This window comes from Companilactobacillus suantsaicola, from assembly GCF_004745525.1.
In the GTDB taxonomy this organism is placed as follows: domain Bacteria; phylum Bacillota; class Bacilli; order Lactobacillales; family Lactobacillaceae; genus Companilactobacillus; species Companilactobacillus suantsaicola.
This window is the reverse complement of the sequence record NZ_RKLY01000004.1, coordinates 1-57,671: the sequence shown is the minus strand read 5'-3', so window position 1 is coordinate 57,671 and position 57,671 is coordinate 1. Positions and strand designations below refer to the sequence as shown.

Genomic DNA, 57,671 nt, shown 5'->3' with positions numbered 1-57,671 from the left:
TTGGGGCTACGGTAGTTAACCCTAATAATGGTAAAGTGGTTGCTATGATCGGTGGTCGAAATCTTGGTAACGTTCAATTTGGTTTAAACCGGGCTGTTCAAACTGGTCGTAGTAATGGTTCAACAATGAAGCCACTACTCGACTACGCTCCAGCGATTGAAAATCTCAATTGGTCAACTTACCATCAACTAGAAGATACTGAATATACTTACGCTGGAACTAATATTCAATTGAAAGACTGGGATGAAAAGTACGAAGGTCAAATGAGTATGAGAAAAGCCTTGGTAAATTCTAGAAATATTCCGGCGATTAGAACTTTGGAAGCTGTCGGCTTATCAAATGCTGAAAAGTTTGTCAAAAATCTTGGTCTCAACATCACGGATACGGGCTTATCAGTCGGTATTGGTGGTAACGTTTCGTCACTTCAAGGTGCTTCCGCCTATGCTGCTTTTGCTAATGGCGGAACTTATTACAAGCCTTACTACGTTTCAAAAATCGAGACTGCTGATGGTATCACCCATACCTACAGTAAAACTGGTAAGACGGCGATGAAAGATTCTACAGCCTACATGATTACCGATATGCTCAAAGGTGTTCCAAGTACTTATGCAACTTACGCCAATATCTCCGGATTACATCAAGCTGGTAAGACGGGTACAACTAATTACAGTTCAGAATCCATTGCACAAAATTCTGCTTTGAGTGGAACTGCCAAAGATTCATGGTACAACGGATATACGAAGAATTATTCAATCAGTGTTTGGACTGGATATGATTCTCCAAATGAAAATGGTATCTCCTCTACTTACCAAAGCGTTGCTGGTAAAATTTATAAAGCTGAAATGAGTTACTTAGCTGAAAATACTAACAGTAATCCTAATTGGAAGAGACCTAGTTCAGTTGTCATGAGAAGAATTGTTGACAACGGTTCTGAAACGCCAGAAGTCTTGAAACCAGGTAGCTCGCAAAGCTATACCAAGGAATTATTTGTCAGAGGACATGCTCCATCTAGTTCATATAAAGAATCAGATTACACTTCATCTAGCTCAACACATTCAAGCAGCAATGAAGTAACTACAAATAATCATTCAAGTAGTTCATCTGAATCAACCGACTCAGAAAATGACAATACTGAACAAGATAGTTCTGATAATAGTGATGGTACAAATTCTGATTCCGACAATACAACGACGGATCACAACGATACCAATACGAATAATTCAACTGATCAAAATAACAATAATACCAGTGATACGAATAATAGTAATAACAATAATTCTAACGGTGGAACAACAGATTCAAATACCGGTGGGAATACTGGTAATACTACTGATAACAATTCTAATGGTGGTACTACCAACAACAATAACAATACTGGCGGAAACTCAAACAATGGATCAACCACTAATAGTGGTGCAACAACTAATGGTTCATCTAGTTCCTCTGGTAGTGTGACACAAGCTCAATAACAGATTCAAAAGGCATGACGAAAATTCGTCATGCCTTTTTGTGATATTAAAACACATTTACTCAGTGATAAAGTATCGTACTATAATTTTTTCCCCTTTATTTTCTTTTTGTATTAAATTTGGTTGAGATGACTTATCAAAATCTACTTGATAAGAAATATTTTTTGGAATTTCCAAACAGAAATTTATTCCCTTTTTTGATCTTTGCCAGGATGTTTTGACAATTCCAGAAATTGTTTTTAACTGACAATCAAAATTTGATATATCTTTATCGAAAAATGGATTAATTATTAAATCCGAGCATCCTATCGATTCATCACTAATCTGTATTCCACCTAAAGCTTCGTAATACCACTGAATGTAACTGGAAAACATTGCATGATTGGCAGAAGAATGCTTTTCGACGAATAACTCTGATAAAACTTTATTATCATTTTTTAGCATACTATAGAATCCAATTTTACTTCTCTGCTTCAACCATTTGGAAACAATTGCATCACAGTGATTTTCATGTAGAACTCGATAAAGGACAGCCATTCCATAAATTCCCGCCGTAAACACGTAATCATCTGCTTTAATTTTTTCGATTAAAGAATGAAGTAATACTTTTTTGTTTCCTAATCCAAGTAACAATGAGAAAGCTAATCCAGTTTGTGTATTCTGGCCTAATGTACCATCAGAATTGGTGAATTTTCGTTCAATTTCTTGAATCAAATTAATCTTATTTGCTTTGATTTGTTTGGCATCAGATTCACGACTTAAAATACATGCTAAACGCTCCATTAATATATCAAAACTAAGAATGGTACAATACCCCACTAATAGTTTATCCGGCGTCTTATCATAAAAGCTCTTAACTAAGATACTCCCATGATCGCCAATACAATCGTTAGCTAAATCTTCTATTGGTATATTTGACAAATAATCGTATTGCTTTTTCGCATAGCGATAATACTTCTCCAGTAATAACTTATCCCCATAAAATTGGTAATGCTTCCAGAGAAGATATGGCAGAACCAATTGCCAAAGAATTGGACCTTCTCCTTGACCTGTACCATTAGTTTGAATTCCCATGTATGGAGCAGTTTCAGGAATTCCTCCATTATCAGTTTGTTCAATTACAAAATCATCGATTATTTTTTTGTAAAAATTCTTTAAATCAAAACTATATAGATTTGAATTTGCTAAAGCAACAATGTCACCACCATACTCTAATCTTTCGCGGGCACAGTCCTCAAATACAGAATGAACATTATTCAATTTGGTTCTAATACCTGCATCTAATAACTGATTATAAAATTTGTCATCAGTATTCATCTGACCAATTTGTTGTAAGTCCGTATGAACATAAATAGCCTTTATATCCGATAATTGCTTTCTATCTAATCCGGAAATCAAAACATATCTAAAAGAGTGAAATGTAAATTTGTTCTCAAAGATTTGAGTACCATTTTTACAATCGATTATATCTTGTTGGATAGCCTTCTTAGGGGCACCTGGACCACCATCAATTTGTGGAATTTCTCCAATATTTCCTGCGAATGAAGTATTGAATAGAAGTTTCCCATTTTTCATAGTTTCACAATATTTGAGTAAAATTTTCTGACCATCGTGACCATTGATTTGTAGATGGAGGAAACCGCTTATTGTCTCCCCGAAATCAATTAAGATATCGTTTTTAACTGTCAATATATTAACTGGTTCAACATTTTTTAATTTCTTTATTTTAGGAATAAAACTACGTTTCATATTTTCTTGATCTACATTATCTAATGGTAATGAAATAACTTTTTTTGCATTTGACAATGACTTCGAAAAATCAACATGTTCACCTAAGTACAAGTTATTCGTTTTAAGTCTTCCTGAATAAACGGACCAGTTTTGATCTGTTCTCAAAATCACTTTATCTTCGGCTAACACATCAAGAACAAACTTTGGTTCTCCAATACGTGGCAAACGTTCACGCAAATTATATTTACCAAATAATCTTAATGGGGCAGGATTATACATCCCGTTACCTAATTCCACTTCAATTATATTTGTACCCTTTTTGAGCAGCTGAGTAATATCATATTCATCAAAATAGATTCTCTTAGAATAATCAGACCAATCAGAATTCAATTCAAAGTTTCCAACGCGAAGTCCATTAATATGCACGATATAATAACCTAAAGAAGCTATTTTTAATAACGATTTTTTTACATTTGTAATTTCAAAAATCTGGCGAAAAATTGGGTTAGGATTTTGAAAATAATAGTTTTTATCACTTAATCCATAATCATTTTTGGGTGCTTGAATCCAAGTACCATTGAATTCTTTATCTGGCATCTACTTTACTCCTTTCTCCGCTTTGTTTTCCTCAGTAATGATTTCTTTATCGGCAACTTTTACAAATGGAAGCCAAACTAAGATTACTGCAACAAAACAAATTAATTGGAGAACAGCTCCAGAAATACTACCTGTTACTAAGTAACCACTTATCACAATAGGTGTTGTCCAAGGGACCTGTACTAAACCTGTTGGTAACGGAACCAAGTGAAGGGCAAAGGCTGTGTACGAAATAACAATGGAAACAACATTACTGAATAGAAGTGGAATAAAATAAGTGACATTTAGCATTAAAGGAATACCGAACAAAGTTGGTTCCCCAATATTGAATAAATATGGAATTCCGGCAACTTTTTTCATTTCACTGTAACGATGACTATGGGCAATTAAAATGATGGCAAAGATTGAACCAATAACTCCAATGCTGGCGAATCCATCCCAAAAACTTTGGGAAATTATATTTGGAATAGCTTGATGTGCTAGACTTGCTGTTTTATTTTCATCTTGTAAAACTTGAAAAATTGGTATCATGACACCATTTACGATGGAATCACCATGAATTCCAAAGAACCATAACAATTGACCAAACATTTTAACTAAAATAATACCAATTAACGAACCACCCATTTCTTTTAGAGGTGTTCCTAAAATCATATTAAATAATTCCAGAGCACTCATTTTAGCAAAGTTATCAAGAATTAATCTAAATACCCAGAATAATGTAATGACAACAAAAGATGGAATTAACGATTCAAATGGTGACGATACTGCAGGAGGAACTGATGCAGGCATTTTAATTTTAATACCCTTACGATCAATTGCTCTATAAATAACTGCTACAGCAATAGAAACTAAAATTGCTAAAAAAATTGATTGAGCACCAATGGTAGTTATTTCTAAGAAACTGCCATTTTTAGTAGTTTTGTAAGGAGTTAATACCATGAAACTAACGACCGAAGTAAGCATGACTTGCATACCATTAATTTTCATTTCATCAGCCAAAGTTCTTGAAACTGCTAAAAGGACTAAGAGACCTCCTATTGCTAAACTCGCATCATTGACAATTGCCAATTTAATGGACCATTGTGCAACAGACAAATGGAAAATTGAAGCCATCCAAGAATTAATACTTGGAACTGGAAAATTACCAATGATCAAGAAAACGGAAGTAATAACCGTAAACGGCATATATGCTAACATTCCGTTTTTAATTGCATTTATATAGATATTCTTATTGAAAGCCATAGATAATTTACCTAATGAAGATTGAAACTTTTCAATAATATTACTCAAAATAATGCACTCCTTTGATATGTTTTTCTTTATGATGCTATAATAACAAGTAATAAACCGCTTACACAATGTAGCAATCTATTTTAAAAAGTATCTTTTTTTGATATCTATGGAAAGTGAAAAAATGAATTATCAACAATTAAGTAATTTTTTGAAAAGCAGATCAACTTTTAACCATGCTTCAAGTGAAGATGTCATAAAACATTTTCAAGGAAAATATAAAACAGTACCTTATAAAAATGAGCAAATGTTTGTTTTTAACAATCAACGTCCCTTTGGACATAGCAGTCATTTAATCCAATTACACAAAAGAAAAATGAGCAAAATTCCTTATCATACTTATCATTTTATAGTCGTAACTTATGTTTATGAAGGACAGATAACAATGTTGATAGAAGGAAAAACAATCACACTAACTAAAGGAGATTTAATTATTCTTGATAAATTTGTCCCCCATTCTGTACAACCAACCTCAAAAAATGATTTGGGAATCAACATCATTTTAGATAACAAGTTCTTTGAAGACACGGTAATAAAGACAAGTGAGGATAGCTCTCTTCCCTCATTCATGATAGAGCTTATGAGTCATCAATATAAACATAATCATTTTTTATTATTTTCAACAGATAAACTGCCGATTGTTAGAAATTCAATTCAAAATATTTTATGTGAAGATTTAGATAAAAGCACTTTTTCCAATACAATAATTGACAATTATATAATGATCATCTTCATGGTACTAATTCGATTAAAACCAATCGAAACAAATTTTATAAACTCAGATCCACAAACTCAAAAAATCATCTCTGAAGTAAATAACTATGTTAATAAATATTATCAAGAAGGTGAACTGAATAAGTTATGTCAACAAATAAACTATAGTCCCTCTCATATCAGTAGAGTTATCCATCAAAATACGGGTAAAACTTTTAAAGAGTTGATAAACATTAGAAGAATGGAAAAAGCCAAATTGCTTTTACAGGATAAGTCACTAACAGTTCACGAAGTCGCTGAAAAGGTTGGAATTTACAACATGACTAACTTTTATAAAAGGTTTAAGTTATTTACCGGTAAAATGCCAAAAGAATATCGCGATAAATTAAAATAGTACGGCCCATATCAAATGTATGGATCGTACTATTTTTTTAATTTACTTATTTATTTTCTATTTCAAGAGCCTTGTTATCATCGTATTTAAAGAATGGATAATAAAAAATGAAATGGATTGCAACTGCAACAACGGTTATTAATGCGAAGATGAATCCACCCTCAGCAAATGCAGTAATGATTGGAGGTGTAATCCATGGAAATCCTAATTGGAATGCCGGATTAATACCAAATTTGATCAAACTATAAATCCCCCATCCAATCAAAGCTGCTACTGGTTGAGAAAGAATCATAGGGACAAAATAAATTGGATTCATTACTAGCGGAACACCAAAAATTATAGGTTCGTTATTATTAAAAAGCATGGTGAATTTTCTCGCCATGCTTTTTGCATTTATTTTTGTAAATGATAACTTCCTGAAGTTAGAATCTTTTTCTCTTTATCGGGCCTTATAAACTCCACAGTACATTTGTTGGGCACTGTTATGTCGATAGACCATTCGTTATTATTCAAATATGAATATTTTATCTTTAACTGGCCATTGGGAGTTTCTAATGAGCCGGAAATCATTTTAATGACATTAGTATAATGAGGTCTAACTATATATTTACCATTAACATTAGTAAGATTTATTCCTAACATTTTTTCAATAATAAAGTCTTCAACCGATCCATAAGCATAATGATTCAAACTATTCATATCTGTTCCACTAATCTTCCCGTCTTCCAACAAGGAATTCCAACGTTCCCAAATAGTCGTGCTACCACGATCAACCTCAAATAACCAACTTGGATATTTTTCTCTCATTAATAATTTATAGGCTAATTCATCTTGACCAACATCTGCTAACGAATGTAATAACTCTGGTGTACCAATAAATCCAGTATTCAAAGCATCATCATTCTTTGAAAGCAATTCTTTCAATTGGGAAATTAAATGACATTTTGCATCATCATTTGGATACAATTGATGATTTAATACAATTGCTATGCCCGTTTGTGTCAATGGCTTAATATTTAATTCATTACTATCAAAGTATTTGTCAATGATTGCCTGCTTAATTTGTCTAGCTAATTGATGATATTGATTATTAGGTTCCTTTAATATATCAAAAGCTCTCGCTAAATTGTTTGTTGAACGATAGTAATAAACGCTAGCAATCAAACCAGGATCAGTAGCTCCAATAGAAATGTTACCATTATCAAGTGATAACCAGTCACCTAATTGTTGATCAAAGTCCCAAAGATGTTTATCGCCATGACTGATATCTCGTTGATGAACAAAGTCCACCCAACCTTTCATAATAGGTAACGAAAATCTTAAAAGACCTTTATCATGATAATGATTCCAAAGATTCATTGGCAAAATGGTTGCCACATCACCCCAAGTTGATGCTCCATTTGTAACTAAGAATGGATTGATACCCTTAAATGGCTTTATTTTTGGATAAGGTGCAAAAAATGGAATAGAGCCATTCATTTGTTTTTGTTCCAAAGATAAATTATAAAGATAATTTGCATAGAAGGCTCTCATATCACTATTATACATAGCCGTATTGGAGAAAATCGTAACATCTCCAGTCCAACCCATTCTTTCATCACGCTGTGGGCAGTCAGTCGGGATACTTACTGAATTATCACGTTGACTCCATTGGGCATTTTCAACTAAGCGATTAATTTTTCTATTTGAAGAATTAAAACCGAAAGTTTCATCAATCTTACTTTGAAGTGTATAAGCTCTGACTGATTGTATTTGTTCCTTGTTTAAACCTTCAATTTTAATAAATCTAAAGCCAAAATAAGTAAAGTGAGGACGAACATAATGGTTCTCATGATTATTATTAATTTCAAACTCTTGCTTTGCGGTTCGCAAGTTTTTATTATAAAACTTACCATTTTGTAAAAGTTCTCCAAAATATATTTTGACATTAGATATATTTTTGGATAACCCAAATTCAACCCAACCAGTTATCTCTTGGCCAAAATCTACTACCCAATCATTGTTCTCATCAAGAAAAATTTTTTTTGGTTTTAATGACTTACTTTTAACAATTGGCAAATCATGCCTTGCAGTCAATAAATGTGTATCGTCATTAGTAGTGATTTCTAATTTAGATTTTGCCTTTTTATAATTAATAACTTCGCCATCATAAATAGAGTTGTTTTGTACTTCTGTAGTTTCAACCGACCAACCCTTATTAGAATTAATCGCTTCGGATGATCCATCAGTATATTTTAAATGAAGTTCAGCAATCATCTTTTGCTTATCACCATAAATATTTTCTTGACCACCCTCAAAAATAAATCTACCTTTATACCATCCATTGCCCGTTAAAATTTTCAATTTATTTTGTTGCTTTAACTGATTTGTAACATCAAAGGTTTGATAAGAATTTACTAAATCATAGCTGTGATAGCCTGGTAATAAATATTCATTGGATATTTTTTCATCGTTCAAGTATGGTTCATAAAGACCGTATCCAACAATATAAAGTCTGGCTGACAAAACCTTTTTTGAGATATCAAATTCTTTAGAGAATTGAACACTATTCTGTGATTTACCATTATAACTAATCCATTGACCAGTCCAAGATTGATCCATCTTTGCCGTCTCAAAAAGACTAATAGCTTCAAATTCACCAATTTGCACTTTCCAATAATATCTTGTGCAAGGTTGTAAGAAATCATTGTTAATGGTGATTTGATTGTCAACGGCAGTAACATTTTTTTCAACGACTATATTGTCAAAATCTTTATCTTTTGAAACAAGCAATAATGTCGTACTCGAATCTGTGACTGTAGTTTTCCAAGAAAATGTTAGATAAGGAAAACTGTATCCAAGAGGTTCACTGATACCATTAACCTTTAAGTTATCAATTTTCATTCTTCATCAACTCCTTTAACTTTAGATTTCTGCAATATGGATCAGTTGGTGAAACCCCTTTGAATGAACTTTCACCGACCAATTTGTTAACTGTTGCATCAATAAAGTGCGTGTAATTACAATATGAGTTAATCAAAGTTTCAATCATCGGTACATCGAAGTAGTGATAAGGATTTCCAAAACTTACTAATAATGTTGGTATTTCTTTGGCAAACCAAGGTAAATTGTTTCCTAATCCATACAACGTTTTCCAATTAATTCTCGCGGTTGTTTGATTACTTGCATTTTCAACATTTGCGACATAAAGAACTAAATCATACTTAGATTTGAAATCTTCAACAGAATCCAAATCGACAAAATTCGTTTCTGGTTGATAAACTGTGACTTGAAATCCTTTTTGTTGCAAGTCATTAACGACACGTTTTTCTACACGTTTATTTGAATCAAATCCACCGAGTATTTCTAATAATATTCTTGAGATTTTCTTAGGATTCAAAGGCAAGATTTTCTGATCATCACGTACCAATGTTATGGCTTGGTCAGCAACCGCTGATTGTTCTTGAGAATAATCTTTTAAATTCGTTTCAGGAATAGTAACTCCTTGATTAAGATTCAAGGAAGCCTTCGTTGCCAAAATTCTCATAACCGCTTCATCTAATCTTTCTTGTGACAATAAACCGTGCTTCAATCCCAATTTCATAAATTTCACATCTTCAGCAAAATCACGATTGAATAGGAACATGTCACAACCATTTTCAATTGCAGTTGGTACAGCTTCTTCTCGTCTCATAGCACTTGAAAAACCAACCATTGGTGTTGCATCAGTAATTATCAAACCATTAAAATTTAAGTCTTTACGTAACAATCCTCTCAACAAACTCTTATTTAATGATGCCGGAATCTTGTTACCACTATATGCCGGGAAATCAATATGACCTATCATAACTGATTTTGTACCAAATTCAATTAAATCTTGATAGATTTTTCCATATGTTTTTTTCCAAGATTCAAGTGGTAAGGAATTGATTGAAGTTAATAAATGCTGATCTCTCTCATCCACCCCATCACCTGGAAAGTGTTTAATAGAAGTCATCATATGGTTATCATGAAACGCCTTAATAAATTGTTTAGCATTTAAAATGATTTTATCTGGTTCATCACCATAAGTCCTAACATTCATAATTGGACTATGAAAATTGAGATCCAAATCCACTACTGGCGCAAATCCCCAATTAATCCCAACTGCTTTAGCATCTTGAGCCGCAACTTTACCTAAATCATAAGCAAATTTAGGATTGTTTGTAGCACCAACTGCCATTTGTTGTGCAAAGTCACTACCCTCAATAACAGCACCTGTACCACCATATTCCAAATTAGCAGGGGTTAACAATGGGATAGTAGATTTCTTCTGTGCATATTTAAATGCTGAGCGAATTTCATCAATGTGACCACTACGGAAAAATAATCCCCCAATGTGTTCTTTCAACAGTTGATCTAAATAATGCGGATCACTAGAATAACCGATTGGTACAAATAATTGACCTACTTTTTCATCGTTGGTCAAACTATTGAAAGTGTTTTTAACCCAATTAATTTGATCTTCTTTTAAATTAAAAGGTTTTGTTTCTAAATCTATCATGTTAAATCTTCCTCAATTTTAATGTGTTTGTGATAATTGTTGTGAATTTTGATTACGATTGAATGCTAATGCAATAACAATGATAACTGTCAAAAGAATAATTACCCAACCAGCATTACGTAATGAAATCAATGCTGTTCCACCTAAAGCACTAGCAAAGAATGGAGCAACGAAAGATCCTAGGTTTGAACCAACTAAAACTAGAGCATTGTTTAATGGAGCGGTCTTAGTTGTAGACATCATATTAATTTTAGTAAAGATATAAGGAACAGCCATACCACCAAATAATCCACTCAAACCACCTAGAACAGCAATCATTACGGTATTTGTAGAGAAGGTCATCAAGATCATTGTGATACCACTCAAACCAACACCAAGTGGTAAAACATTCTTCTTGAAGAATTTAAATGCCATTCCGAATAGAGCACCACCAATCAATTGAGCGAAGCCTAAAATACTAATAGCAGTACTTGCTTGAGTTGGAGTACCAATACCAGTCTGAACATACATAGAAGCCAATTTGATATATGAAACCATTGCGCAAGACATATAAACCAAAAGTAATGCTGCCAATGAGATTGCAGTTAACAATGCACCTTTAGGAGCTACTTCGTTAGAATCACCCTTTTTCTTATTGTCCTTCTTTTCGACATTAATATTTTGGTTATTTTTCATTACTTTTTCTGGTGAAGGGACAAAGATAATAAATAAAACTAATGTTGGAATAAATAATAGGTATACCCAGTATGCAGCGTGCCAACTAATTTGTAATAATTGGCACGCTAAAAATGTCATAACGGAAACACCGACACTAGCCACGGCACTTCTCCAACCCATTAAGTTGGCTAATGTATCTCCATGAAAAAATTCACCGATTAAACTAATGGCCAATGGGTTTGCAAGTCCAATACCTATACCTAAGACAGCACGTGAGACCATAATTGCCATAAAATTACTTGAAAATGCTGGAATAATTGATGAAACTGCGGCAACTGATAATCCTAAGACAGCTGTTTGCTTTTGACCAATCCATTTAGTGATAAATCCACTAACTAAAACAAAAAATGTAACAAATATAGAAACAACTGTTGTAACTAATTCAACATGAACCTCTGATTGTTGTGGGAATGCACTAGCCATCTGCGGAATCGCACCCGAAATGGCACTTGCAGCCTGTTCAACAATATTTAATGCTAACAAAGAGATAATTAACATCACTTTTCTGAATCCTTTTGAATATGATTGCATATTCTTTCCTCCTAATTTAATTTCCTTATTTGATTACAAAAATAATTGTAACAGCTTACATTTTAACCGATTTGTACTATACTATTTTTTGTTACATAATAATATCATTATATGGAGGCGTTTTCATTTTATGAATCAATTCAGTAAAGAAATGCTAACCATTTTTCATAAATTAAGTAATATTCAAATTTTTTTGTATAACAAACACTTGGAAAAAATATCTTTACGCATACCAACTGCCGCAAGTCCACCATCATCCGAATATATGAGAGTTCTTAAAAGTGCTTATGATTCAGATTACCAATATCATATTTTTATTATTCAACGATCAAATTTAATTGGCTTAATACAATTAGATGATGGATTCATTATTTTAAGACAACAACCACTACCGATTTATTCAAGTAAACAGATAAATACTAATCTAAATCTAGATGTTCAATTTCTTCCTAAAATGATTGCATTAGTTCAGCAATTATCCTTTGATGTACTAAATAAAATACCGGAAACAAAAGAGATTAAAATTGTATCTCTAAATTTGAATTTGAAAAATAATAATAATCTTGGTGAATCTATTAAATCTCACAATAGTTATGAGTCTGAAAGACAAATGATAGATGCCATTGTGGTCGGTGATGGTAAAAGGTTTGAAGAAAAATTTGATTCCTTCATTTTTTCTGGTGAGCCGGGACTGTTGACAAAAAACAATTCACTCAGAAATCAAAAAAATCTAGCAATAGTTGCTACCACCCTATTTACCAGAGCTGCATTAAAAGCAGGAATTTTACCTGAAATAGCTTATAAAATGAGTGATTATTTTATTCAAAATGTGGAAAATATGACTAAAATAGATGATTTATATAATTTTATACTAAATATTGGTTTGTCATTTATTAAACAGATACATATATTAAATACAAATAACTTATTACCACTCATTTCAAAAGCTGAAGATTATATTCTAAAGAATTTGCATAATCGGTTGACAATATCTGATATTTCATCTGAACTTGGTATAAGTGAATCATATCTCATGAAATTATTTAAAAACAATTTGGGTATATCAATTGGAACGTATATTGCAAAACAACAAATGGAAGAAGCAAAAGATTTATTGATATATTCATCAGATTCTTTAGACGAAATTTCAATTCATTTGGGATTTACAACTCAAGCATATTTTTCTCGAAAGTTTAATCAAATTGTTGGCATGTCACCAAGTAAATTCCGGTCAAAACATCAAAGTCAATTTTTATAAAAACTACAAAAAGGACAGATTTGCGATTTTACAAATCCGTCCTTTTTAATTATTTGTTAATTTTTTATTTTTTTATTTTATACAGTACCTTCAGCTTCACCAATCTTCTCAATCTTTTTACCAAAACGACTGATAATCAAGATTACAAAGACCGCGGCAGCTAAGATTGCTCCAGCGACGAATGATTCTTCACCGGCTGAAACGTGGAATAAGGAAATAATCATTGGTGCGAACATCCCAGCAACTGATGAAACAAAGGTATTCATTGCAATTGCAACGGTAAATTCTTTCTCATTTGTAAGAACTGATAATTCATAAGGAATTGTGGCGTTAACTAAAACGATTCCGACACCTGAGAACATATTACCTAAGACGTGTAGCACGATATTATTTGTGAATAGAACTAAGACAAATGATAAGACGAAAGCGACAAAGCCCCATGCAATTGTATTAGTCTTAGTGATTTTACGAATATATTTGATCAAAACCGCGGCAATGATACCACCGATATTACCAACAGCTGTGACCATTGCAACGTATGCTGTCCCCTTACCTTTTCCGGCGAGAACAATCGATTGATTAGTCATGAAGATCATCATACATAGTGATAAAACAAAACTGATAATTAAAATTAAGTAAACGTGTTTATCTAGTGAACCAATAATACTCTTGAAATTAGTCTTTTCTGACTTATTATTGCCCTGTTTAGCAAGTTTGACATCTTGTGGAACTAGGAAAAATACCATTAAGAAAATAACAATTGTCAAGGCGTAAATCCAGAAAAGATTATGCCAATCAGTAGCACCTAAAGCACCACCTAAAGCTGTAAAGACCATCATACCAATGTTGTTGGCACCAACAGACCAACCCATGGCCGTGGCACGTTCTTCACCATCAAAATTAGCTTGTAACAAAACTGGAGCGACATTACTAATAAGTCCAGTACCAAAATCAACGAAGATCATGCAAGCCAAAATTAGATTCAAACTGCTTGTGTAAAATACTGGTAACAAACCAGCCACACCGACGAATGCAACGGCCAGCAAGCCAAGATTTTTTCTGGTCAACTTAAATGCTAAATAACTGAAAATGACGGTCGCAATCAATTGACCAAATTGTGGAATTGAACCGATCATTTGAACCTTTGAAATTGGTTCTTTAGGGAATGATTTCGCTATCGCTGCGATTGCAGCACTGACTGCTGATGTTGACATCAACAGTAAATTCATACTTAAAATACCAAGAACTAATGGAATTTTCTTTTTATTCATGTTGTAACCTCCAAATATGTTTACGCTTTCATTTACAAATTAATCATATTCTGAAGATTACCTTTGGGCTATATGCAAAGACAAGCTAATCTATGTTCATTTCACAGATTAGCTTGTCTTTTTAACTTTTCCGAATAAGAAACTTATTTATCCTTAATCGTTGTTAGATTGGGCTCTTTGGCGATACAGATCGGGTGAAATGCCCAGTACTTTCTTAAAAATTTTATAGAAATATGATGGATTCTCATATCCAACTTTATAAGAGATTCGCTCAATTGGTGCACTAGTATAATTTAAATATTCAGCGGCAGCGTTGACTCTTTGCAGATGAACTAATTTAATAAAAGTCATCCCTGTTGATTTTTTCAAAAAAGATGATAAGTAATTTGAATTATAGCCAAAGTGTTTAGCCATCTCATCGAGTGTGATATCTGCATAATTATTCTCGATGTAAAGCAATAGCGACAAGATATTGGCTCTTTTCTTATCACTGGCCTTCCAATCGACGTTATTAGTCTTAGCAGTTTCACGAATCAATCTAGAAAACAAAACCATAATCTCTAAACGGGTAATTTTATCTGATTCTTTGTCGGGATGATAGTATTCGTCAATGATATCCCAAATATTACGGCTGATTTTAGAATTATTGTTAGTTTTGAAAAAACTATACTGCCCTTCCCCGTAATTTCTATCTGACAGTAATGAAAAGAGCATTCCGGAGATATTAGTTTGTCGATTGTCATGTAATAAAGAATTCAATTCATTCAAAGAAAAAGCAGTGTTTCTCAAAGCAATATCGATCACAATGTCATTCGAACCAATCGGTTCGACTGTATGAATCGTGTGATTACCAACAAATAACAAGTCACCTTGCTGCATTTTAATTTCCTTATCATTGATCACAGCCGTACAGTTGCCAATTAATGGAGCAACGATATCAACAAAGTTGTGATAATGATATGGAACCTCAGATTCAATCGGTTGAACTGAAATTGAAATGGGGTTGGTATTCAATTCCAAGTCGTCATTGTAAGTATTAAAAAAGCGATACACCGGCTTACCATTAATCGTTTTAGTTGGTTTTGTACTAGTTTCATTCCTTTCAACTTTCTCCAATACATTTGAAAATTCCCTAGGAGAATTATTCGAACGTAAAATTTCCATAATACTTTTAACCATTTGTCATTTACCTCACTGATTGTCATTATAGCGTATTTTTAAAATATGTGAAATGAACATAGTATGAATATCATTTGACAATAGTTGGAAAAATATTAAGGGCTTACAATTTAGTTAAATCAATAATGTGTGGAGGAATTTTATGTTAGATTTAACTAAAGCACCATATAATCTTTCAACAGAACAAATAAAATATATCGATAAACAAATCAGTGAAATGACACTACCTGAAAAAATTGGTCAATTATTCTTCGTGATTGGACAAGATGAAGATACCGTCAATCTTAAAGATTTCGTCAACAAGTATCACCCAGGTGGGGTTATGTATCGTCCTGACAGTGCGGAAAAAATTAAACGTGAAGTCGCCACGATTCAAAAAGAATCTAAAATTCCTACTTTTATCGCCGCTAATCTGGAAGCTGGTGGCAATGGCTTAGTTAATGAGGGTACTTGGTTTGGCCGTCCCATGTCGGTCGCTGCTACTGATGACCCTAAACAAGCTTTCAATTTAGGTGATATTTCTGGTTACGAAGCTGCTCAAGTCGGTGACAACATGGCTTTTTCACCTATCGTGGATATCGACAACAATTTCCGTAATCCTATTATGAATGTCAGAACCTTTGGTAGTGACAAAAACCGCGTCATGAAGATGGTTGATGCACAAGTTAAAGGTTTAAAGAATAATGACGTAATTCCCGTTGCTAAACACTTCCCTGGTGATGGAGTCGATGAGCGTGATCAACACTTGGTCAGCTCAATTAACTCTTTAGGAACTGACGAATGGATGAATTCCTACGGTCAAATTTATCGTCACTTAATCAAACGTGGCCTTCCAGCAGTGATGATTGCCCATATCATGCAACCATCTTGGGAAAGAAAACTTGAGCCTGGTATTGAAGACAAAGATTTACGCCCTGCCTCAACTTCAAAACTTTTGATTGATGGCTTGCTTCATAAGGAGTTGCAATTCAATGGAATGACTATTACCGATGCCACACCAATGCTTGGTTATACTTCAGTCCTTCCGCGTGAAAAAGCAATCCCTGCTACGATCAATGCTGGTATCGACATGATTTTGTTCAATAAGAATATTGATGAAGATTATAAGTTCCTAACCGATGCTGTTAACGATGGCACGGTTTCAATGGACCGCATCGAAGAAGCTATTCGTCGAATCCTTGGAACTAAATTAGCTCAAGGTATTATGGATACTGATAATCAATTGATTCAAACAGTTCCTGAAAAATTGGATTTAAAACTCGCTGATCATCAAAAAGAAACTGCCGATTTGGCAAAGCATGCCGTTACTTTAGTTAAAGATAGGGATAAAATTTTACCCGTAACTAGCCAGAAATATCCTCGTGTTCGTTTAGTTGTTTTAGGCGACAGTGATGACGGTGGATTCAAAGAAGGTGGCCACGTCACAAATCTCTTCAAGAAGAACTTAGAAGCTCAAGGATTTAAGGTTTCTCTCTTTGACCGCACTCATCTAGATTTCCATGAGGTCTTTGAAGAAGGCGTTCAAGATATGAAGGATAAGTTTGATTTGGCAATTTACGTTGCTAATATTGAAACTGCAAGTAACCAAACTACGACCCGAATCGATTGGATTCATTTGATGGCCGCTGATGCTCCTTGGTACATGCGTTCCATCCCTACCCTATTTATTTCTATGTGTAATCCATATCATTTATTCGATATTCCAAATATTTCCACGATGATCAATGCTTATACTGGTAATCCAGAATCAATTGAAGCTGTGGTTAAGAAAATCACCGGTCAAGAAGCATTCTTAGGTAAGAGTCCCGTTGATCCATTCTGTGGCAAATTAGATACTAGACTGTAAGGAGAACAACAATGAAAATTGAAAATATTCAAGTAAACCATATGACAGAACCACTCGGATTCGATCTAAGCAACTTAAAAATCGAATTCACCCTCGACACTGATAAGAATTTAGCCGTTCAAAAGAAACTCGAGATTAAAAATGTCGATAAGACCGTTTATCAAACTGATTGGCAAGATTACAATAACAACTATTTCGAACCAGATTTTGAGTTAATACCAAGAACTGAATATGAACTAACTATCAGCGTCAAGAGCGATTCTGAAGAAGTATCTGCCACTTCAACTTTTGAAACTGGTAAAATGTCAGAACCTTTCTCAGGAAAATGGATTGGTAGCGCAGATAAGGATATCCCCAACACGCTATTAAAACGTGACTTAAATTTGACTAAAGACGTTAAAAAAGCCCGTATCTACATGACCGGCTTAGGTGTTTATGAATTGAACATCAACGATAAAAAAGTTGGTGATGAATTACTCGCCCCAGGATCCACCAATTACGACTATTTAGTTCAAGTACAAACTTATGACGTTACAAGCGACTTTGTCCAAGGTAACAATTCAATTGAAATCTCCCTTGGTGATGGTTGGTACAAGGGTAATCTCGGCTTCGATGGTGGTAAAGATAAAATTTACGGTGATCAACAACGAGCTATCTTTGAATTGCACTTAGAATATACCGACGGTTCAACTGAAATCGTAAACTCTGACGACCAATGGCTAACAACTGCTGGTAAAGTTACTAAATCAGCCATCTACTATGGTGAAGATCTCGATGATACGATTGTGCCGGAAAACTGGACTAAGGTTTCTGTCCTTGACTACCCTACTGACGTTTTGGCTGATCGATTAAGCTTGCCGTTGAAAGTTCAAGAATACTTACCTGCTAAAGAACTAATCAAAACCCCAAAGGATGAACAAGTAGTCGACTTTGGACAAAACCAAGCTGGTTTAATTGAATTTTACAATCGCGAACCAAAAGGTACTAAGATCACTATTCAAGTCGGAGAAATTCTCCAACAAGGCAATTTCTACCGTGATAACTTGCGTGAAGCTAGAGCAGCCTTCACCTACATCTCAGATGGTACAGAAAAGTGGGTTCGTCCGCACTTCACTTACTTTGGTTACCGCTATATCAAGGTGTCTGGCAACACGAAGCCTTTGCAAAAAGATGACTTCAAAGCTGCAGTCGTCTATTCTGACATGAAAATGACTGGGGCTTTAAAGACTGACAAGCCATTGATTAACCGTTTATTTGAAAATGTTCAATGGAGTCAAAAGAGCAATTTCTTCGATGTACCAACTGACTGCCCTCAGCGTGATGAACGTCTGGGTTGGACTGGTGATGCTGATATTTTCTCAAATACTTCAACTTACAATATGAACGTCTATGCTTTCTTCAAGAAGTATGCTAAAGATATGAAAATTGAGCAAGACCATCATGACGGCATGTTGACGATGTACGCACCATCTCTTCATGTTGATGAAGGTGGAGCCGCTATTTGGGGTGACGCTTCAACAATTATTCCTTGGAATATGTATGAAAAATATGGTGATACAGCTATCTTGAAACAAAATTACTCAAGTATGAAAGGCTGGGTCGACTGGATCAGCAAGAACGTTGAAAAAGCTGGCACTGGTCTTTGGACCGGTTCTTTCCAATTTGGTGACTGGCTCTCACTTGATAGTGAAAACCCAGCCGTCCCAAATGGTAAGACTGATGAAGACTTCATCGCTTCAGTTTATTACTACTATTCATCAAGTATTGTAGCGGCAGCCGCAAAGGTTTTAGGTAATGATGAAGATTATCAAACTTATAAGAATTTATGCGACGATATTAAGAAGAATATTTTGAAGGAATACATCACCGAAACTGGTCGAGTTGCTATCGATACTCAAACTGCTTACGCTTTAACTTTGTACTTCAACCTAGTTCCTGAAAACTTAAAGTCACGTGTTGTCAAAGACCTAGTTGCCCGTCTCAAGAAAGACAATGATCACTTACAAACTGGCTTCGTTGGTACTCCATTCTTATGCCAAGTCTTGTCTGAAAATGGTCAACATGCTCTAGCTACAAAGATTTTCCTAAACGAAGATTATCCAAGCTGGTTGTATGCCGTTAAACTTGGTGCCACAACTATTTGGGAACGTTGGAACTCAGTTATGTCTGACGGCTCAATGAATCCAGAAGGAATGAATTCACTGAATCACTACTCAATCGGTGCCATTATGGAATGGGCTTATAAGTTTGTCCTCGGTTTACGCAAACAAGATAACGGCTATCAAACTGTTTACTTAGAACCAGAATTCGACTATCGTTTGAAACATATTTCTGGCCATTACGCTAGTTCATATGGTGATTTGAAGGTTAAATATGACCTCGAAACTGATGACAAACACACAATTGCCGCTGTGATCGACGTCCCATTTGGACAAACTGTGAAATTGACTTTGCCTAGAGTTGGTAAAGAAATCGTTGTCGATGGTCAAACTGTTACTGACAAGACAATCACTTTGACAGTCGGTCATCACGAAATCTCCTACATTCCAACTCAAGACTATATTGGCCGCTACTCAACTGAAGCCAAGTTGTTGAACATCACAGCTGATAAAGAATTGTTCGACAAGATCAAGACAATCACTCACGAATTAGACATGTTCAATGACCCAACTAACGTTGAAAGACTCGGCCAAATGTCAATTCCCGAAGCTAACAAGTTGTTCCCATTCATCAATATTCCCGAAAATGAAATGAAGCAAATTACTGATACATTGGTTTCCACACCAGTTTTGAGCGAAAGAGAGGGATAGTTTTGAAGAATTATACTAATCCAATTTTACGAGGGATGCGCCCTGACCCAAGCATCGTTCGTGTCGAAAACTACTATTATATTGTCAACAGTACTTTCGAATATTACCCGGGAATCACTTTGGCCAGAAGTTCTGATCTTATGAATTGGGAAACACTCCCTAGCATTGCGACTGGCCATTCTCAAGCTGATTTAACGAAAGCAAAGTCCAACGAAGGAATCTTTGCCGTCTGCATTCGTTACCATGAAGGCAAATTTTACGTCATCACAACCAACTTCGCCGAATTTAAGACCTTCATCATTACTGGAAAACTTGATAACGACAAGATTATTTGGGACAAGAAACGTATCAATATCGACGTAAACGGCATTGATCCCGACATTTTCTTCGAAGATGGACACACCTTTGTTCAATACACCGGTTACTTAGAATCCGGTCAAAAGGCTTTGCAACAAGTCGAAATCGATCTCACTTCAGGAAAAGTTCTAAATGGTCCAAAGATTCTAACTTATGGAACCGGTGGCCGTGATGTTGAAGGTCCACATATCATCAAAAATAAAGGCTACTACTACCTACTAGCAGCTGAAGGTGGAACTGGTTTAGGACATATGATCACAATTTTTAGAAGTAAAGACATCTGGGGACCGTTTGAAAGTTGTCCCAATAATCCAATCTTCACTAATCGTGACCGAGCTGACGAACCACTGCAAAACATTGGTCATGGGGACTTATTCCAAGACATTCATGGTAATTGGTGGCTCACCTGTTTAGGAACTAGACCCGCTAATATCAATTTTAAGACCTTTACCAATACTGGCCGTGAGACAATGCTCTACCCCGTTGATTGGGATGGTGATTGGCCGGTAATTAACGGTGGCCTACCTTCTCAAAAAGTTGATTTGACGAAGTACCCTGAACATGCCAAAACACTATCGGAACAAAATTTATCATCATTTGAAGATAGTTTTACAGATGGTCGCCTCAGTCCCGAATGGATTTCATTGCGAAATTCACTTAAAGATAGATTATCAGTCAAAACTAATAATTTAACCTTAATTGGCTCCAATTTGACACTATCTGATCTTAGTACCCCATCATTTCTAGGTATCAGACAAACAGAACAAAATGAAACCTTTGAAGTTGAACTGAATCCTGAACAGTGTTCATTAAAAGATGGTCAGTTAGGAATCGCTGTGACAATTGACAGCGGCCACTTCGCCAGTTTAACCGTTAAAAAAAATGACCATGATACTTTTGATTTAATTAAAACAGTTCACGTCTTAGATTTAGTAGTTGAAGATAAAATTGCCGAAATTAATACCTTACCAAGTAAATTCAGCCTAATTAATCATCCCGCTACTAAAGAATTCGTGGCTGAAGTTAATGATCAGAAATTGTCTTTCAAAGTGGCCGCTATGCACTTTTCAAACGAAGCCATCAGTGCTTTGAATACTGGCGATATGCAAGGGCTTTACGTTGTTGGTCAAGATACTAAGATGTCGGTTAACAATGTAAAGAGATTTAAAATCGATCAAGAACAGCAATTAAATTAATCATAACCATACAAAAAAGAGAACCTAATTTTCAGGTTCTCTTTTTGTTTAGTCTTCTAAACCATTATTTTCAATAACTTTTTGATACCAGTAGAATGACTTCTTCTTGTATCGATCCATTGTTCCGTTACCATCATCATCTAAATCAACATAGATAAATCCATAGCGTTTGGACATTTCACCAGTTGAAGCACTGACTAAATCAATGCAACCCCATGGAGTGTAGCCCATCAAGTCAACGCCATCGTCAATTGCTCCAGCCATAGCTTTGATGTGTTCCTTGAGATAATCAATTCGATAGTCGTCTTCGACATAGTGATTCTTATCTGGTTTATCAATGGCACCCAATCCGTTTTCAACGATAAAGAGTGGCTTTTGATAACGATCATACAATTGATTCAAGGCAATTCTCAAACCAGTTGGATCGATTTGCCAACCCCAGTCACTTGCTTTCAAGAATGGATTCTTCACACCACCAAGCAAGTTTCCACTGACAGTGTCGTTGTCCTGCTTAGTTGTTTCAACAGCTGAAGACATGTAATAACTGAAACCAATGTAATCAACCGGATACTTCTTGATCAATGCAAGTTCTTCATCAGTTCTATCCAAGTCGGAAACTTTCAAGCCATATTCAGCCAATAGTCGCTTCGTGTAACTAGGATATTGCCCTCTAACTTGCACATCCCCACAGAAGAAATTGAAGTCTTGATTTTGTTGCAAAGTAGCCAATTGGTTAACTGGATTTGCATCATAACTGTAAGTTGTAGCGTAAAGGATCATGCAGCCGATTTGAAGATCAGGGTCCAATTCGTGACCAATCTTAACTGCCTTAGCACTTGAAACAAATTGATTATGCCAAGCTTGGAAGACGTTCAACTTGTCGTTTGCCCCATTTGAAGGAACTAAACCTTGACCCATCACTGGGAAATGAGCAGCACTGTTGATTTCGTTGAAAGTCATCCAGTACTTAACCTTCTTGTAGTAGCGAGTCAAAACGACCTTGGCAAAACGTTCGAAGAATTCAATCAACTTCTTATTCTTCCAGCCACCATAGTTTTTAGCTAAATTCAAAGGCAACTCATAATGAGAAATTGTGATAACTGGTTCGATGTTATATTTCAAACACTCATCGATAACTTGGTCGTAGAATTCTAATCCCTTTTCGTTTGGTTCAGTTTCATCACCATTTGGGAAAATTCGTGACCAGGCAATTGAGAAACGGTAACATTTGAAGCCCATTTCAGCAAATAACTTAATGTCCTCTTTGAAACGGTGGTAGTAATCGATTCCAACATGATTAGGATATTTATACTTGTCCTCATCAATTGTCCAATCAAATTCCGGACTTTGTACAATCGCAAATCTTTGTTTACCACCAGGTAAAGCATCCGCAATCGAAAGACCACGACCGTCCTCTTTGTAGCCACCCTCTAATTGATTAGCAGCGGTAGCTCCTCCCCATAGGAAGTTTTTTGGAAACTCTGTCATAAAATTCTCCTCTCTTGTATGCGCTTAACTTAAATTATAAACTAGTTGTTTTTATTTTTCATTTTTTATATTAATTTGCCTATGGAAAGAGGCATTAATCTTAATGGATTTTAATCGTTAATTCGCTATCTTTAGAAACAATCGCTAAGGCCAATCCATTGAACAAACTAATATCATCAAAACTCATGTTATGGTCAATCGGATTACCATTGCCGCTAGCGATAAGCTTGCCTTTTGTCACTTGCAATTTGATTTGGTTATTAGCATTCTCAACTAAATTACCTTGTTCGTCGATAGCCATCAACTTATAAAGTGTCGTTGTTTGGCCTTCATAGACTTTACACTGCTTAATCCGGACGGTATCACCATTGGTGAATCTTATGTCGGAAGCTACTACCGAGCCATTTTCATATGCGAGAACTTTAATTGCTCCAGCTTCAAATGGGACTTCCCAAGTGGCTGAACAATCACTCACCGCTTGTTTGCCGAAGCTTTGATTATTGACGAATAATTCGACTTCTTGAGCATTGCTGAAGGCTTTAACTGTAGTTTTTCCGTCTGCATCTAAGTCCAACTGTTCTTTATTCCAGCTAGGCATCAAGTGAACCAATTTCTTGGTTGTCCAGTGAGCTTGATAATAATAATAGTAATCTTTAGGAAAACCGCATAGATCGGCAATTCCGAACTGAGAACTGATTGCTGGCCAATTAAATGGTGATGGTTCGCCGTAATAATCGAAACCAGTCCACAAGAAGACGCCACCTATATAAGGATTTTCGTGCAAATATTGCATGACCGTTTCAGGATGCGCAGTACCACCTAAACCTGGATCTCCAGGTTTTCTAAGTCCTGGTAAAACCATTGAGAAATATGAGCCGAAATTATTACATTGATCCAAATCACCACTATCTTTATACGCACCTCTAGTTGAAAAGTAAGATGCGTTCTCGGTACTCATCATTGGCAGATCAGGGTATTTCTGGTGAATTAATTTAGCACCAGAACCCATAACACCAGCTTCCGGATAATTAACACCCAACACATCGAGATTTTTGACGTAATCTTCATCAATGATTCCTTCAGGAGTCAATAATTCGGCCCCAATGATTAAATGTTCAAAGTCAAATTTCTTAATAGTTCGAACAATTTTTTGAGCGATGCGACTGCCTAATGGTGTATTGCCAACTAATTCTTCGTTTGAAATTGACCAAAAAGCAATTGAGGGATGCATCCAATCCTTTTGTACCATCTGTGCTAGATCTTGTATTCGCCAAGGAGAACTCTCCAACAAGCGATTTTCATCGATGACAATAACTCCATAACGATCACAGGCATCCAACAATTCTTCAGAAGCAAAGTGATGGGTACTTCGCCAAGCGTTGACACCCATTTTTTTCATTACCGAGACTTTGTAATCAACGATATCTTGATTCAAAGCGGTTCCGACGCCAACGAAATCTTGGTGTTCACAAATACCGTGCAATTGATAACTCTTCCCATTCAAAAAGAAGCCGGAAGTTGTATAGTCAAACGTATGAATACCCAGATTTTTTTCGACTTTATCATTAGCCACGATAAATTCAGCTTTGTAACAATAAGGATTTTCTGGAGTCCAAAGTTTGGGATCAGTCACTTTAATTGTGGTTTTGAATTGTTTATTTTGGTAACTGCCTACTTCAACGTCCCCAAATTGCATCACAACTTGACCATCCAACAAAACTTGTGGAGATACAACTTGTTGAGTAGCGGTGTTGTTTTCAACGGTCAATTCAACCCCCAATTGTGCAGTGTCGTCATTCAAAGATTTCGTGTAAATATAACATGAATCTTCTTTCAAGGAGACCAGCGGCTTGTGCTCTAACCAAACAGAACGATAAATTCCAGCACCTTCGTACCACCAACCTTCTGCACCAGTTGTCGTATCAGCCCGAACTAAGACGACGTTAACTCCTTCTTGACCATATCGAGCCATTTCAGTAATGTCGAAACTAAAGGCGTTGTATCCGCTATTATTATGTCCTAAATAAGTTCCATTCAACCAGACATCAGCCATCCGCATGACGCCGTCAAAATGCAGAATTGTCCTTAAATTGTTTAAATCATCAGTAGTTAATGTGAAAGTCTTACGATAATAACCGCAAGCATCTGGTTTTGAGCCGCTCATCAACTTCTCTGGTTGATTGACATAGGGTGATTGCCGATTCCAATCATGAGGCAAATCTATTTTTTTCCAATCAGCGGATAATTCTGAGGTCAAATCAGTATCAGCTAGATTCAACAGGCCCTGTTGTTCGTCGCCTTGAGCAATCAACTTCAAGAAGTGACTGCCACCAGCACTAACCGGCAAACGTTGACCCGCTTCTCCTTTGATGGGTGCGGTGATTCCACCTAGTGAAACAGCCTTTTTGGTAGTTTTATAAGGAACGCGTTTCATTTCACCGTAATGAAACATCCAATTGCTATTTAAAGATTCTTTGATAGTCATAATATCAATCCTTTCATCATACTTAATTTTAGCCAAAATACCGCTATGCTATAATGTTTATAAACGATTTCAAGCAAACGCTTACTGTAATTTTCCAACTTGGAGGTATTGGGATGCGAAAAGATTTTAAAAATTTAGATGCGGCAACTAATCAAGGTCCCGAAATCTCAACTAAAGTTCCTTTAACGATGTTTTACAAACGCCAGACCAATCAAAAAGTCCTCTATACGATGTTACAAAATGGCAAATTCCACTCTTTTGAGGCCTCTGACTATCAAAAAATGCATCGTGATCAAGACTTTGAATTAATGTACGTTTTAGATGGTCAGTTGACCAATTATTTAGAAGATCAAGTTTTTACTTTTCAAGCTGGTGAAGGCTGTCTTTTGAATCCACAGATCAGACATACAGAGAAACTCCAAACTAATTGTTTAGTAGTCTTTTTGAATTTGTCAGAAAGCTTATTACGTCAACTGTTAACCGATATTGAATCTCAAGGTGCTGTTTTTTCGTTTTTAAAACACAATCTCGATGATAAAAACGGTTGGCAACGTAATTATTTAAAATTCCATCGTCTTACGAGTGATTCCGACAAAGCCCTAAAAATCATTTTGGATTCACTCCAACAAGAAATCACCACTGTCAAAATTGGCGCTAAATTTTTTCAAAGTGGTTTAGTTTTAAGACTATTATCTGAATTAGAAGACAGTCATCATTTTCGCGTCATCCCTAACCTACTGGATAACTCCAAAAAAGATTTTTTAGCCAACCAAGTTATCGAATTGATCGATAAAAGTGATGGCAATATCTCTCGAAAAAACTTGGAAGAACAACTCCACTACAACGACGAATACTTAAATCGGTTGTTAAAGGACAAAACTAAGCACACACTAACTGCCTATTCCCAAGAAATTAGAATTCATCGTGCTCAAGAATTATTGACCACAACAAATATGACGATTCAAAACATTGCAAAGCAATTAGGCTTTGATAATGAGACTTACTTTTATCACTTTTTTAAAAAACATGTCCAGTTATCACCTAGCGTTTATCGAAACGAATTTACAGAGCGTGGAACAGGGGCACTCAGCTCCCGAAGAATAACGTGATTTTGGAAACGTAGCTATATGTCCAAGTCCTAGCCTGCTGAACGCGTTTTGACTACTCCTCATAGAACGGCAAAAAACTAACTCAACAAACAAGAGAAGGTACATAAGTCCTAGTTCGAAAATAAAAACGAGATGATTATTCCAAATGTTGGAATTTGTCATCTCGTTTTTTAATATTAGATATAGGAGGCTAAATAACTTGGCCATCTTGGCCAAATTATTTGCCATTTGTAAAAAAGTTTTCTTATTTAATTATCAAGATAGTGATTCCACGCAGAGTAAATATAAACAACCTTTTTTTCCTCGTCTACTTTATAAACAAGCCTATGTTTAATATTTATTCGTCGTGAGTAGAATCTATCTTCTGGCGGCATTAGTTTCTCAAAATTATCCGTTGGGTCATAAGGATTTGTAACTAATTTCTTAATTAGCTCATCAAACTTATCCCTAAGATTACTTTGTTTTATTTTTCTTAAATCATTTTTGGGAGAATTTTTAAATTTCACTTTGTAGGTAGTCACTAGATTTCGTCCCAATGTACACCGTTAGTAATATCGGTGAATCCTGAATCATCTTTCTCAGCTCTATGTACCTTGTCCAAAGTCCCATCATTCATAAGATATAATGTCTCTTGAATAGCTCGGTAGTCTTTAACACTCATCAATACGGCACTGTCATTTTCAGTTCTTCCATTAATTTCAATCGGCGTAGAATCATCGTTTACCGACTTAATAATTTTGTAGAAATCTTTTCTTGCCTGGGTTGGGTTTAGTGTTCTTTGCATTATATTACCTCCTATTCACAAATGATTATAAAGTACGTTTTTAAGTACGTCAATAAATTTAAATTTACGAAATAGTAACATTACTCTGCATTATCTCAGGTATCATGTCAAAATTGAAAGTAGCTTGAGACATAAACTTTGCGCTTAAAATAATAAGCTTAGGTAATCGTACTTTGATTACCTAGGCTTATTTATCTTAATACTTAATACTTGAGAGTTGACCACGTCCTGTTTCCACTCTCTAATTTATTCGAATAAATTTTCATGGTTCATCTACTAGCTATTAACAACTTCAGTCGACAAGAACTTTGGATTTGGTGTGACGTTAAATGACTTAGCCAAATCACGCAAATCATCATCGGTGATACTTTGTAAGATGTCGCCACCTTGAGCTTGAATGGTTGTATAAATTTGGCAAGCTTTTTCAACGGTTTCAATCAAACCATAAACTTCGTCCATGCTGTCGCCGCAAGCAAAGATTCCATGATGTGGCCACATAACTACTCTAAATTCACTCATTTTATCGGCGGTAGCTTGACCAATTTCGTTGGTTCCTGGTGTCATATAAGGGATGATACCAACGCCTTCTGGGAAGACTACCAAAGATTCAGCTTGCATCTTCCACAATAGACGACTGACGCTGCCTTCATCCAATTCGTGGGTAAATGATAGAGCAACCCAATTAGTTGGGTGACAGTGCATGACGACTCTTTGATTGGAATCAATTTTTTGGCGTTCGATGTGAGTCATCAAGTGTGATGGGAATTCACTAGTTGGTTGCCCGCCATCATTGAAGCCCCAAAGAAGGTCGACTGAGTTACCTTCGTCAGTGATTCTAACTAAGCCGGTGTCACGCTCTGGATAATTGTGGACATTTTTGAAATAGCGACCAGTTCCGGTCACTAAGAAATATTGCCCTGCCAAAGCGGTTGCATCAAATTTAATGGGAATATTTCTGATTGTGCCATCTAAGTCATCAAATTGATCAACTTCTGATTGAGTCAATCGTAGACTGACGTTACCGCCATTTCTTTCATCCCAGCCATGTTTATAAAGTTCATTAGTAATTTCGCGCATTTTCTCAACAAATTTAGAATTGATAAATTTCATAATAATTAACACCTTTTCCTCTAGTTAATTTAAATTAGTTACGTTTGAATTGAACGTCTTTTTCATATTGATGAATATTTTCCAGCCAATCAGTCCCAACTGGAACATCATTTTGAAGACAAAACTCATCCCAAACAGCTCCAAATGGATATGACTTCAACTCTTCGGTTTCAGCTAATCTAGTTGTGAAGTCAAAGTTGATTTCAGCTTGTTTTAATTGGTTGATTGGTTCAAGCATTGCTTGTAAGAAGGCCTTTTGTGTAGCACGAGCCCCAATGACCCAAGCAGCAACACGATTAATTGTGGCATCAAAGAAGTCCAAGCCAACATTGGTCCGATTCAATTCGTTATCTCGAACTAATGAACGAGCAATTCTGACCAAAGCCTCATCGAAAATAACCACATGATCACTATCCCAACGAACAGGACGAGAAACGTGCAACATCAAGCCTTTACCGAATGGCAAGAAAGCTGAGAATTTATCAGAAACATCTTCTGTTGGGTGCCAGTGTCCAGCATCAATAGTCCAAAGCTTATTTCTAGTCAAAGCATAATTGTTGTAGAACAAGTGTGAGCCAACAGTATATGATTCGATACCGGTACCGAATAACTTTCCTTCAAAGGCTTCAATGGTGTTCTTTTCGTCATACTTCTTTTCAATAATTTGGTCGAGTGACTCAATCAAACGACGACGTGGCGTTTCTTTATCAATTGGATTGTCCTTGAAACCATCCGGAATCCAGAAGTTATTGATGGATTGTTGACCTAATTCTTTTCCGAAATAGTTGGCAATTTCACGACTGATTTTACCGTGTTCAATCCAGAAATCACGGACATCTTTATCAGGACTGGCTAACGTAAAGTTATTTTTGACCATCGGATGTGAGAAAAAGGTTCCATTCATATCCAAACCAACATGTTCTTTCTTAGCCCAGTCAACCCAGTAACTGAAATCTTCTGGTCCTAAGTCGTTGATGCCCTTCTTTTGACCATTCGTAACCGCATAAATAGCATGAAGTTGCACTTTATGAGTTCCAGGGATAAGTGACAAAGCTTCACTCAAATCACTTGTCAACTCATCAGGAGTTCTGGCAATTCCTGGATAGTTACCAGAAACTCCAATACCTCCAGTCAATTCTTGATTAGGATTTAAAAATCCATGAATGTCGTCCCCTTGCCAACAGTGAACTGACAATTTTAATTTTTTCAATTCCTTTAAAGCTGCATCAGTATCAACCCCGATTGCGGCATAACGTTCTTTTGCTTCTTGATAAGCCTTTTCTACATTTTCTGAACTAACCATTTTTATCCCTCACTTACTTTAATTTTTCCTCTAAGAAAATCTTGATAATCTTTTAAAATGTCACCATACTTATTAGTTTCTGGATGAAATTCATTAATTTGATAAGAATTTCGAATTATTTCTCGCGCATCAGCAATGTTGTTGATCTCATTTTCAGTGATCATTTGAACTACCAAATTACCAATTGCGGTAGCTTCACTAGGTCCAGCGAATATCGGAATATCAGCCAAGGTGCTAGTCAATTGGTTCAGCAATTTAACATTTGAACCACCACCAACGATATTGAGCGCTTCTAATTTGTATCCCAAGATATTATTGAGATTTTCCAGTTCATTGGCATAGTACAAAGCTAAATTGGAGTAAATTGCCATTGCGATTTCACCCGGAGTTTGGGGAACGACTTGACTGGTTTTTTGACAATAAGTTTGAATGGCTTCAATCATATTCTCTGGATTGATAAATGACTCATCATTCACATCAATGAATTGTTCAAATGGCTTCGCTTGCCCTGCTAACTCGGCTAGTTGAGCAAAACTATATTGATCATTCAAATTGTGTTTAACGTTTTGAATCATCCAAAGTCCCATGATGTTTTTCAAAAAGCGATACGTTCCATAAGCTCCCCATTCATTGGTGTAATTACTTTCAAAAGCTAAATCACCAATCTCAGGCACATTCAATTCGGTTCCCAACAACGACCAAGTTCCTGAACTTAGAAATGCCCAATGGTCGCCAATTCCCGGAGTTCCCAGAACTGCTGAAGCAGTATCATGCGTAGCAACCGTGATAACCTCAGTTTCTGGAATATCATATTTAACATGCCAAGCGTGACGAATATTGCCAAGAATCGTACCCGATTCAACTAATCTAGGAAATTGATTTTGATCAACATGAACTTTTTTCAATAGATCCTTATCAAACAAGCCTTCACGTAAATTCAACATTTGTGTCGTCGAAGCGTTGGTAACCTCAGTCACTGCATTACCAGTTAAAACATAGCCGATATAATCAGGAATCATCATGATCTTATCGGTCTTTTTCAGCTCATCTTTATTTTCGGTATAGAGTTGATAAAGCGTATTAAAATTCAAAAACTGAATTCCAGTTTTCTTATAAATCAGTGACTTGGGCACATCAGTCGTCAATTTCTCTAACGCATCTTTCGTTCTTGCATCACGATAACTAATGGGATTTTGAATCTTTTGACCATCCATTCCAACTAACACATAATCAACAGCCCAAGTATCAATTCCAAGAACAATCTCGTTAAAACCTAATTGTTTAACTTTCTTCAAACCTGTAAAAATCTCTTTGAGGATTTGATCGATTTGCCAACAATCGTGACCATCAGCTTTTTTAAAACCGTTATTAAATCGATGAACTTCTTGTAAATCAATTTTGCCGTCTTTGATTTGACTCAACATCAACCGGCCACTTGAAGCTCCAATGTCGACTGCAACATAAGTTTTTGACATTTCTTTTCCTCCTTTTTTAAATTTTAATTATTGCGATAAAATTATTAATCATAACAAAATGTGATATATTTAAATTACTTAATTATTTTAGAAAAGCTCTTGTATCAACATTTCATAACTAAATATAACCGCTTACATGACTACTAACAATGTCAGTAATACATTCCTTTAGTAACATATTTACAGGAGGCACAGTCGATGGATGCCAGAATTCTAAGACGTTTAAAGCAATATGAATTAATTGAAGTAGAACAAAAAAAGACAAACCATCACGTGGATGATTTGCCTAATTATGCCGTCAGAAAAGAACCACAGACTGGTCAAATATTAAATGACTACTTTTTTCGTAATCGAGATGTTTATATTAGCAAACACAGTCGTTTCGCCGATTATCCGGAACATTCCCACCAATTCTTGGAAATGAATTACATGCTCAGTGGAACCTGTAATCAAATAGTCGACGGAAAACCAGTTCACTTGAATCAAGGCGACTTATTATTGATTGATGTTGGTTGCTCACATTCAATCAAACGCCTGGGCGAAAATGATTTACTAATTAATTTGTTATTTAGAGATAAGAATATCAGTATCAATTTTTTAAATGACATGAGTCGGACTAAATCGGTTCTCTATGAATTTTTAATCAACCGAGCGGCTGGTGAAAATAATTCGATCAAGTACATGCTTTTTGGAAAAAATGTCGATGACGACATCAACAAAACTATGGAAGATATCATCACCGAATACTATTCCAAACGAGAATTTTCAAATACCATCATCAAATCATATTTATCAATACTTCTAGCCAAATTAGTCCGCCACTATCACGTCTCTCCCACCACAAAAGATCCGCAACAGCAGATCATCATCAAAATTCTCAAAGACATTTCCCAAGATTATCAGAGTTTGAACCTAACAAAGTTGGCCAAAAAATACGGCTACAATAAGAATTATCTCAGCAATTTTATCAAAAAAGAGACTGGTTCAACTTTCAGCACTTTGATTATGAAACAACGACTAATTAACGCCCACACCTTAATAACCTCAACTACCATGCCAATTTCCGACGTAATCGATGCTATCGGTATGAAAAATCGAACCGATTTTTATAAAAAGTATCGAGAGTACTATCACAACAATCCTGGTGAGGAACGCTAAAAGGAATCTTTTTAAAATTTTGATAGTGTTGAATTGTCTTTTTCCGCTATTTTGAATTCAAAATAAATGAAAAACAGCATCTATTCCCGACGCACACAAGACTAATTTGTAGTCATTACGTCTTTATGAATAGATGCTGTTATTTTTTTATAAGAGAAGCTAATCAGTTCTTAAACAGAACTGAGCTCCATATTTAAATAACCAAAAATATCATCATGAATAGACCTTCCATTCGTAAAGAATAGAAAGCAGATAAAAAATAGATCCGTTATTCAGTCCGGAGCAACAAACTCGATTTGGGCTCAGTGGTGAAATTATTCTTAGCAATTTATTGCTTAGAATAAGGTCGAGCTTGAAGACAATTTCTGGTTTTTGAAATTGGCTCCAAGTCGGCCCACCACGTTCCAGCCCAAAATCGAGTTTGTTGCGGAGGACGGCATACTTCAACCACTCCTCCAACAAATCAAACTCTATTTTTCATTTTCACGATTCATTTCATCACATTGAATAATCAACTGATTCGTTTCTTTTGCTGGATCAAGTTTCATTGAATACTTGCGACCGTATTCAATCATCGTATGATGTGCTTGGTGTAATTCTTCTGGTGGCATCACACTAACGATTTTCTTCTCAACTTGAATTGGAGTAGCCTTTTGGTCAACAAAATGTAGCCGCTTTGAAATGGCAGATACATGCGTGTCGACCGCAAAAGTTGGTTGATTGAAGACATCGCTCAAAACAACGTTAGCGGTCTTTCTCCCGGCACCAGGAAGAGCCATGATGCCCTTTCTAGTTTCTGGGACAACGTCATTTAATTCGTTATGGACGATACCAGCTGTTTTAATAATGTTCTTAGCTTTGTTGTGAAATAAGCCAACACTTTTAATAATTTGTTCAACATCTTCTAATTTGGCATTCATTAAATCTTTTGGCTCTGGATATTTAGCAAACAAAATTGGTGTCACTTTATTGACCGAAACATCCGTGGCCTGAGCGCTCAAAATAACTGAAACTAAATATTGAAATGGTGTTCTGGAATCAAGCGATGGGCCAACTGGTCCAATATCTTCTTCCATCTGACGAATAGCCCAAACGATTTGTTCATCTTTTAACATTAGTATCCCAACTTCTTTCGACGGTCTTGTAATTGTTCTGCTGTCTTTATATTACTCTTTTCCCAGCTAATTAAAATCCGATCCATATATTTCAGCGAATAAGCTTGATTCAAGACCGCCTCGCGCAAAGCCAAACCGATCAATTCGATACTGTAATGGTCGTCGTCGATCCATTGATGAATTTGTTCTTGCTCAATCGGTGAAATTGGTCGTCCAAATTCAACCTCGATTTTTTTGAACAACTCTTCAGTATCTGACATCAATTTATTTTGCTTATCTGAGTCATGTTCTTGTTGCAAGAGATTTTTCAGACGATGATAAATTGGCGTCAACGAATAAATGTCACGTTGTTGATGATGATCAACGATAGTTTTTAATTCAATAACGCCTAATTTGATCAATCCTTGAATAATTGTATAAATGCTAGCCTCGTCCATTCCGGTATCGTCGGCTAAATCCTTAGCCATTGGGAAAGTGACGCCCTTTTGAGCATACATTGATAATCCTAAATAGACGATCAAATCCTGTTCAGTCATGCCCAGTTTATGGTAATTTTTTAAGATCAAATTGTTGATACTAGTACTGCCACTGTCGACAAATTGATTAAATACCGCATCCTCCATTAAATTCCTCCAATTAACAAAAAAAGCCCGAGAATCGTCTCGACTTTTTTTAGTTTGTTTTAAATATTATCGATAATTTGAATACTGTCACCAGTTCTAAAGTCAACTAGATTATAACCGATAGAGCCATTTTTCTTTTGGAAAGTGACTTCCCAAGTTGGCTTATTTTTGTATAGTCCTAAATTGATATGCAAAATCTTTTTAGCACCATAACGATCAGCTACACCGTCAATGATTGTTTGGCGAACTGGAGCGTTATTCTTATTAACTATTTCTGTCTTACCACTTTTAGCATTGATGATAATATAACGATACTTCTGCTTCTTCGTTAAGCCACCAACTGCATAATACTGTTTTTGGCGGGTGTAATTGCCGAAATAATCAGGTTGCACGATACCTGCTTTTTCTTGGGCGATATCATTAGCTTGTGATTTGGCACTGGAATAAGGAGCAAAAGAAAGGTTTAAATAAGTCAATACTGAGACAATTGCCAAGGCAATCAGAGATATGGTCAATAAAATTTTTGTGCTTTTAGTCATAATACTTCCTTTTCGTAGTTACAGAGATAAGTATAGCAATTTTTTATCAATTCAAAAACTCATTTATATCTTTTTTAATCGTATCCATATCCTCATTTACGACTGGTAAACCTTTTGGCAAAGAATCCAAGATAGTTTTACCGTAACTCTTAGTTAAAATTCGATTGTCTAACAATAATATCACACCACGATCGGTTGGTGTTCGAACTAAGCGACCGAGTCCTTGACGTAACTGCAAAATAGCGTTCGGCAAAGAATCGACCTTGAACACATTGAGATTTTGTTGCTTCAAAATATCTTGTTTAATTTTGACATCTGGTTGTTCAGGAGATTCAAAAGGAATTCGTGTCACAATCAAAATCTCGAGCATCTTTTTAGGAAAATCGACCCCTTCCCAGAAAGAATTAGCTCCTAAAAGAACTGAACGACGACCGATGGCAAAACGTTTTTTAATCTTTTCATTTGAACCAGTAACACCTTGAGCAAGAATTTCCCACTTCTCTTTAACGTCGGTTTCCATCAACAGTTGATAGACATTACTCAACGTATTTAAAGAATTAAACAAGATCATCGTTTGATGATCCATATTATCCAAGACATCAACGATATAACGTGTGACCATTTTGTAGTAGTCATCGCTAGTCAAGCTCTGAATATCTGGTAAATCAGCCGGCAAATAGATTTTACTGTTTTTAGAAATACTGTTCGTATCAGGTAAAATCACCATCTGATTGATCTGATTTTGATTCAATTGCGTATCCAAAATAAAGTGCGAGAAGTCTTTTTGAACCGTAATCGCTGCCCCAATCGCAAAAATCTGACTGAAACGTTGTGTGGTCTGATCAATCAAAGTATGAATATCAAATTGACGCCAACTGATTTTTAAAGTATTGACTTCATAATAGTCACGCATTTCAAGTTGAACGCCAAACTTTTCACCTTGACCTTGAAGAGCTTGAGCTAATTCATCTAAATTGATGATGACTGAACGCAATTTAGCATTTTCGATGGTCAAATTAGAGATGACTTTAGATAGTTCGACGGAAATAAAGTTCTTTTGGAAATTGTATTGATCAAACAAAGTCTCAACTCGATTAGAGATCAATGATAATTCAACAATCAAGTCAGACAACAGATCGAGTAACTTTTGATTATCCTTCCCAAAAGTATTATCGCTATCTAGTAGTGAAACAAACTCTTCACGGTCTTTAAACTTAACTTGATTTTGAATGTAGGAACCAAAAATATTGTATTCCAATCGTTGCATCAATTCGTCTACTGCTTGAAAATGAGTTTCCATCCCCTGCAAGTCTTGATAATTCCACAACTGAGTCGTAACTTCAGTGAAAGCATAACGAAGCGTGACACGATTCTGATACAAGATGTCACTAATTTTCTTAACATATTCGTTCAACTTCAAAAAATCAATTGTTGGCGAACTCGCATCCCGCAAGCTACCAGCAAAATGATTAGCTTCATCGATCACTAGATAAGAATTTTTACCCCAAAATGGACTGTCCAAGTGACGAGCCAAAAATGACTGATTAGTCACCAAAATGCGTGATTCCATATAGTGATTTTGTTGATAAAGCCAGAAATCATCCCGACCAAAGATCGTATTTTCTTTAGGTTCACCACGATGTCTAATAATGCTAAACAAGGGACTGTTGTAATTTGTTAAATGCAATTCACTCAAGTCACCCGTGGTGGTCATCGTCAGCCAAACCAAAATTTTCATCTTTAAAATAGCGGTATGACTGTGTAAACGGTAATTATCTAGTGCCTCATAAAAACGGTCCAAATCAATAAAATTGTAACTACTTTTAACTATTTCCGCATGATATTCGTTGTTCGTAACCGAATTCAACAACGGAATCGACTGATCGACAATTTGCTGCTGCAAGACTTTCGTCGTCGTCGCAATCACTAACTTTTGATTAATGTTAACTAAATAAGACAGTGGTAACAAATAACCTAGGGTCTTCCCGGCACCAGTTGGTGCTTCAATCAAATTCCACTTTTTGGTTTTATCACGATTTTGACTCGTATGATAAATGTTATCCATCAAATTAGATTGATTGACTCGATAATCGAGGATGCCATCAAGCAACTGTTTTTTGGCCTCTCGACTCTTAGGATATTTAGTTGTGTGATCGATTTTTTCACTGACATGGAAATCTTTTTTTCTTAAAATCAAGCCGTTTCGCTCATATAAATAAGCCGGTAAAACTGCCTGACGTGATTCTTTTTCACGCTCTTCTAAGATTGTCTTGAAAACTAGATTCGTTTCACGAATAGTATTTTTGCCAAATTTTGCCAATAATCGCAAAGTCTCTAGTGGTAATTGTTGAATCCGTTTGAGAATAATCAAGAACAATTCTGCGGTCACGTGTGCATCGCTATTTGCACTATGTGGATTTTTGTGAACGATGCTTAAATAATGTGTTAAATCTTGTAGTTTATAACTACTAATTGTTGGAAAAAGTATTTGCGATAATTCAACAGTATCGATTGCTTTGACATTGAGTTGGTTCATTCCGATACGTTTAAGTTCACGATTTAAAAAGGTCAAATCAAAATTCACATTATGTGCAATAAAAACTCGATTTTTTAAAAGTTTAAAAATATCAGGTGCAACTTCTTCAAATGTTGGTGAATCCAAAACATCTTCATCACTCAATCCCGTTAAAGCAGTGATTCGGTTAGGAATCGGTACTTTGGGATTTATTTTTTGATCATAAATATGCGTAATTTCACCATTTTCGATAAGGGCACAGCCGAATTGAATTATACGCCCATTGTCATGCCAATTAGAATTGGTAGTCTCTAAATCAACAACAGCGTAAGAATTTTTCAAATCATTCACCTCTCATCTTCATTTCTCTTGTAAATCAACAGCCTCATTAATCTTCAAGAAGTAAAGATATTTACCCACTACGGGTTTATTTTTAATCGCCGAAATCGCTTTGGCATACAAGTTGACTTGGCCAGAATATTTTTCGATCAATTCTGCCAAATTGCCATCACTAACATGATCTGTCTTGTAGTCAAAAATAACGATCCCTCGATTCGTTTCAATCACTCCATCAATAATACCATGAACTAATATTTTATCGTTAATAGAATAATCTTTGGAAGTGTTTTTAAACAATTCTTTAGCTGACATCAAAATTGAAACTGGATATTCACGACTAACATTTTGCGAATTCTCCACAATCAATTTTCCTAAATCACTTTGATAAAAGTTAACCAGGCTTTGACAGTCGATCTTGTCAGCTAATTCTTCAGTCAATAATTTTTCATTAACCAATTGATCTAATAATTCAGTAAAATCACTTAATTCCGGTGTCTTTTCAAGGCCAATCTTTTGCAAAACCAAGTGCGTGGCACTACCAACATCAGCGGCGGTCACTTGCTTAGTTTGGGTCAAAAATTTTGGTTTAGCAAACGAACCTAAATTAAAGCGTGACTTTTCTTCCAATAAATCTTCTGACATCTCCGCTTCATCAGGATCGGCAAACAAACCTTTGATTTCAGAAACTGATTGATAAGCAGTAGTATCAACTGACCCTTGATATTGATATTTGAAATCCAAAATGTCTTTGACAGTTTTCTTAAATAAATCAGACGGATCTTTTGGTGCGGTCTTAGGAATAATTATCTTATTCAAACCTTGGTCTTGAGCTTGGGGGTGAATCAAATTCAATTTCAAGAAACAAGCTTGATTCTCAAATTTATCTTCATCCAGTGGCACTCTTTGTTGGTCACTCAAGGTACTAATACCAACCAAATCTTGAAAACTCAAGGCTTTGATACGGATTGATTCATTGATAACGCCGGAATCTGGGGTAACGTTATCCCACATTTTAAAGGTGTCAGCAATTTCTTTGGTAAAGCCAAACATGATCAACTTTTGTTTAGCTCTGGTCAAGGCAACGTACAACAAACGCATTTCTTCAGAAATCGTGGCTAATTTTCTTTGGCTACTAATAACGTTTCTTTGAATCGTCTTATATTCTAGACGAGTCTGGTTATCGGTTAATGTAATACCAATTCCGTTATTAACGTCAAACAAAGTTGAACCTTGGAAGTCTAATTTATTGAACTGTTTTGCCATATCAAGATAAATCACAATTGGAAATTCCAAACCCTTTGAAGCGTGGACCGTCATGACTTTGACCGTATCATCGACTGCTTCGATACTGCTAGGCTGTGATAAGTCTTTGTTCAAATCCTGCATCCGTTGAATAAAATTAATGAATTGATGTAAACCTTTATAATTAGTTTCTTCGTACGCATCAGCTCGTTGATAAAGGGCGTGTAAATTGGCGGCACGCTGTTTACCACCAGGCATTCCGGAAACGTATTCCAGTAATCCGGTTTCTTGATAGATTTTCCAAATCAAACGCGAAATACTGTTTTTATTCGCAAATTCACGGTAATTTTCTAATTGAATCAGGAATGACTGCAATTTATTCTTAATCTCTGGCTTAGCATTTTCAGCAACTAAATACTCTTTTAGTGCCGTGAAATAATATTCTTGTTTATCGACTAATCTTATTTCTGCTAATTCTTCTTCGTTCAAATTCACGATTGGTGAACGTAAAACCGCCACTAGTGGTACATCTTGAAACGGATTATCGATTATTTGTAACATCGACATCATGATTTGTAACTCGGTCGTTTGGAAATAATTCTGAGCGTCGGTCACCATGACTGGAATATCAGCCTTGGCAAAATAGGAAATGACGTCGGTATTGTTTTCCTTAGTTCGCGACAAAATAGCAATGTCGGAATATTTCAAAGAACGCATTTCCTTTTTCTTACCATCGTAAATCTGGAAATCACTCTTCATCAAAGTCTGAATTCGCTTGGCCGCATTTTCAATCAACAATTGACGTTTCTCAACTTCTTCGTCGTCATTGTTAACGATTAAATTGAATTCATTTTCAGTGTCGACCTCTTTTGGAAAGTCAGTTCCTGGATCTAGCTGGGATTTCTTATCATAAACGATATCACCGATTTTTTTATCAAAATTACGTCTAAAAATTTGATTGACGAACAGGTCAACTGCTCGTGAAGAACGGAAATTCTTTGACAGTTGAATCAATTCGTTGGGATTATCTTCTTTTTGAAAATCATCGTATTTTTTAGCAAAGATGTACGGTGCAGCCTGTCGGAAACCATAAATCGATTGTTTAATATCCCCAACCATGAATAAATGATTGTTGTCATTGGATAACAACTGAATAATCTTTTCTTGCATCGCATTAACATCTTGATACTCATCGATCATCAATTCGTGGAACTTAGTTTGATAATAATCTAACGCTACCAAGTGGTCATCAACTGGCGTCTGTAAAATTTCAACTGCCATATGTTCCAAGTCGTTGAAATCTAGGGTATGACTATTAGTTTTCAGTTGGGCATATTCTTTGATAAAACCACGTTCGACTTCAACTAATTTTGTGACAATTTTTTGAGCGTCTAAGAGTGATTTTTCTAAATCAGCTTCGGACAAAACGTAAAAATCGTCAATTAATTTATCAAGTTGTTTTTTAACATTACCTTTGATTGTCTTGGCTTCCTCAACAAATGACAGGTCTTCGCCTTCAGTTTCGTCTTTTTTCAGACGTTTAGCGGCCATTAACTTCAGACCCATTAATTCAGTTCGAAGTTCTGAATAGCTTTTACCTAACAAATCATTTTCCAAATTTTCAACTGCTTCACGAGCAGCAATAAATGAAGCATCTAATGATTTCCAAGCTAGTTCATCACTGCCAGTGACATCAAGTCCTTGCCCAATCAAATCTAAAATTTGTTCCAGACGATTCTTGATTTGAGGAACCGCTTCATGACGATAGAAATTTGAATTTGAGAAGCTGTCGTCAAATTGGTAAGTCTTAACTAAGTCATCGAGCCATTTCTCAGTTTGATCATTAGTAATAGCAAAGTCGTACAACTTGAAAACCACGTCTTTTAAGGCGTCATCACTACGATCATCGGTGAAATTATCGGTTAAAGCTAAAAAGTCAGTATCTTTTTTGTCATAATACTTCGTCCGCAAATTATCGTAAGCTTGTTCTTTCATGAGTGATTGTTCAGTCACATCACTCAACAAGCGAAAATTAGGATCCAAGTCAATCACGTAATAGAATTTTTTAATAATACTCAAACAAAAGGCATGCAAAGTACTAATGTTTGCGACCGGAATCTTAAAAATTTGCTTTTGCAGATGGCGTGACACTTCTTGATCAGTTTCATTGATGGCTGCTTTGATACGTTTTAATAACCGCTCTTTCATCTCTAAAGCGGCCGCATCGGTAAAAGTTGCCACTAAGAAGTTATCAATGTTCTCACCATTTTTGAGCATTTCCAAAATTCGTTCGACCAAAATTGTGGTTTTTCCGGAGCCAGCAGCCGCGGAAACTAGGATGTCATGTCCTTGATGAGTAATTGCTTTTTTTTGATCTTCTGTCCACTCAGGCATCTTCTTCACCATCCTCTAAAATTGCTTGAATCTCTTTGATGACATCTTCCTTATGATAATTGACAATATCGTGATACTCATTTTCCGGCAGCATAGCGTCAAATTCAAAGACCGGACGATAATCACTGTACTGTAACCCAGTATTGCGACCATAGCGATAAGGATTGAGATTCAATTTACCAGAATAAATTTTTTCACCAGCCTGTTTGATCAAGTGCTGATTGTAATTAAGAATTTTAAAGAGATCTTGTTCAGTAACTAAATTGCCATCACTCTTCTTAACTACTGGCGAACTCTTAGCAACTGCCCCTTTTGAAGTTCTTGCCTGCAAATCAATATTAGCTAACAAATCTTCATCATTAAGCAATAGACCATTCAATTGGAATTCTTTGAAAACTTTATTTTGGACATCAGTTGGTAAGATTTTAGCATCAAAATCCTTTTTGTTGATCAAAGACTTATCGATTGGAATCAAAGGATTTTGAATGTGCTCGTAAAGCGCCCCACCAATTTTTGTATTACTTGATTCACTCAACAGATCCAAATTATTATAGACACTCTGAATATAAGTCGGCATCTGCATAGTGATACCTTCCAAAAATTGTGCAAAATCAAAGCTCTTATTACCAGACTTGTAATCAATGATCGTCAGATAAGTTAAATTATCTAAAATCATTTCATCAATACGGTCGATTTTTCCACGAACATTGATCTTATGACCACCAGAAATCTCATAGGACAAACCTGGGAGATCCTGTTTATGATTGAGTCGTCCAAAAGTAACTTCAGATTTTTCTGGTTCCGAATTGTTGCGTAAAAATTGCAATTTCATATTCTTCACTAGTTGGATCAAGGTAGTCTTCAGTTTGTCTGAGATGTACTGCATTCTAGTTGAAGTAGTAAAGATACGATTCTCTGGCAACAATAATTGTGAATCAAATAAATCACTAACTAAGTTTTCAATTTCACTATCTGCTAAATTGCGCAAGGAACGATTTGGTTCCTCGTGTAAGAACTTAACCAAGCTATCCAAAACAGCATGAAAGATTGAACCTGTTTGAGCAGGCGTAACTTCAAATAATCTTCTAGGCCGCAAGCGTAAGCCATACTTTAAGAAATATTCATACTCATTCATATAGAAAGTTTCCAGTTGAGAAATTGAAACATTGATGTTTTTACCATACAAAGCTTCAACCGTCGCTGGTTCAAGCGGATGTGGGATATTTTGATAATCAAGTGAACTCAAGGCAAAACTAGTTGTCGGTTCTTCATTTAAAAGAACTGAACGGACGTATTTCCAGGCATCAGGTAAATCACTCTTATTATCTAAAGCCGAACGGGAAACACGTATCAAGTAGTTTAAACTAGATGCTTTTGAACCTAAATATTTAATTACCTGGTCTTCACCAACATCACTGCTGACGGGATTCAAGAGAATATTTTGTTCATCCAAACGGAAATGATTCTTAATTCTAACAACGTAACTAGAAAGATCTTGTTGCTTATTGTCCTCGGTAAAATTAGGATAAGTAAAAATCAGTCGTTGAGAACTTGTTGTAAAGGTTAAATCATGTAAGAATGGTTCGGAATTATTCATCACTTCATCGGGTTCATTCAAATACTTGCCATCGGTGAATTCACCATTTAAAAATTGGCGTTCATCATCAGTCACAATATCATTTGAAACCGTCGTCCCAGGCATATTGTTAGTCGTTGCACCGAGAATAAACGTGATTTTTCGATCAGTTGGCTGAATCATCCCAATTTCTGAAATGCTAACGGAATCCAAGTTTGAAGGAATCTGCGAATAGGTGGCATTTTCAAAGGCCGCATCTAAGATAGCAATGAAATCTTTAGAGTTGAATTCTCGCTCACCAAAAACTGACACGTATTCGTCTAAGATTTGATTGAACAAGCCAACGATTTGTTCCGGTTGGTTGGCTAAAGTTAAATTATTATCTTCAGTAGCTTGTTTTTGCCAAATTAATAAATTATCAAAAACATGATTTTGTTCCAAAAAGTTGTATAAGAAACTGACACTCTCTAAAGAGGTATGTGACTGCTTTAAAAATTTAGCTAATTGTGAATAAATTTGACTGACGAAATTTTTAATAATATTCACTAATTCATATTCGTGAATTCTAATTTTATCGACGACGGGATCTAATTTCACCTCGGGTTGAAAGTCATTTCCTAACCAAGCTCGTTTCGTTAGTCCATTAGTCAAAGCGTAATTTTCTGCTAAATCGATTGCTTGGCGAAATCCTGGTAAGTCATCGCTGAAAGTTTCGGGAATCAATAGTTCCGTCCGCAATAAGCTGATAATGTCGTCGGTCTGCATCCCTTTATTGACGATAGCAAACAATAGATCTATCAGGCGTTTGAAAGGATGATTTGCCATCTTTTTTTGTAAATCAATGAAATATGGGACTTGATTATTTTCCATAAACGATTCGATAAATGAACCATATTCAGACAAGTCACGGGCCAAAATCAAAAAGTCTTTGTAGCGATAATTTTGTGTGGCGACCAATTGGCGAATATAGGTACTGATGGCAGAAACTTCGGTTTGTTTGTCAGTACATTTCCAAATTTGAACGGAATTTTGACTGTCTAAACCGCTCTTTTGAATCTTGCCCACACTTGATTCGATCCAATAATCCTCTAACTTTTGTAAATCCGGACTAACCCTACTTGCGTTCGCAAAAACATTTCGAGTAATTATTTGCTTTTGCTTTGCAAACTCGTGCAATTGCTGATATGTTTTGCCTGGACGATAATAAAATTCTGATAAATCATCATCTTTTAGAACAGGTTTTTCCATCACTAAAGAAATATCCAAACTGCCGCCATTAACTAGCATTGATTTGACTAAATTAGCTTCCGTGGCAGTAAAAGAAGAGAATCCTTCGATATAGAAGTAATAGTGGGAAGTGCCTATTTTAGTGTTGAGAAAATCAGCCAAAGCGTTTAATTGAAAATCATTAGTCTGATAGTCTTGGATGCGCTTCAAATAGGAATCATACATCAGATTCAATTCCTTGATCTTGTCAGTAAAGATTCCTTCTTGATTGTTATTCAAGGCTAGTTCGATATCATCTGGTTGCACTTGACCATTCATGAATTCATTGAACTGTGAAATCATTTGGTCGATGAAACCAGGTTTATCAATCATCCCCGCAAAAATTTTTAAGTCAGCTTTATTTTCAGCTACGATATCCTTGAGTAACATGGCCGATTTAGTCTGGCTCAAAGTTTCTAAGTTGTATTCACTAGTATCACGTAAGAAGTACCACGCTAAACGTGAAAACGAGAACGTTTGAACATTGTGCGTTGCCGCTAAAGTTTGATTATCTTTCTCAAAGTGTCTGAGAATATTGACTTCTGATTCGAATTTTATGTGATTCGGTACTAAAAAGAAAAATTGCCCTTCTGGATCTTTTTGATAATCTGTTGAAAACAGTTCCATCATCTTCTGATGGTGGTCAAATTGATTTTTACCTAGTACAAAATTTAATGTCATTATTCTTCACCCGCAAAAATTTTATCATAGTTGGTCGTTATAAAGTGGAAATTACAGCAATAGATGTATAAAATGAAGTTTTAGAGAAACTGAGGTGAGCATGTGCTTAGAGGAATAGGAAAAAGTCATGGGAAGACTATTATTATGGGAGAACATGCGGTAGTTTATGGCTACCCGGCATTTGCTATCCCTTTACTTAGTACGCCCGTGATCGTCAAAATGAAACAAACTAATCAAGAGAACTCTTTGATTTCCAAGTACTATGCTGGAAAAATCGAACAAATCCCTGATTCATTGTCAGGCGTTAAATTCTTAGTCAATCTGCTCGATACAAAATTAAATGCCGATAAAGTAAATTACGTAATCAATATCGACAGTGGTCTGCCAATTGAACGCGGAATGGGTTCATCAGCTGCCATCGCTTGTGCAATTACTCGAGCCTTTTTTGACTTCTTCCAAGACGATTTGACACATGAACTGTTATTAGATTACGTCAATCAGTCAGAAACCGTTACTCACGGTAAAGCTAGTGGTTTGGACGCTCAAACCGTCAGTTCAGATGACCCCATCAAGTTCAGTAAAACTGAAGCACCAAAACACTTTAATTTTAACTCGGATGGCTTCATTATCATAGCTGATTCAGGCGTAAAAGGACGCACCAAAGAAACGGTCGCCGATGTTCGTCAAATGTACGACAACGATCCACAAAAAATTGGTGCCTATTTGAAACAATTAGGCGACTATGCCAGTCAAGCCAGTGATTATTTGGTCAAAGGAAATCTCAAGCAACTCGGAATAGTCTTCACGCTTGCCAATGAAGCTTTAACTAAATTGAATCTCGCCATCCCTAAAACTGATCAACTGATTGAGGCAGCCAACCACGCTGGTGCCCTTGGTAGTAAGATCACCGGTGGTGGCCGCGGTGGTTGTGTCATCAGTTTGGCTCGTAATTTGACTAATGCTCAAATGATTCAAAAAGCACTCATCAAAAATGGTGCAGAACAAACTTGGATCCAACCTTTATCAATCTATGGAGAGGATGAAAACTTTGACTAAAACGGCTCGTGCGTACACTAACATCGCTTTAATTAAATACTGGGGCAAAAAGGATAAAGCCTTAAAACTCCCCTACACTAACAGTTTGTCATTAACCCTTGATCGTTTCTACACTGATACTAAGGCAACTATCATCGATAGTGATGAAGATGTTATTTATTTGAATAACACCTTGTTAACGCATACTCAAAGTAAAAGAATCGTCAACTATTTGAATACGATTAGACAATTTTATTCATTTAACGAACATTTTCGTATCGATTCAATCAACCATGTGCCAACTTCAGCCGGTTTTGCCTCGTCAGCGTCCGGTTTTGCCGCCCTAGCCGCTGCCATCAATTCCAGTAAAAATTTACAACTTGATCGTCGTCATTTGTCGATTTTAGCTCGTAACGGCTCAGGATCAGCTAGTCGATCGATTTATGGAGGCTTTGTCGAATGGAATGCTGGTACTGACAATGAAAGCTCTTACGCTGAACCGATTGATGAAACTCCAGACATCGACATTGCGATTCTTTCAGTCGTGATCAATTCGCAGCAAAAGAAAATTTCTTCGACAGTTGGAATGGAAAATAGTGTAAAAAGCTCCCCTTTTTATTCAAATTGGGTTACACTGGTGGCTTCAGAGATAAAAGAAATTAAGCAAGCGATTGCTAAAAAAGATGTTGCCAAAATCGGTGAGATTTCCGAACACAATGCGATGAGCATGCATGCTTTAACGCTTTCAGCTAATCCACCCTTCACGTATTTCGCTCCCGAAACTTTAAGAATTCTTCAAATAATTCAACAATTACGTCAAAAAGGCATCCTTGCGTATGCTACAATTGATGCCGGTCCAAACGTTAAAATTATATGTACGAAGAACTCGATCAAAACAGTTCAAAAATACATTGAAGAAACTATTTCTAATGTAACTTGCGTTGTTGCTAATATCGGTAGTGGCATCCAATACATCTGATTCAAATTTGAAAGGTATGATATTTTTGTCTACAGGAAAAGCACCTGGGAAACTATATTTAGCTGGAGAGTACGCCGTTGTTGAGACTGGCTTTCCTGCCGTTTTAACTTCCGTTAATAAATACGTGACAGTTACGGTCAGCAGATCGACTAATGGTGGTACGATTCAATCTAAAAACTTAAATAAAGAACTGATTCATTGGAACCGTCAAGGAACTGAACTAGTCTTTGATGACTCTGAAAGTCAATTACAATACATCTTGGCTGCAATCAAATTCACTGAAAAATATGCGCTTGAACGTGGTATCAAACTAGATTACTACGACTTGCTCGTTACGAGTGAATTAGATTCTCAAGATGGTAAAAAATATGGTCTTGGCTCATCGGCAGCTGTGACTGTGGCAGTAGTAAAAACTCTAGGCGATTTTTACCATCTAAATCTTTCAGCGATGGATATTTATAAAATTTCAGCGATTTCCCATTTATCCGTTCAAGGAAATGGTAGCCTCGGTGATATTGCCGCAAGTGCCTTTGGTGGCATTGTAGCTTACTATTCGCCCGACCGTAACTGGATTTTCAATATGATTCGTAATCACAGTATTTCTGAAATCCTAGCACTCGATTGGCCCGAATTAAAGATTGAAAGTTTGAATCTACCTGATGATTTAGAACTTACCGTTGGTTGGACAGGATCTCCTGCTTCAACTTCCATTTTGGTGGATCGGATTGCCTTAACTAAGGCACAAAAAGTTAAAAAGTATCAACATTTCTTGCAAGCTAGTCGTAAAAACGTCGAAAAATTGATTGACGGCTTTAGAAACAACGATTCCGCACTGATCAAGCAAATGTTCAGTAAATACCGTCAGTTACTCGACGATTTAGCTGACTTCAGTGATGTTCACATCGAAACTGAATTGTTAACTAAACTTTGTGACATTGCCGAAAACCTAGGTGGTTCTGCGAAAACATCTGGTGCTGGCGGTGGCGACTGTGGAATCGTCTTGAGTGATAAGAACTTAAATGTTGCTGAATTAAAAAAGGAATGGCAAAAAGTTGGAATCACTCCCCTTACATTAAAAATCGGAGAAATAATTGCCCATGCCTAAACAAGATGCCCAAATTCAACGTAAAGTTGAACATCTTTTCTTAGCTGAAAAATACTTCACTGATGAGTCATACGCTGACTTTGACAGTGTTCGTTTATTACACAATGCCCTACCAGAATTGAGTTTTAACAATATTGATCTTTCGACTCAATTCATCAATCAAAAAATGTCTTTGCCAATTTACTTCAATGCTATTACTGGCGGTTCTAAACAATCAACTAAATTCAACACTGAGTTGGCAAAGTTGGCTCATAAGCTTGATATTCCCGTCTCCAGTGGTTCGATGGGTGTTTTTTTGCGTCTACCCGAAACTAAAGCTTCTTTTACAACATTACGTGAAAATGATCCCGATGGATTCGTAATTGCTAACGTTTCCGCTAAAGCGAATGCCTCACAAGCTCAACAAGCCGTTGATGCTTTGTCGGCCAACGCTTTACAGATTCACTTGAATGCCATTCAAGAGTTAGCCATGCCAGAAGGTGATCAAGAATTCTTTTGGTTAGATAATATTAAGCAAATTGTTGCCAAGTTAACCGTTCCAGTGATCGTCAAAGAAGTTGGTTTCGGCCTGTCACGCAATAACTTAGAAGACTTGTACAAAATTGGTGTTAAATACGTTGATATTTCTGGTTTTGGTGGCACTGACTTTGCTCAAATTGAAAGTTCGCGTAATCATGAATTGGACTTAACTTATTTAGACCAATTTTCGCTTTCAACCGTTGAATCATTGCTTGAATCAATCCCCTACCAAGAAAAAATGACTATCTTTGCTTCTGGCGGAGTTAGAACACCAATGGATGTCATCAAAGCTATCCGTTTAGGAGCTAGTGCCGTGGGGATGTCCGGTTTAGTTTTGCATCATCTACAAAAGTATTCACTCAGTGAGACAGAGATTTTCTTTACTGAATTCGTAAAACAATTGAAGTTGATCATGGCCGCAATCGGTGCCAAGTCAATTCAAGATATAAAAAAAGCTCCCATCCTATTCGATGAGAACTTAGTCAATTACGCTAAACAGCGCCATATTATTTTACCGTCTTAATCCCTTTGGATAGACGTTTTTTATTTGTTGATTACTGTAGCGACCCCAACTAAAGAGTTTACCTTGATAGGATAAACCAATCCACTTGTTGTCAAAACTAGGTCGCTGCTCTAAGATAATCGATTCACCGTGCAAATATTTTTCAAATTGCTCGGCATTTAATTCAAAAACAGTTTTTAAATCATCAGGTTTGAGTGCTAATATCCACGCGATATCGGGCTCGAACCTATTTTTTTTGAATTCACCCAGCTTCAAGCCGTTACGCAAGATATGCAATCCTTTGAAACGATTATCCAGACTAGCTGCCTGGTACAAGAAATCACTGATCTTTAACCAGCTAGTTTCAGCCAAACCATTCAAATTAGCTTTGGCGAACTTCTCAACAAATTTTACGTCATCTTTTTTGACACCATTGTTGATCATTCTTTCGCGAGTCTCTTCAATTTCACCATCTTTAACTAGCTTACACATAAAATGACCTTCGCCATTGAATTTATCGGGAAACATTCTTAATGCTTTAGTTAACTCGGGATTTCCATTGCCCCATGCTGGACGACCATCTTCCATACCTTGATATTTCTTAACAGGTTCAAGATGCATGTCCGGATATTTCTTCAAGAACCAGTCGACATTTTGCTCGTTTTCTTCTGGTGAGAAAGTACAAGTTGAATAAACCAACGTTCCACCAGGACTCAAGAGCTTATATGCTGAATCCAAAATATGCTGCTGACGATTAGCACACTGATCTACATAGTCTAATGACCAATACTTTACGGATTCAGGATCTTTTCGAAACATCCCTTCGCCGGAACATGGCGCATCAACTAAAATTTTATCGAAAAAGTTGTCAAATTTCTTTTCAAAGTCTTTTGGTGAGTTATTCGTCACCACAGTATTACTAATACCCATTCTTTCAATATTAGAAGACAATACCTTAGCTCGCTTAGTATTTATCTCATTACTTACTAAAAGTCCCTGTGAGGCCATTTTTGAGGCAATATAGGTAGTTTTTGAACCCGGAGCAGCACAGAGATCTAAAATTCTTTCATTTTCTTTAGGATCTAGAATTTCAGTCACATACATTGCACTAGGTTCTTGGCTGTAGACATAGCCAGACAAATGGTCGATCGAATTACCGTTGATTTCACCAAAATAACCTATCGGACTATACTCGATCGGTTTAGCCAAAGAATACGAAACATTTTGATAATTAGGTTTCAACGGGTTCAACCGAAAAGCTTCCTGACTATCTGTTTGAATCGCCGCAAACAAAGCTTGAGAGCGGTCCCCCAATAATTTTTGATACTTTTTTTGAAAATCTGAGCTTAATTCAACCCTCATTTAATAACTCACTCCGTCTTTTTTACAAAAATAATTTGTGACATACCGACTAAAATAGTAATCAATACTGACACTAAAATAAACATATTGAACGTATTTTGACTAATAATTGCAATCTTCCAATTAACTGCAAAATATCCCGCCAGAAATGGTATCAATGTATAAATTAAGTAACGAACCATCAATCCATTTCGATAATTGTTTTTTAAATCACCAGTTAAATGTGAGCGCGATAAGTCATATTTCAGTGGCACTAAAATATAGAAATCAACGATTAAAATCAAAACAAACAAGAAGACAATTCCGACAAGATACATTTCACCATTGTTGGTCGTTTCAACATTCGTAAAATCATCCGTTTGTGGCACATATTTATGAGTCGATTTAACCTTCATAATTTTTTTAATTTTAGTCAAAGTATCCTTATTGCTCAACGCATTACCATCCAAAACCGTCGTAACTTCATTCAAATGGTACTTGGATTTAGGCTGATTTGGTGAAAGTGAAACTAATGTTTGACTATTCAAAATATCAGCTCCGTCAAAACCAACATTCCCAATCACCGAAATATAGCGATCATCAAGGTCAATATAGGCCTGTCCTTGTGGTTTATAGGATTGTAATTGCGAATTTTTGCCTTGGATAGCAAAAGGAATTTGGGAAATAAAATCATCTTCTGAGAAATACCGACCACTAGTGATTGGTAATTTGGTAAATTTTTTGTGACTGTAAATATAACCCAGATCACTATTACTCTTCTCAAAAAAGATCAATTGATACGATGATAACTTCTTAGTCTCACTTAATTGCGTGACGACTGTCTTCAAATTCTTCTTCGATTTAGTTTTCAAAACTAGGGCTTGGTCACTCATCCCTAGTCGATTCATCGTATTGTTATACTTGATCGAATCGCTTTTAGAGATAGCGACTCCGGTCAACAGGACAATCAAAAAAATAACAATACTTGATATTACTTTTTTCATAAATCTCACCTATTAATTTGTCTTACTGGTATCCTATTTTACACTAAACGGCTAATTATTTAACCAAGTATAATTGATCATGAACCAAATCATAGCGTGAATAGACGCGATTGATCTGTTTGATGCGTGAATCGGTTACTAATTTGGCTTGATTCCAAAATTCTTGACTGTCTGTCGCACCGTCAAATTCTCCAATCAGCAAAAAATTAGCATCCAATTTTCTCATTTTTTGTAAAATTTGGACGTCAATTTCTTCACGGTCAGGACTCCAAGCGACAATCACGTCATCGACTTTATTACCGTATTTCGCTAGCGCTGAAATAGCATCTAATGATTCAACCTCTGTCAGAAGCTTATTGCCAGTTTGATCATGCTTAGACCAACTCAAATCGTCGGTACAATAAGTCTTTACGCCTAGATCTCGCAAGCCTTTAGACAAAAAGCCATTTCCTGCCATCAGTTCTAAGAAACTCTGATTTGGAAAATCAATCGTTATTTGTTCGACAAAATCTTGAGTAATAGTTGCCCAATATCCAAATTCTTGTTGTAGATACGTTCGCAATTCACCTAAATCGTGATCGAACTTTTCTAAATCAGTAGACATTTTTTCAAATTCGGGAGCCGATAAAAACATATTTTTTTGCATAAACGAAGTTATTTCTGACTCGCTTAACTGTAATTTGGGAAAATGATACTTAGGTAATTGTTTATTTTCTAAACTAGCAATTATTCGCTCGATCAGTTTGACTTTTAAATTGAACGTATTACCGTTTGGTAAAACTGCTAAATCATTTTTTAAAGTTTCAATATAATTCATCTTTTCTCCTAACTATGCGTTAGATTATGTAATCAGTTTACTAGACTAGATTCAGAACATAAAGAAATTATCTTTTTCTAAAGTTTTTTCGCCAAAACTGTACATTTATTTCCAATAATTTGGAAAAAGTGTAATATCTTAAGTAGAACATATAAGAGGTGAAACATGGCAGAAAATAAAAGAAGACGTCGGCCTCAAAAAGAAGAAGAAACGGGTTGGAAGTTTTGGCTTCAAACTATTGCAATGACCGTTGCAATCTATGCGGTCTTCTTTTTAGGGTTTAAGTTTGTTCTGGCTAACGATCAAGTATCTGGACCATCAATGCAACCAACTTTTGAAGATGGAGATAAGGTTATCGCAACGAGACATTCAAAGATTTCTCGTGGGGATGTCGTCATTTTGAAGGCACCTGATGAACCGGGATCTTTCTATATCAAACGGGTTATCGGTCTACCAGGAGATACTGTCGTTTCTAAGAACAATAAATTGTATATCAATGGTAAACTATACAAAGAGGACTTCCTCAAAGCTGGTTCCAAAAAGAAAGAACCTGACACTAGTCTGTATGCGGGTAAACCTTACAGTTACACGTATGATTTCACTTTAAGTATGCTGGCCAAGAATTCGCCAGAATATAAAGAAAGATTCAGCGAATCTTATCTAAAGAAAGTCGAACAGACTAATAAAGTTCCAGCCGGGACCTACTTTGTTTTAGGAGACCATCGAACAGTTTCAAAAGATAGTCGGATTATTGGTTTCATTAAGAAGAAGAGCATCGTTGGAGAAGTTAAGTGGCGTTATTGGCCATTGACTCGATGGACAATCTTTTAGTTTTAAGTTTAGACAAACTTATTGGAGGTAGTTTCATGGACAAACCAAGTATTGCTGAAATGATTATTCAGTATGAAAAAGATAAGGATATGAATGATACACAATTTGCTTTTGAAAGTCATCTTTCGGTTGAAAGAGTTCACAACTTAAAATCAGGTGAATATGCCGCAACCGCTGATGAAAAGAAAACCATCTTAGAATATATCAAGTTACATCAATAAAAAAAACATCCTTTTATCCCGCGTTTTAATAAGACATTCATTGAATTTAAGATTATCTGCTCTTTTACTTGATCAATATTTTTTAAATCTTGATCGTGACGTTTTTTAAATGCTTCCTGATCCTCATATTGCGTGATATCAATCTGGATATTGCCATCATCTGCCAGTTTGACTGAGGGTCCCATGATAATTGCTACATATTTTAAATCAAAGCCTTGAACTGTATAGATCGAACCAACTTCATTGATTGTTTCGGGTTTTTGGGCCCAAGTGGTTTTAGAATAGTTGTATTGATCCCAGGGCAAATGAAAATTCCCCTCATTGATGAAGTGTTTTTTACCATCCAAGGTGGACGGATAATCTGCGGTGGCGACGATTCGTGACTCACTTACTTGCTGATTCTTTTGTTTCAAAGCTTGGTACATCTTTTCAGCATCAGCGTAAATTCGAAAATCGTAATTGGAATCCATCGTCAAAAAATCGTCATTTTCTTCGGGAATCTCATCCAATTGTTTTTTGTCAGTCAAATCATCGATCCAATCAAGCACCTTTGCTGGAGCTTGCATGCGCATTTGCGTTTTTAAAGTTGCAGACGCAAAATTGATTTTTTCTGGAATAATTTTCTGTAACAAATTTTCGGACCAATAACTTTTCAGTTTCAAAACTTGGCGTGAATCAAAAACAAATATTACCACCGTACTCAATTTGATTATTTCTTGTAACTGATTTTTTTGGCGAAAATTATTGTAATTATCACTCTCACTCAACAAAAGATGAGCCTCATCTATCACAACAACATCAGCTTTTTGCCCTGTCTTGTGGGCCCGGTTGATAAAAGTTGTTGGGCGCAGGAAGCGATTTTTGCGCAACTCAGCAAATTCACCGGTATTTTCTTGATAGACTTTTAATAATTCGGGATGATTGACCAAAAAGTAATTCTGAGTCTGATTTTCTTTAGCCAACTTTTCCAATTTTAAAAAGAGTTGCGTCAGGATGACACTCTTCCCCGTTCCAGCATCCCCATTTAATTGAAAAATGGACTTCTGCTGGGTTTTCAAAGCATCCTTAGTAAATCCTAGTATTTGTTTAAAAACAGTCTGTTGTTCGGCTGTAAGTTCCTTATTTGGGAAAACTGATGTTAACATATTACCTCCAAAATAAAAAAGCCTTACGGCTTTTTATTTTTCATCACTCTTCAAAATTCCACCAACTGAATAATGGTCCTTGGCCATTTCATTCAAAACAACGTGAACGTGTTCAGCAGGTGCTCCAGTATTCTTAGTAACAGCTTCAGTAACGTCTTTTACAAGACCCTTAAGTTGTTCTGGACTACGACCTTCAATTAGGTCAATGTGTACTAGTGGCATAGTTATTTCTCCTTTTTGGTAATTCGTGGTTAAATTATCTCATAATTTGTTGGGATTTTAAATGTTAATTTACTTACTATCAATGGCATCTATTGCCTGTAAATACTGATTATCACAAACAACAATTTCATTATCAGTTAGACACTTGATACATATAACTCTTTTTGGAACTATTTGCGAATGTTTATCATTCCTAATATTTCTTAACGACACCGGCACATAAACATCTTTGGAAAATCGATCTGGCAGTAATATTAATTGAAAAAACCTCTTATGTAAAGAAAGAATTGATAAATCATACTGTAAATAGAGCGTACCAGTCGGATTATCGCTGATCCCAATTTCTAATGTATCCAACATTTTCAAAAAACTTAATACTTCAATCTTTTGCCAAGCTGTACCATCATTTCTTACTTTTAATTCTCTAAAATTAATTCTTCCAATTTTTAAATCCATCCAAAATTTTTTTGCACCTTTTTGATATTTGAATCCACACAGATGCATATAATTTTCAATATTAAATTTGAAATCGATATAAGATATTTTTTTGTTTGAAAGATAGAAATATCTGAATTTACGATTTTTGAAATTCTTATCAAAGTATAGTTGTATTTCCTTTAGTTTATTGAAATTCTGATTGAATTTAATTCTATCCTTAGTGCTTAACACATGATAGCCAGTCATTGAATTATTAATAATAACGCACCTTTAATAGTTCTACCTTTTTTATTTTTTGTCATTATTTTAATTGAATTTTAGCATAAAAATAAAAAAACCACTAACGCGAAGTTAGTGGCAAAAGTAGGTTTTTAGGTTGTCAGCCAACGGCACTTACCATATAGATAGGTGAAAATTTATCTGATTTTAATGTTCCCAGCGAACTGCATCTATTTAAATAGATGAAAATTTATCTGATTTTTTAGATGCCTACCACATCTTTAATACACGTTAATTATACAGTCAAAAGAATTCACTTTCAAGAATTCAACTTTTTGAAATATACAATTTCAAATATTGGAAATACACTACAAGGAGCAACTAACAAATAAATCCAAGTAAGTTTTTGATTGTCAACTAGTAACATTTACTTTTCAAATTTCAACCAAATATTTAATACACTATTAATATACGGCCAAAGAATTTTTTTAAGAAGAATAAAAAATTATAGACTTTAATCATAATTTACAATTGGAACATCATTTGAAATATATACAAAATTATAATCATCGTTATCCTTGTCTAAAGTAACTTCTATATTATTTTTGCCATCTCCAAATGCCCTTTCATCAAGTCTATATCCACTAATTTCTGGGGCTGTTAATTTAACTTTATCTCCGGAAAGTCCTTCAATAGTTTTTGATGGTAAGAATTCATATGAAATGAATCCTGTCCTATCATTTGTTGAAAGCAGATAATTGATCTTGATTGATGTTTTTTGTCCTTGTGGAATCACATAATCAGTTGTCCAAGTTGTTTTTCCTTCAGCTATTAGCTCTGAAGCAGGTTTACTTAGTGAAAATACATAAGGTACATATCCAATAGGCTTCCCATTATTATCGTAAGCCAAGAAGTACCCACTTCCATAACCTTCATCCCAAATTGATCCTTCGTTGTGTTTTGTACTTAGCCAAGTATTAGCATCAGATTTTTTCTTGAAAACCCTATTAGAGATGTATGTTCTATCACTTTTCACTAATTCAGCGACCGGCGTATCTCTACCAGGCGCATCGGTTTGAAGAGCCGCTGAATTCAATAAATCTTGGTAGGTGTAACCTAAATCACCAATGTATGCACTATTATTTTTTGTTGAATCACAAGCAGACTCATTTTGTTTACCACCGAAATCTTGAATGGCTACATACGAACCGCTGTCAAGTTGCTTTACACCCACTCCAATGTCTGTCATAGACTTATCTAACATTGTTGCATTATGGTCAGGTGATGCCTTCCATTGATCGACTAGCGCTTTAGCTAGTTCATCGGCTGTTGAACCACCATTAATAGCTAAGTTTTCAGCCATATCAGATGAATCGTATCGATTTAAATCAGGTTGTGTTTGAGCAATAAATTCATCATGGTTAGCAGCGTTCATTTTACCAGTTGAGTTTACGTGATCCGCTTCTGTATTAGCACGAGCTACAGCACCTGCTGTCAAGTTTACATCTGTATTCAAAGTATTTAGACCATTTTGTTGACGATATTCATTTACTAGAGAAATAATCTTGTTGGCTACTTCTGTAGTATCTATAGAAGCTGATACATCCTTACTATATGTGAATGTAATTACATTGTTATCTTTGGCAACTGTCAATGTTTTACCTTGTTGGTCTACTGTATATCCATCAATAGCAATGGCTGGTTCAGTTACATCTTGTCCTACTTCTTTATCAGTTAATGTCTTAGACTCTTTTAGTTTTTTACCTTTAGAATCAACATAATTTACTGTTACATTAGCCTTTTCTACTACTGGTGCATCCTTTGTATACGTAAATGTTACAGTTTTATCACCATCAACAGTTACATTTTGGGTAGCGTCGCCTTTTACCGTATATCCGTCGACGTCAATTGCCTTGGCGGGATAACTATCACCAATATTGGCCTCACTTGTAGTTGACTTAGCAATTTCTTTATCATTTTCATCCACAAATTTAGTTGTAACAGTGGCTGTCTTTGGTGCTACTGCATCCTTAGTGTAGGTAAACATAATTGTTGAACCCTCTTCAGATACCTTTACCGACTTAGTAGCGTAAGCAGTAAATAACCGACCGTATTGATTTTCTGATTTCTTTCAGAACGCAAAAACACCCGACTTTCTTTCCAGAAAGTCGAGTGCTTTTTCTTCTATAATTGTTGGTTTAGGCTT

General features: G+C 35.7%; 42 protein-coding genes (1 of these 42 running past the window's edge). 14 read left to right on the top strand and 28 right to left on the bottom strand.

The genetic code is table 11. The annotated features are described in order from the left end of the window. Nucleotides 1–1,469: the 3' portion of a transglycosylase domain-containing protein gene (locus EGT49_RS02435; protein WP_135371376.1), read on the top strand. The gene continues 1,000 nt to the left of window position 1, outside the view; 1,469 of the gene's 2,469 nt are visible here — the last part of the coding sequence; the start codon falls outside the window, past its left edge; its stop codon occupies nt 1,467–1,469. A gap of 57 nt (nt 1,470–1,526) precedes the next feature. On the opposite strand, the gene EGT49_RS02430 is transcribed toward EGT49_RS02435, so the two are convergent. Next, nucleotides 1,527–3,797: a family 78 glycoside hydrolase catalytic domain gene (locus EGT49_RS02430; RefSeq protein WP_135371375.1), complete on the bottom strand. Its 2,271-nt coding sequence runs from the start codon at nt 3,795–3,797 to the stop codon at nt 1,527–1,529. Next, nucleotides 3,798–5,090, bottom strand: a complete 1,293-nt coding sequence (locus EGT49_RS02425) for a PTS sugar transporter subunit IIC (RefSeq protein WP_246013783.1) — start codon at nt 5,088–5,090, stop codon at nt 3,798–3,800. A gap of 124 nt (nt 5,091–5,214) precedes the next feature. Here EGT49_RS02425 and EGT49_RS02420 point away from each other — a divergent pair, with 124 nt between their 5' ends. Then, nucleotides 5,215–6,198, top strand: coding sequence for an AraC family transcriptional regulator (locus EGT49_RS02420; protein ID WP_167849725.1), 984 nt, complete (start codon nt 5,215–5,217; stop codon nt 6,196–6,198). Between the two features lie 46 nt (nt 6,199–6,244). On the opposite strand, the gene EGT49_RS02415 is transcribed toward EGT49_RS02420, so the two are convergent. From EGT49_RS02415 to EGT49_RS02400, 4 genes are read right to left on the bottom strand one after another with little or no spacing between them, the layout of a single operon-like run. Further along, nucleotides 6,245–6,562: a hypothetical protein gene (locus tag EGT49_RS02415; protein WP_135371373.1), complete on the bottom strand. Its 318-nt coding sequence runs from the start codon at nt 6,560–6,562 to the stop codon at nt 6,245–6,247. A 29-nt stretch (nt 6,563–6,591) separates the two neighbouring features. Next, nucleotides 6,592–9,081 (bottom strand): family 78 glycoside hydrolase catalytic domain, encoded by a 2,490-nt coding sequence (locus tag EGT49_RS02410; RefSeq protein ID WP_135371372.1) that lies wholly within the window; start codon nt 9,079–9,081, stop codon nt 6,592–6,594. Next, entirely contained in the window at nt 9,071–10,720 is a 1,650-nt protein-coding gene (locus EGT49_RS02405; RefSeq protein ID WP_135371371.1) for a glycoside hydrolase family 3 protein, read from the bottom strand. The genes EGT49_RS02410 and EGT49_RS02405 overlap by 11 nt, the downstream gene beginning before the upstream one ends. 18 nt (nt 10,721–10,738) lie before the next feature. Beyond that, nucleotides 10,739–11,968 (bottom strand): MFS transporter, encoded by a 1,230-nt coding sequence (locus tag EGT49_RS02400; RefSeq protein ID WP_135371370.1) that lies wholly within the window; start codon nt 11,966–11,968, stop codon nt 10,739–10,741. Nucleotides 11,969–12,098: 130 nt separating this feature from the next. Here EGT49_RS02400 and EGT49_RS02395 point away from each other — a divergent pair, with 130 nt between their 5' ends. Beyond that, the gene (locus EGT49_RS02395) at nt 12,099–13,226 is read left to right on the top strand and encodes a helix-turn-helix domain-containing protein (protein WP_167849724.1); all 1,128 of its coding nucleotides are present in this window, start codon (nt 12,099–12,101) and stop codon (nt 13,224–13,226) included. 77 nt (nt 13,227–13,303) lie between these two features. Here EGT49_RS02395 and EGT49_RS02390 read toward each other — a convergent pair whose 3' ends face one another. Continuing rightward, nucleotides 13,304–14,497, bottom strand: a complete 1,194-nt coding sequence (locus EGT49_RS02390; protein ID WP_135371368.1) for an MFS transporter — start codon at nt 14,495–14,497, stop codon at nt 13,304–13,306. A gap of 153 nt (nt 14,498–14,650) precedes the next feature. Continuing rightward, nucleotides 14,651–15,676, bottom strand: coding sequence for an AraC family transcriptional regulator (locus EGT49_RS02385; RefSeq protein WP_135371367.1), 1,026 nt, complete (start codon nt 15,674–15,676; stop codon nt 14,651–14,653). 142 nt (nt 15,677–15,818) lie between these two features. Between EGT49_RS02385 and EGT49_RS02380 the strand changes: the two genes are divergently transcribed. The 3 genes from EGT49_RS02380 to EGT49_RS02370 are packed head-to-tail and all read left to right on the top strand — an operon-like array spanning nt 15,819 to nt 21,885. Beyond that, nucleotides 15,819–17,522 (top strand): glycoside hydrolase family 3 protein, encoded by a 1,704-nt coding sequence (locus EGT49_RS02380; RefSeq protein WP_135371366.1) that lies wholly within the window; start codon nt 15,819–15,821, stop codon nt 17,520–17,522. Between the two features lie 11 nt (nt 17,523–17,533). After that, on the top strand, nt 17,534–20,332 hold the full coding sequence (locus EGT49_RS02375; RefSeq protein ID WP_135371365.1) for an alpha-L-rhamnosidase: 2,799 nt from the start codon (nt 17,534–17,536) through the stop codon (nt 20,330–20,332). A gap of 2 nt (nt 20,333–20,334) precedes the next feature. Then, nucleotides 20,335–21,885: a glycoside hydrolase family 43 protein gene (locus tag EGT49_RS02370; protein WP_342772224.1), complete on the top strand. Its 1,551-nt coding sequence runs from the start codon at nt 20,335–20,337 to the stop codon at nt 21,883–21,885. Nucleotides 21,886–21,933: 48 nt separating this feature from the next. On the opposite strand, the gene EGT49_RS02365 is transcribed toward EGT49_RS02370, so the two are convergent. Both EGT49_RS02365 and EGT49_RS02360 read right to left on the bottom strand, forming a co-directional pair. Next, nucleotides 21,934–23,373, bottom strand: a complete 1,440-nt coding sequence (locus EGT49_RS02365) for a glycoside hydrolase family 1 protein (protein ID WP_135371363.1) — start codon at nt 23,371–23,373, stop codon at nt 21,934–21,936. Between the two features lie 100 nt (nt 23,374–23,473). Continuing rightward, the gene (locus EGT49_RS02360; RefSeq protein WP_135371426.1) at nt 23,474–25,858 is read right to left on the bottom strand and encodes a glycoside hydrolase family 2 TIM barrel-domain containing protein; all 2,385 of its coding nucleotides are present in this window, start codon (nt 25,856–25,858) and stop codon (nt 23,474–23,476) included. 113 nt (nt 25,859–25,971) lie between these two features. Between EGT49_RS02360 and EGT49_RS02355 the strand changes: the two genes are divergently transcribed. Beyond that, complete coding sequence (locus EGT49_RS02355) at nt 25,972–26,967, top strand: AraC family transcriptional regulator (RefSeq protein ID WP_135371362.1); 996 nt, start codon at nt 25,972–25,974, stop codon at nt 26,965–26,967. A 248-nt stretch (nt 26,968–27,215) separates the two neighbouring features. Here EGT49_RS02355 and EGT49_RS02350 read toward each other — a convergent pair whose 3' ends face one another. The 5 genes from EGT49_RS02350 to rhaB all read right to left on the bottom strand — a co-directional run bounded on the left by EGT49_RS02350 (nt 27,216) and on the right by rhaB (nt 31,639). Continuing rightward, nucleotides 27,216–27,488: a Txe/YoeB family addiction module toxin gene (locus tag EGT49_RS02350; protein WP_135371361.1), complete on the bottom strand. Its 273-nt coding sequence runs from the start codon at nt 27,486–27,488 to the stop codon at nt 27,216–27,218. Further along, nucleotides 27,488–27,751, bottom strand: a complete 264-nt coding sequence (locus EGT49_RS02345) for a type II toxin-antitoxin system Phd/YefM family antitoxin (protein ID WP_246013782.1) — start codon at nt 27,749–27,751, stop codon at nt 27,488–27,490. Before EGT49_RS02345 ends, EGT49_RS02350 begins: the two co-directional genes overlap by 1 nt. A gap of 276 nt (nt 27,752–28,027) precedes the next feature. Further along, complete coding sequence (gene rhaD / locus EGT49_RS02340; protein WP_135371359.1) at nt 28,028–28,861, bottom strand: rhamnulose-1-phosphate aldolase; 834 nt, start codon at nt 28,859–28,861, stop codon at nt 28,028–28,030. 34 nt (nt 28,862–28,895) lie between these two features. Then, nucleotides 28,896–30,164, bottom strand: a complete 1,269-nt coding sequence (locus EGT49_RS02335; RefSeq protein ID WP_135371358.1) for an L-rhamnose isomerase — start codon at nt 30,162–30,164, stop codon at nt 28,896–28,898. A gap of 2 nt (nt 30,165–30,166) precedes the next feature. Next, nucleotides 30,167–31,639 (bottom strand): rhamnulokinase, encoded by a 1,473-nt coding sequence (gene rhaB / locus EGT49_RS02330; RefSeq protein ID WP_135371357.1) that lies wholly within the window; start codon nt 31,637–31,639, stop codon nt 30,167–30,169. A 198-nt stretch (nt 31,640–31,837) separates the two neighbouring features. Here rhaB and EGT49_RS02325 point away from each other — a divergent pair, with 198 nt between their 5' ends. Continuing rightward, nucleotides 31,838–32,797, top strand: coding sequence for a helix-turn-helix domain-containing protein (locus EGT49_RS02325; RefSeq protein ID WP_135371356.1), 960 nt, complete (start codon nt 31,838–31,840; stop codon nt 32,795–32,797). Nucleotides 32,798–33,267: 470 nt separating this feature from the next. Here EGT49_RS02325 and EGT49_RS02320 read toward each other — a convergent pair whose 3' ends face one another. Genes EGT49_RS02320 through EGT49_RS02295 form a run of 6 tightly spaced genes read right to left on the bottom strand, consistent with a single transcriptional unit; the run spans nt 33,268 to nt 45,087 of the window. Then, entirely contained in the window at nt 33,268–33,912 is a 645-nt protein-coding gene (locus tag EGT49_RS02320; RefSeq protein WP_135371355.1) for an endonuclease III domain-containing protein, read from the bottom strand. Continuing rightward, complete coding sequence (locus EGT49_RS02315) at nt 33,912–34,535, bottom strand: DnaD domain protein (protein WP_135371354.1); 624 nt, start codon at nt 34,533–34,535, stop codon at nt 33,912–33,914. The genes EGT49_RS02320 and EGT49_RS02315 overlap by 1 nt, the downstream gene beginning before the upstream one ends. Nucleotides 34,536–34,594: 59 nt before the next feature. Then, nucleotides 34,595–35,074 (bottom strand): DUF5590 domain-containing protein, encoded by a 480-nt coding sequence (locus EGT49_RS02310; protein ID WP_135371353.1) that lies wholly within the window; start codon nt 35,072–35,074, stop codon nt 34,595–34,597. A 46-nt stretch (nt 35,075–35,120) separates the two neighbouring features. Beyond that, complete coding sequence (locus EGT49_RS02305) at nt 35,121–37,940, bottom strand: helicase C-terminal domain-containing protein (RefSeq protein WP_246013781.1); 2,820 nt, start codon at nt 37,938–37,940, stop codon at nt 35,121–35,123. 9 nt (nt 37,941–37,949) lie between these two features. Next, the gene (gene addA / locus EGT49_RS02300; RefSeq protein ID WP_135371351.1) at nt 37,950–41,564 is read right to left on the bottom strand and encodes a helicase-exonuclease AddAB subunit AddA; all 3,615 of its coding nucleotides are present in this window, start codon (nt 41,562–41,564) and stop codon (nt 37,950–37,952) included. Then, nucleotides 41,557–45,087 carry a PD-(D/E)XK nuclease family protein gene (locus EGT49_RS02295; RefSeq protein WP_135371350.1) on the bottom strand — a complete coding sequence of 1,177 codons (3,531 nt, stop codon included), beginning with the start codon at nt 45,085–45,087 and terminating at the stop codon, nt 41,557–41,559. The genes addA and EGT49_RS02295 overlap by 8 nt, the downstream gene beginning before the upstream one ends. Before the next feature lie 102 nt (nt 45,088–45,189). Here EGT49_RS02295 and mvk point away from each other — a divergent pair, with 102 nt between their 5' ends. From mvk to fni, 4 genes are read left to right on the top strand one after another with little or no spacing between them, the layout of a single operon-like run. Further along, nucleotides 45,190–46,143: a mevalonate kinase gene (mvk, locus tag EGT49_RS02290; protein WP_135371349.1), complete on the top strand. Its 954-nt coding sequence runs from the start codon at nt 45,190–45,192 to the stop codon at nt 46,141–46,143. After that, nucleotides 46,136–47,101, top strand: coding sequence for a diphosphomevalonate decarboxylase (gene mvaD, locus EGT49_RS02285; protein WP_135371348.1), 966 nt, complete (start codon nt 46,136–46,138; stop codon nt 47,099–47,101). The genes mvk and mvaD overlap by 8 nt, the downstream gene beginning before the upstream one ends. A gap of 25 nt (nt 47,102–47,126) precedes the next feature. Continuing rightward, a complete protein-coding gene (locus tag EGT49_RS02280) occupies nt 47,127–48,206 on the top strand; it encodes a phosphomevalonate kinase (protein ID WP_167849723.1) in 1,080 nt (359 codons plus the stop codon). Beyond that, a complete protein-coding gene (fni, locus tag EGT49_RS02275; protein WP_135371346.1) occupies nt 48,199–49,248 on the top strand; it encodes a type 2 isopentenyl-diphosphate Delta-isomerase in 1,050 nt (349 codons plus the stop codon). The genes EGT49_RS02280 and fni overlap by 8 nt, the downstream gene beginning before the upstream one ends. Here the strand turns inward: fni and EGT49_RS02270 are convergent. The 3 genes from EGT49_RS02270 to EGT49_RS02260 are packed head-to-tail and all read right to left on the bottom strand — an operon-like array spanning nt 49,237 to nt 52,389. Beyond that, nucleotides 49,237–50,589, bottom strand: a complete 1,353-nt coding sequence (locus EGT49_RS02270) for an RsmF rRNA methyltransferase first C-terminal domain-containing protein (protein ID WP_135371345.1) — start codon at nt 50,587–50,589, stop codon at nt 49,237–49,239. The two genes, fni and EGT49_RS02270, sit on opposite strands and share 12 nt — an antisense overlap. An 8-nt stretch (nt 50,590–50,597) precedes the next feature. Then, complete coding sequence (locus EGT49_RS02265) at nt 50,598–51,572, bottom strand: hypothetical protein (RefSeq protein ID WP_135371344.1); 975 nt, start codon at nt 51,570–51,572, stop codon at nt 50,598–50,600. A 55-nt stretch (nt 51,573–51,627) separates the two neighbouring features. Then, nucleotides 51,628–52,389 carry a hypothetical protein gene (locus tag EGT49_RS02260; protein WP_135371343.1) on the bottom strand — a complete coding sequence of 254 codons (762 nt, stop codon included), beginning with the start codon at nt 52,387–52,389 and terminating at the stop codon, nt 51,628–51,630. A 165-nt stretch (nt 52,390–52,554) separates the two neighbouring features. Here EGT49_RS02260 and lepB point away from each other — a divergent pair, with 165 nt between their 5' ends. Both lepB and EGT49_RS02250 read left to right on the top strand, forming a co-directional pair. After that, nucleotides 52,555–53,220: a signal peptidase I gene (gene lepB / locus EGT49_RS02255; protein ID WP_135371342.1), complete on the top strand. Its 666-nt coding sequence runs from the start codon at nt 52,555–52,557 to the stop codon at nt 53,218–53,220. Nucleotides 53,221–53,255: 35 nt separating this feature from the next. Then, entirely contained in the window at nt 53,256–53,441 is a 186-nt protein-coding gene (locus tag EGT49_RS02250) for an LBP_cg2779 family protein (protein WP_135371341.1), read from the top strand. Here EGT49_RS02250 and EGT49_RS02245 read toward each other — a convergent pair. The 4 genes from EGT49_RS02245 to EGT49_RS02230 all read right to left on the bottom strand — a co-directional run bounded on the left by EGT49_RS02245 (nt 53,435) and on the right by EGT49_RS02230 (nt 57,512). Beyond that, the gene (locus EGT49_RS02245) at nt 53,435–54,586 is read right to left on the bottom strand and encodes a DUF2075 domain-containing protein (RefSeq protein ID WP_135371340.1); all 1,152 of its coding nucleotides are present in this window, start codon (nt 54,584–54,586) and stop codon (nt 53,435–53,437) included. The genes EGT49_RS02250 and EGT49_RS02245 overlap by 7 nt on opposite strands. Before the next feature lie 33 nt (nt 54,587–54,619). Beyond that, a complete protein-coding gene (locus tag EGT49_RS02240) occupies nt 54,620–54,808 on the bottom strand; it encodes a 2-hydroxymuconate tautomerase (protein WP_135371339.1) in 189 nt (62 codons plus the stop codon). Nucleotides 54,809–54,877: 69 nt separating this feature from the next. After that, the gene (locus EGT49_RS12395; protein WP_246013778.1) at nt 54,878–55,492 is read right to left on the bottom strand and encodes a PBECR4 domain-containing protein; all 615 of its coding nucleotides are present in this window, start codon (nt 55,490–55,492) and stop codon (nt 54,878–54,880) included. Between the two features lie 487 nt (nt 55,493–55,979). Next, nucleotides 55,980–57,512 (bottom strand): MucBP domain-containing protein, encoded by a 1,533-nt coding sequence (locus tag EGT49_RS02230; RefSeq protein ID WP_135371337.1) that lies wholly within the window; start codon nt 57,510–57,512, stop codon nt 55,980–55,982. Nucleotides 57,513–57,671: the final 159 nt, after the last annotated feature.

Coding starts and splice junctions, on each gene's coding strand:
- EGT49_RS02295 (WP_135371350.1), bottom strand. CDS start 45,087: ATGACATTAAATTTTGTACTAGGTAAAAATCAATTTGACCACCATCAG.
- EGT49_RS02360 (WP_135371426.1), bottom strand. CDS start 25,858: ATGACTATCAAAGAATCTTTAAATAGCAATTGGATGTTTCATTACGGT.
- EGT49_RS02385 (WP_135371367.1), bottom strand. CDS start 15,676: ATGGTTAAAAGTATTATGGAAATTTTACGTTCGAATAATTCTCCTAGG.
- EGT49_RS02310 (WP_135371353.1), bottom strand. CDS start 35,074: ATGACTAAAAGCACAAAAATTTTATTGACCATATCTCTGATTGCCTTG.
- EGT49_RS02325 (WP_135371356.1), top strand. CDS start 31,838: ATGGATGCCAGAATTCTAAGACGTTTAAAGCAATATGAATTAATTGAA.
- EGT49_RS02395 (WP_167849724.1), top strand. CDS start 12,099: ATGAATCAATTCAGTAAAGAAATGCTAACCATTTTTCATAAATTAAGT.
- EGT49_RS02230 (WP_135371337.1), bottom strand. CDS start 57,512: ATGTTTACCTACACTAAGGATGCAGTAGCACCAAAGACAGCCACTGTT.
- EGT49_RS02430 (WP_135371375.1), bottom strand. CDS start 3,797: ATGCCAGATAAAGAATTCAATGGTACTTGGATTCAAGCACCCAAAAAT.
- EGT49_RS02245 (WP_135371340.1), bottom strand. CDS start 54,586: ATGTTAACATCAGTTTTCCCAAATAAGGAACTTACAGCCGAACAACAG.
- EGT49_RS02415 (WP_135371373.1), bottom strand. CDS start 6,562: ATGCTTTTTAATAATAACGAACCTATAATTTTTGGTGTTCCGCTAGTA.
- EGT49_RS02265 (WP_135371344.1), bottom strand. CDS start 51,572: ATGAAAAAAGTAATATCAAGTATTGTTATTTTTTTGATTGTCCTGTTG.
- EGT49_RS02315 (WP_135371354.1), bottom strand. CDS start 34,535: ATGGAGGATGCGGTATTTAATCAATTTGTCGACAGTGGCAGTACTAGT.
- EGT49_RS02260 (WP_135371343.1), bottom strand. CDS start 52,389: ATGAATTATATTGAAACTTTAAAAAATGATTTAGCAGTTTTACCAAAC.
- EGT49_RS02240 (WP_135371339.1), bottom strand. CDS start 54,808: ATGCCACTAGTACACATTGACCTAATTGAAGGTCGTAGTCCAGAACAA.
- fni (WP_135371346.1), top strand. CDS start 48,199: ATGCCTAAACAAGATGCCCAAATTCAACGTAAAGTTGAACATCTTTTC.
- EGT49_RS02390 (WP_135371368.1), bottom strand. CDS start 14,497: ATGAATAAAAAGAAAATTCCATTAGTTCTTGGTATTTTAAGTATGAAT.
- EGT49_RS02375 (WP_135371365.1), top strand. CDS start 17,534: ATGAAAATTGAAAATATTCAAGTAAACCATATGACAGAACCACTCGGA.
- EGT49_RS02250 (WP_135371341.1), top strand. CDS start 53,256: ATGGACAAACCAAGTATTGCTGAAATGATTATTCAGTATGAAAAAGAT.
- EGT49_RS02355 (WP_135371362.1), top strand. CDS start 25,972: ATGCGAAAAGATTTTAAAAATTTAGATGCGGCAACTAATCAAGGTCCC.
- rhaB (WP_135371357.1), bottom strand. CDS start 31,639: ATGTCAAAAACTTATGTTGCAGTCGACATTGGAGCTTCAAGTGGCCGG.
- EGT49_RS02345 (WP_246013782.1), bottom strand. CDS start 27,751: ATGCAAAGAACACTAAACCCAACCCAGGCAAGAAAAGATTTCTACAAA.
- EGT49_RS12395 (WP_246013778.1), bottom strand. CDS start 55,492: ATGACTGGCTATCATGTGTTAAGCACTAAGGATAGAATTAAATTCAAT.
- EGT49_RS02400 (WP_135371370.1), bottom strand. CDS start 11,968: ATGCAATCATATTCAAAAGGATTCAGAAAAGTGATGTTAATTATCTCT.
- EGT49_RS02320 (WP_135371355.1), bottom strand. CDS start 33,912: ATGTTAAAAGATGAACAAATCGTTTGGGCTATTCGTCAGATGGAAGAA.
- EGT49_RS02405 (WP_135371371.1), bottom strand. CDS start 10,720: ATGATAGATTTAGAAACAAAACCTTTTAATTTAAAAGAAGATCAAATT.
- EGT49_RS02420 (WP_167849725.1), top strand. CDS start 5,215: ATGAATTATCAACAATTAAGTAATTTTTTGAAAAGCAGATCAACTTTT.
- addA (WP_135371351.1), bottom strand. CDS start 41,564: ATGCCTGAGTGGACAGAAGATCAAAAAAAAGCAATTACTCATCAAGGA.
- EGT49_RS02270 (WP_135371345.1), bottom strand. CDS start 50,589: ATGAGGGTTGAATTAAGCTCAGATTTTCAAAAAAAGTATCAAAAATTA.
- EGT49_RS02365 (WP_135371363.1), bottom strand. CDS start 23,373: ATGACAGAGTTTCCAAAAAACTTCCTATGGGGAGGAGCTACCGCTGCT.
- EGT49_RS02335 (WP_135371358.1), bottom strand. CDS start 30,164: ATGGTTAGTTCAGAAAATGTAGAAAAGGCTTATCAAGAAGCAAAAGAA.
- rhaD (WP_135371359.1), bottom strand. CDS start 28,861: ATGAAATTTATCAATTCTAAATTTGTTGAGAAAATGCGCGAAATTACT.
- EGT49_RS02410 (WP_135371372.1), bottom strand. CDS start 9,081: ATGAAAATTGATAACTTAAAGGTTAATGGTATCAGTGAACCTCTTGGA.
- EGT49_RS02380 (WP_135371366.1), top strand. CDS start 15,819: ATGTTAGATTTAACTAAAGCACCATATAATCTTTCAACAGAACAAATA.
- lepB (WP_135371342.1), top strand. CDS start 52,555: ATGGCAGAAAATAAAAGAAGACGTCGGCCTCAAAAAGAAGAAGAAACG.